The organism is Bacillus sp. 11B20, assembly GCF_056098985.1.
In genome coordinates, this window is the sequence record NZ_JBLZWZ010000005.1 from 1 (window position 1) to 57,671 (window position 57,671).

Genomic DNA, 57,671 nt, shown 5'->3' on the forward strand with positions numbered 1-57,671 from the left:
TCCATCAGGTTTGGTGGCGATAGCGAAGAGGTCACACCCGTTCCCATACCGAACACGGAAGTTAAGCTCTTCAGCGCCGATGGTAGTTGGGGGTTTCCCCCTGTGAGAGTAGGACGCCGCCAAGCTTTTTGTTTATATCCTTCCAATGGAAGAAGTTACTTTATCATTCCGCAGTAGCTCAGTGGTAGAGCTATCGGCTGTTAACCGATCGGTCGTAGGTTCGAGTCCTACCTGCGGAGCCATGCTTCCATAGCTCAGTAGGTAGAGCACTTCCATGGTAAGGAAGAGGTCAGCGGTTCGAGCCCGCTTGGAAGCTTTCCTCTATATGTTGATATGACAAGGTTTCTCGATGATGAGAAGGCTTTTTTTGTTTGTTTACATATATACTGAATTGCTCAATGATCAGTAGACTGATGACATTAGGAAAGCGAATAAAACGGCTTGCACAGTATTGTTGCATCGCCTTTTCCTTCTTTTTGTTCTTGATTCTTTATTCTCTTTCTTTTATTCTTACTAAAGTGATATCCTCTATATCAAAAGACTCTGTACGTTCCTCTTTTCCCCCGAAAGTGAAGTATCGTTTGTTTTCCCTTTCTTTATCTCCAGGTATAGTTGATCTTCTTTTTCCATGTACGGTATGTATATAAAAAGGAGTAGATGGTTTGAAAGATTTATTTGTAAAGCAAGAATGGTTTGGACATGTACGTCAGGACGTGCTTGCGGGTATATTAGTCGCACTGGCTTTAATTCCTGAGGCAATTGCGTTTTCGATTATTGCGGGCGTTGATCCGAAGGTCGGCTTGTATGCATCATTTTGTATCGCGATTGTGATTTCGTTTGTTGGTGGACGCCCAGGCATGATTTCGGCTGCAACAGGGGCTATGGCTCTCGTCATGGTTAACTTGGTCGCTGATCATGGGTTGCAATATTTGTTTGCAGCTACGATATTGACAGGCTTGATTCAAATTGTGTTTGGATTGTGTCGAGTGTCTCGTTTGATGAAATTTATTCCGAGGTCCGTGATGGTTGGTTTTGTCAATGCGTTGGCTATTATGATTTTCACGGCTCAGCTTCCACATTTCGTTGGGGAATCAATGGTCATGTATATGATGACAGGTGGTGCCTTGCTGATCATTTATTTATTGCCTATGGTTATAAAGGTGATACCTTCCCCACTCATAGCCATTATTGTAATGACGATAATTGCTGTATTTGGACATATTGATGTTAGAACTGTTGGAGATATGGGAGAGCTTCCAGGTTCTTTGCCTGTTTTTCTGATTCCTCAGGTTCCGTTTAGCTGGGAAACACTTGCTATTATTTTTCCTTATTCTTTAGCACTTGCGATGGTTGGTTTACTTGAGTCTCTTTTAACCGCACAGATTGTCGATGATATGACAGAGACGTCTAGTAATAAGAACAAGGAAGCGAGAGGTCAAGGGATTGCCAATGTGGTTGCGGGATTCTTTGGTGGTATGGCTGGCTGTGCGATGATTGGCCAATCTGTGATTAATACGAAGGCAGGAGGACGAGGCCGGCTTTCTACCTTTGTAGCGGGTGCTTTTTTAATGGTGTTGATTTTTGTACTAGGTGATGTCGTGGTTCAAATTCCGATGGCTGCTCTAGTGGCTGTGATGTTCATGGTTTCCATTGGCACATTTGATTGGAGTTCCTTTCAGCAGCTAAAAAAGAATCCGAAAACAGATTCTATTGTGATGGTTGTCACGGTCATGACGGTGGTGTTGACTCATGATTTATCAAAAGGTGTTTTTGCAGGTGTACTGCTTAGTGCGATATTCTTTGTCGCAAAGATATCGAAGCTCCATATTACGTCTAAAGAAAGCCAGCCAGGTACTTGGGTATATCGAGTTAAAGGGCAAATTTTCTTTGCTTCTGTCACTGACTTGATCCAAGCTTTCCATCAGGGGAAAGAACTCCAATCTGTTGTAATTGATTTGTCTGAAGCACGTATATGGGATGAATCAGGCGTAGCAGCGATAGAACGTATAAAGGAAAGGTATCAAGCAAATGGCGTCCAGGTGGACGTAGTTGGAATGGATACATCAAGTCAAAAGCTTGTGAAACAAGTGAATGGTTCTTAAAAAGGCTTTTCAGTCTGTTACAATAGAAAAGGTAAGAAAGTGAAGGATGGAGGTGGCCGGCATGCTTTTGCGTTTGAATCAAGTGCTCGGCCGGATGATGCCGCTCATTACACCTTTTAGTGTGTTACTCGGTGTTTTATTGGCGGCTTACTTAAAGGATTATACGTTTTTAGTGCCATGGGTATTTGCTGTGATGACCTTTGCAGGGAGTTTGTCTTCTACTTTTTCGGCTTTAAAGCATACGGTGATGCACCCATTGCCTTTGATTTTATCGTTTATGATTTTGCATGTGTTGATGCCTCTTTATGCTTGGTCAGCGGGACATCTCATATTTGCAGGTGATGCCATGACGATTACTGGTTTGACCCTTGCAATGGTGATTCCCACAGGAGTTTCTAGTTTAATATGGGCGGCAATGTATAAAGGGAATGTTGGATTAACGTTATCCATTATTTTAATTGATACAATGCTTTCGCCATTAATTGTGCCAGCCAGTTTGTCACTTTTGGCCGGTACACAAGTTCATATGGACATGGTGGCGATCATGAAAGGGCTGTTTGGGATGGTGGTGCTTCCATCTATTTTAGGTATGCTCGTTCGTCACTATGCAAAGCCTGATGTGACGAAAAAGATCAGTCAGACACTGTCACCTTTTTCAAAAATAGGCTTGTTTGTAGTGGTGTCGATTAACAGTTCTGTTGTTGCGCCATACTTGCGTGAACTGGATGCCGCATTTTTTAGCAAAGCAGCGACGGTGTTTCTCATTGCGATGAGCGGTTATGCGTTTGCTTGGTTGATTGGGAAGGCGATGAAATGTACTCAAGGAGAGATTGTGGCCATCGTGTATACGGGCGGTATGAGAAACATTAGTGCGGGGGCTGTGCTTGCCATAAGCTTTTTTCCGCCTGCTGTCGCTGTTCCGGTGGTGATTGGCATGCTGTTTCAGCAAGTGCTTGCTGCCTTGTTTGGCTTCTTACTCAATCGTTTTGAGCTGAAAGCACCTGCTGTGACCAAATCTTTCTCATGAAAAACCCTCCATCTATCAAAGGATGGAGGGTTTTTTGTGATTTAATAGATGAGATATTTTTTTCGCTTCTTTTCGAATGTTTTGAGGTCATGATGATAACGTTTCATGATGTGTTTGACGGAAGTTCCTTTTTTGATTTCTTCTTTCATCCAGCCATTCCCGATGAGTTTGTCAAAGCTGCCTGTTTGAAGGAACTGAAAGTCGTTCGGATATAAATCATGTATTGCTGTGATGATGGATAACCCCGTTTTCACCGCTTCGAAGGATGAGCGGTCTGTGACGTATAACTGCACACCGTGAGATAGTGTACCGGCATGTTTAGAAAATGTGGGGGTGAATGACACAGGTCTAAATTGAACGCCTTTTAGTTTTAGCTGATTTAAATGATCTGCCAGCTCGCTGCTATTGATATATGGTGCACCAATGAGCTCGAATGGTTTTGTCGTTCCTCTGCCTTCAGAGACATTTGTGCCTTCAATTAATCCTGTGGCAGGATATACAAAGGTACTATCCACTGTTGGCATGTTAGGGGAAGGAAGGACGAACGGCAGCTTCGTGTCATCAAATGTCATTGACCGCTTCCAATTTTTCATTTTGATGACTGTTACATCAGCATTGATATGAAACTCTTTGTTAAACAGTTTTGCAAGCTCACCGGTAGTCATTCCATGTCTTAGCGGGATTGGATAGAGCCCTACAAATGAGGCGTGTTCAGGCTCTAAAACAGGTCCTTCTACTTTTAGTCCGCCAATGGGATTTGGACGGTCTAGAACAACAAAGGGAATGTTGTTTTCTTTAGCGGCTTCCATCGCATAGGCCATTGTGTAAATATAGGTGTAATAACGAGTACCAACGTCTTGAATATCAAAAAGCAGGACATCTACATTTTTCAGCATTTCAGGAGTTGGTTTTCTTGTTTTGCCATAAAGAGAGTAAACAGGAAGACCTGTTTTTTCATCGGTATAGGATTCGACGCCTTCTCCTGCTTGTGCATCGCCGCGCACGCCGTGTTCAGGTCCATATAAAGCAGTGAGCTTGATATTTGGATGTTCAAATAGGAGGTCAACACTGCTTTTCATATTTGCATCAATGCCAGTCGGATTGGTAATGAGACCAACCCTTTTCCCTTTTAGCCATGAAAGATTGCTTGAGAGTAGTGTTTCGATCCCTGTTTTGACTGCTGCTTTTTTTCCTTTTGTGTCTGTTCGTTCTTGATCTGCGGGAGAGGCGGCGGTCAATGTGCTCATCATGAGAATGCTTGCGAGTATGAAACTGACTGTTTTCTTCAAGAGAATCCCTCCTATTTGATCTGTTTCCCTTTCAAGCTGAGGCCATAGCCAAATGGGTAAAGGGTTTGATTTGGATGAGTGACAGATGGGATATCAACTGGCAGTTTCCCTTTAGGTGATGCAGCTCCAAATATCACTTCTAGTCCAGCAGGAATATTTGGCTGATTGAATTGTCCGTTTGAGTAGCCTTTAAAACCGTACACAGCTAGTAAGGCATCGGCTTCTTCAAAATTTGCGGCATCATAAGGGTTTCTAAGACTCATGATGACCATTTTTTTGTTTTGTGCTGCTGCTTCTTTCATGACAGCACGAGGGAAGGCAGTTGCCCATTTTTTTGGGTCCTGGACATTGTCATCAATTACGCCATCATTTACAGCTGGGTCATTTTGGACAACGTAAGAGCCAGTGATGACATAGTCAGCTTCTTGAATTAGTTTGGCAGAGTCTTTGGTGAACGTTTTATCCGCAAAAGCATATGACTGGATGCGTACAGGCTTGATCTTTTTTTGTTTTATGAGAGATTCGACTGTGACAGACATTGCTTTTGTCTGATCTTCGTAAGGTGCCATGACCACGATTTTGTCATTCTTTTTAGGCTTGAAAGGTAAGGTTTTTTTGTTGTTTTTAAGCAGGGTGATTCCTTCACGTGCCATTTTTTGTTCTGCTTGACGGTGCGATTTTTTCCCGACGACTTGAGTGGCTTTTTTGATTTTTTTCTCTAGACTGATTGGTTTTTTGGAGGAAATAATGCCGCGTTTGATTTTCAATTGAAGAATTTTTTCGACGGATTCGTTGATCTGCGACATCGGAATTTCTTTCTTTAAAATCGCTTGTTTGACCGCATTAAATACATTCTCCAGGTTTTTCTCTGTTTTTAATGAGGTAACTGGTGCTGGCATGAGAGCGATGTCGACGCCTGCTTTAATGGCCATCACTACGGCTTCTTCCTGTCCAAAATTATCTGCAATCGCTTTCATGTTTAGGGCGTCTGTCACAACAACACCTTGAAAGCCCATCTCTTCTTTTAATAAGTGTGTGATGACTTTTTTTGATAAGGTTGCTGGAACCATGATGTCCTCGCCATCTTTCTTGCTTCGATACGTTGTGTCATCAATGGCAGGAAATTGCACATGAGCGGTCATGACCATATCTGCACCAGCATTGATCGCTTGTTGGAACGGATACAGCTCAACCTTTTTTAAACGATCTAGGTCATGCTCTACGAGCGGCAAGCCATAGTGACTGTCGACGGCTGTATCACCATGTCCTGGGAAATGTTTTAGCGTGGAAATGGTCTTTTCCTTTTGAAGTCCTTTCATGGTTTGAAGGCCAAGCCTAGTGACAAGAGCAGGATCAGAGCTAAAGGAACGGACACCAATGACGGGGTTGTCTGGGTTGTTATTCACATCAAGCACAGGAGAGAAGTTTGTATTAATCCCCAAGGCGTTTAATTCTTTTCCGATGATTTTTCCTGTGTCATATGCATTTTTTTTGCTTCTAGAGGCACCAATCGACATATTTCCTGGGAAATGTGTTCCCTTTTGTAACCTTGTGACGATTCCGCCTTCTTGATCAATGGAAATGAGTAAAGGAATGTTTGGTGATGCTTTTTGAAATTCGTGGGTGAGTTTCACGGTTTGTTCCGTATCAACGACATTCTCCGCAAATAAGATGACACCACCTAGATGATATTTTTCTACAAGGTGAGATACTTCGTTATTCATCTTTGTGAAGCCTGTAGGTGCGGATTCATCTTTTGTTTGCCAATTGCGAAAGTCCGGCATGAGCATTTGACCTATCTTTTCATCCAGTGACATGTCTTGAACCATTTGTTTAGCGGTGGGCAGAGAGGCAGAGCTAACCTTTTCCGTTGGAATGGAAGAGGTTAGCAGGGCTAAAACTAGTGCAGCGGGAAAGAGAGCTTTCAACATCGAATTCCTCCTTTTACTTAAAAGATTCGTAGATTGCAGTCATGATGCTTCCATAAGTACCGGTTGGGAACAGGTCACCTTCAAATTGATTAGGATTGGTTTCTGGTGAAACAACGGGTGAATGTTTCTTATTCGTCAGCAAGACGACACCTAAATTGTGTTTAGGATCAATCAACGTCATTGTGCCGGTCCAGCCAGTATGTCCATAGGCTTCGTTACTTGCATATTTTCCAAACATCCATTCCATGTCAGTATGACCGTTTTTTCTCCAGCCTAGCCCGTAAGTTGGGTTCGTATCAGAGGAGGCTGTAAAGAGATCGATGGAAGCTTGATCAAAGATGGTTGTTTTTCCATAGCCTCCTTTGTTAAGCATCAGCTGAAGCAGCACGGCCATATCTGAGGTATTCGAGAAAAGTCCAGCGTGGCCGGAGATACCTGCCATTGAGTAATATGCTTTCTCGTCGTGTACTTCACCTAGCAGGGTGTACCGTCGGATGTTTTCAAAATCGATTACACCGTCTCGTGAATTGCCTAAACGTTCTGTTGCTGCAAAATGCTTCGGCTTGAACCCCTTTTGCAGCGGATTGAACATTGTGTGTTTGAGACCTAGCGGCCGATAAATGGTTGACTCGACATATTGATCAAGAGGCATGCCTGTTTTCTTCTCGATGATCATGCCCAGCAGCATGTAATCAATATCACTATAAATGTGCTGGGTACCTGGCTTGTATTGCAGCGGTACTTTTGGCAGCCATTTCATCGTTGTTTTTCTATCTTGAGAATAAAAAGAGCCAGCTGATTCTTTGCTATAAAATAAGACACTGGAAGGGAGACCGGCCGAATGGGTGAGAAGATCCTTTACCCGGAGCTGGTCTTTACCGGTTACCTTTGCATCAGGTTCATCCTGAAAATCTGGAAGGATGGTCTGTATTTTTTCGTTGACATCAAGTTTTTTCTCGTAGACAAGCTTTTGCAGAGCATAGTTGGTCGCATACATTTTCGTATTAGATGCCAAATCGAATAGTGTATCCTTTTTCATTTTTTTATATGATTTGAGCTCTGTTGTGCCATCGTATTTTTGCCGGTAGCCATAGGCTTTTTGATGGACGATCTTTCCGTCCTTGATAATGATGAGAGCGGCTCCTGGAAATCCTGCTTTGATGTCATTTTGAATCATTTGATCAACCTTCCTCAGCTGCCTGGAAGAAAAACCTACTTGTTCCGGTCGTTTTGCTTTTTTTAAGACGGGATATTCTTCAGGAGCTGTTTTAGACAAAGACGATACAGGATGGGAGCTAGTTTGGGAGCTAGTTGCAAATGTTTGTACTGGAAACCCAAGGAGCATGAGCAGACATGTGATTAAAAGAAAACATTTCTTCAAGGTCTAGACCTCCTTATTGATTGTGATCCTCGAATTCAACAGCCATATCATCATGAAATCCAAATAAGTATGTGAAGAAAAATCCAGCAACATATGCGATAAATAGTCCAATTAAGTATAGAAGCATTTGATGTGTGTGAACAATAAAGGTTAATGGAAGACCGGATACACCGATGGCTTTCGTCGCGATTTGGAAGTAGGCTTGAAATGCGCCGCCGATTCCTGCACCAAGACAAGCGGTGAGAAATGGTCGTCCTAGCGGGAGTGTGACACCGAAAATGAGTGGTTCACCAATGCCCAGCATCCCAGAAGGAAGTCCACCAGCAATGGCTCTTTTGAGCTTTTTCTTTTTTGTTTTCATATAAATGGCGAATGCAGCGCCTACCTGTCCTGCACCGCCCATAGCGAGAATTGGCAGAAGCGGGTCATCTCCAATTGAATTGATGAGTTCCATATGAATCGGTGTCAGCCCTTGATGAAGTCCTGTTACAACAAGTGGAAGGAAGGTCGCACCAAGAACAAATCCTGCGAAGATTCCGCCCATATTTAATAGGTAAGTCAGTCCTGAGGTGATGGCATCAGATATAAATCCGCCGACTGGCATGAAGACAACATACGTGAAAATGCCTGTAATGAGTAGTGTGATGGTTGGTGTGACGATGATATCAAGAGATTGCGGGACGAAGCGTCTAATTCGGGTTTCCACAAGTGCCATAAAGATGGCGGCTAGAAGAACACCGATGAGTCCGCCTCTGCCTGGTAGAATATTTGTGCCAAATAACATAATGTCTGCGGAGGCTGGGTTAATAATGAGAATACCAGCTAATGCGCCTAATGCAGGAGAGCCTCCAAATTCCTTTGCGGCGTTTGTTCCGACTAATATCCCTAGGTAGGCGAAAAGGCCAGAACCTATAACTGTTAAAATAACTGCGGCTTGAGATTTTTCGTCAAGCCAGCCTGCTTGCACGATCGCTTTTGTAATCCCAGTAATAAGACCTGAAGCAACAAGTGCCGGAATGATTGGAATAAAAATGCTGGCAATCCGCCGTAAGAACAGCTTGAACGGTGTGCGGTTTTTTTGTGAAATGGCTTGCTTGTTTTTTTGTGCTTCGTTGTTTAAATCATAAGAGTCAGACGCATTTAGAAGCTGTTCAAACGCACTTGATACTTGGTTGACAACACCAGTGCCTAAAATGATTTGAAGCGTTTCTGCTTCGACGACGCCAATGACGCCATCGAGTTCTTTGATTGCTGTGATGTGAACTTTTTCATTTTCGATCGGTGTAATTCGAAGACGTGTCATACAATGTGTATGGGAAGAGATATTTTCAGAACCACCACAGAGTGAAAGAATGTCTTTCGCCAACTGCTGATATTTCTTTTGATGACTCATGTTGAATCCCCCTTTGTTTTTCGTTTCATGGAGCGGATGGCATGCCTTGTCTTGTCAATATATTGCGCTGTCTCTTCATATTGACGAGAAGCTAAACTGAGGAACAAGACATCAATTAAGTAGAGCTGTGCCATTCTAGAGGAAGTGGCAGCACTGCGAAAAGGTGCTTCATTGGAACCGGACGTCGATAGGTGAACATCACATAAAGCAGAAACGCTTGTATGACCTGGATGTGTTAAAGCAATTGTTTTCACTTGATTGTCTTTTGCGAGCTGAAGGGCTTGAATGATGTCTAACGTTTCTCCTGAAAAGGAGATACCAAACACAATGTCATTCTCTCCTGCATTTGCGATGACCGTAGATGCAATGTGCATGTCAGTGAAGGCTGTCGCTGCATAGTTAATTCTGAGAAATTTCTGCTGGGCATCAGCTGCGACGATACCAGATGCACCAACACCGATAAAATGAATTTGGTTTGCATTCAGCAGTAATTGAACAGCCTTTTCTAAAGCATCTGCATTTAAAATAGAAGCGGTGTCCTTAATCGATTGAATCGAGTTTCCTGCTGTTTTTTGAATAATGGATTGAAGCGGTTCATCTTGTTCGATATCTCTGTAGCCTTGTTTATCGTCATGCATCAAGTCTCCAGCGATCCGCATTTTTAAATCTTGATAGCCATCCAGCCCGAGAGATTTACAAAGTCGGATGACTGCAGAGCTGCTTGCGCCGGCTGCCTGACTGATTTCATGTACTGTACTTTTAATGACTTTGTCAGGATGGGCAAGGATATAGTCTGCAATGATTTTTTCAGATTGGGGGAGCTTTGATTTGATTGTGTGTAGTAGGGTAAGTCCACCTGCTGACATGAGCTCTGCCTCCTTTAGGATTGATAACGTGAGATCGCTTTGTCGATGTGGCCATTCGTTTTGCTCAGTAAATCTTTGGCTGTTTTCTTGTCTGTGTTTGTTTGGAGCATGACGATGGCAGTTTTGACTTCTAAGTCTGCTGCTTCAAGAGTCTTTACGGCTTGTTCGTAGGAAGCATTTGTCACATGTTGAATGATGGTGATGGCGCGTTCTTTTAATTTATGATTGCTGACTTTTACATCAACCATCAGGTTTTCATATACTTTGCCTTGTCTGATCATGACTGAGGTGGAAAGCATATTTAAAATCATTTTATGAGCGGATGCGGCTTTCATTCTTGTTGACCCAGTGATGGCTTCTGGTCCTACAATGACCTCAATGGCGCAATCTGCAAGCTCGCTAATTTCTGCTTGTTTATTGCAGCTAAGTGCGACTGTTTTAGCTCCAATTGACTTTGCATAGTTTAAAGCGCCGATGATATAAGGTGTCCTGCCGCTTGCGGCAATTCCGACGACTGTATCTTTTGATGTGAGATTGATGTGTATTAAATCCTGTTTGCCGGCTTCTTCACTGTCTTCCACATCTTCGGCAGCTTGAGAAAAAGCTGAGTCTCCGCCTGCCATGATGCCTACAATGACATCAGGTGAGACGCTATAGGTTGGGGGACATTCGACAGCATCCATTACGCCAATTCTGCCGCTCGTTCCGGCGCCTAAATAAACGAGTCTGCCTCCATTTGAGATGGATTCATAGGCAAAGTCACTTGCTGTTTTGACATGGGGAAGTACAAGGTTGACTGCTTGAGCGACCTTCCTATCTTCTTCATTAATCATCTGGAGTATTTCAAGCGGATCTGCTTGAGAAATTCCCATTGTGTTGGGGTTTCTTGATTCTGTTGTCAAAGAACGCAGTTGAGATGGCTGCATGTGACATACCTCCTTATTTCTTCATTTTCAGTATATTGAGTATGATATGAAATTTCAATATTATATTTGAATATTGAAATTATATTTCAGTTAAAATGTTGATTAAATAGGGAGTAAATAGTTAGAAAATAAAAAAAATAAAAATCCCCTTTACAAAAGGGGGACAACCTGTATATAATAACTTTTGTCAGCTTCACGGAAACAACAAACTTGACAAACTGGCCCGTTGGTCAAGCGGTTAAGACACCGCCCTTTCACGGCGGTAACACGGGTTCGAATCCCGTACGGGTCACCATGATGTGGAGGATTAGCTCAGCTGGGAGAGCATCTGCCTTACAAGCAGAGGGTCGGCGGTTCGAGCCCGTCATCCTCCACCATATGCCGGTGTAGCTCAACTGGTAGAGCAACTGACTTGTAATCAGTAGGTTGGGGGTTCAAGTCCTCTTGCCGGCACTGTTTTATCTTTATCAATTCCATATGTGGAGGGGTAGCGAAGTGGCTAAACGCGGCGGACTGTAAATCCGCTCCCTCCGGGTTCGGCGGTTCGAATCCGTCCCCCTCCACCATTTTTGGGCTATAGCCAAGCGGTAAGGCAACGGACTTTGACTCCGTCATGCGTTGGTTCGAATCCAGCTAGCCCAGTTAAGACACCTTTTTCAGAAAGGTGTCTTTTTTTATGTTGGCAGAGAGAATGTATAACTATTCAAAATGTTGTTGAGTTGAGTCAGAAGGGATCAAGAAAGTAAAATATAAGCATGAACGGAAAGGGGATGTACATATGGGAGAGCAAAAGAAGGTCACGATTGTTGGAGTTCCGATGGACTTGGGGCAAACGAGAAGGGGCGTCGATATGGGGCCGAGTGCGATTCGTTGTGCAGGCGTAAAAGAAAAATTGGAAACGCTCTCATTTGATGTGGAGGATCTAGGAGATATTCCAGTTGAACAAAGAGATGATGAGAAAGGTTTATATACAAGTGAAAAGCTAAAAAATTTAACGGAGAATGCTGGTGCGAATCAGCTGCTTGCTGAGAAGGTTGACAGTATTGTGCAATCAGGTTCGTTTCCGCTCATTTTAGGTGGTGATCACAGCATTGCGATTGGCACACTTGCTGGGGTAGCCAAGCATTATGAAAACTTAGGAGTCATTTGGTACGATGCGCATGGTGATTTAAATACGGAGGAAACCTCTCCTTCTGGAAATATTCATGGCATGCCGCTTGCTGTCAGTCTTGGTTTTGGGCATGCTGATTTAACAAACATTGGCGGTTATTCGCCTAAATTGAAGCCTGAAAATGTCGTTATAATTGGTGCTCGATCCTTAGATGAAGGAGAGCGGGCATTGATTCGAGAGAAAGGCATTAAAGTCTATACGATGCATGAAATTGATCGTTTAGGAATGACAAGGGTGATGGAGGAAGCTATTGCGTATCTAAGGGAAAGAACAGATGGTGTCCATCTGTCGCTTGATTTAGACGGGCTAGACCCAGCAGAATGCCCTGGTGTAGGCACTCCGGTAGCAGGCGGCATTAGTTACCGGGAGAGTCATCTTGCAATGGAGCTTTTAGAGGAGGCGGGTATTTTAACGTCTGCTGAATTTGTTGAAGTAAATCCGGTTTTAGATGAGAAAAACAAAACAGCAGAAGCTGCTGTGGCATTAATTGGTTCGTTAATGGGTGAAAAGCTATTGTAGAGCGGGACTTGTTCCCGTTCTTTTTTGTTTTGGGAAAATTTAAGGATATGTTAAGGTTTTTACCGGTTGATAAGCGTAACACACTGTCAAAAATTTGTTACACTATTTTTTAGAGGAGAATGAAACCTTTTGGAAAGAGGTTCGTATACATAAAGACCGGTGAAGGCAGAGGTTGAATATACTATGGACACAATGATTAAAAAGAGAATTAAGCAAGTGAAAAAAGGCGACCAGAACGCATTTGCAGACATCGTAGACCTGTATAAAGACAAAATTTATCAGCTGTGCTACCGTATGCTTGGGAATGCACATGAAGCGGAGGATATTGCGCAGGAGGCGTTTATTCGTGCTTATGTGAATATCGAAAGCTTTGATGTGAATCGTAAGTTTTCCACGTGGCTGTACCGCATTGCAACCAACCTGACCATCGACCGTATTCGCAAAAAAAAGCCGGATTACTATTTAGATGCAGAGGTGGCAGGAACAGAAGGATTAAATATGTATTCTCAAATTGCTGCTGATGGCATTTTGCCAGAGGATGAGGTGGTGTCTCTTGAATTATCGAGTACCATTCAGCAAAAAATTCTAAGATTACCCGACAAATATCGTTCGGTCATCGTATTAAAGTATATTGATGAACTCTCGTTAAAAGAGATTAGTGAGATTCTGAATATACCAGTTGGTACGGTGAAAACGAGAATACACAGGGGTAGAGAGGCTCTCCGGAAACAGTTGAGAGACCTTTGAGTGAGGTGATTTTGATGAGCTGTCAGGATAGAATCGTCCAGCTTATGCATCAGTATTTAGACGGGGACATTGAGCCCCAAGACGAAAAAGAATTAAAAAGCCATCTGCAATCGTGTGAGGAGTGCCGTACTCATTTTCAACAAATTGAGAAATCCATCGCGCTAGTGCAGAGTACATCTCATATAGAAGCACCATCTGATTTCACTGCAAAGGTGATGGCAGGTCTTCCAAAGGAGAAAAAGCGTGTGTCGGTTCAAAGATGGATCAAAGCTCACCCGCTGATGGTAGCCGCTGCCCTCTTTCTCATTTTAATGGGAGGTAGTCTGTTCACGAGCTGGAATACCGATCATAATTTCAGTGTGTCAAAGCAGCCGAATCTCGTCGTTGAAAATGATACAGTGACCGTACCTAAAGGGGAAACCGTAAAGGGTGATGTCACTGTCAAAAATGGCAAGTTGATTGTAGAAGGCAAGGTTGATGGAAATGTCACCGTCGTCAATGGGGAACAGTTGACTGCTTCTGCCGGACAAGTCACTGGTCAAATTAATGAAATTAATGAAGTGTTTGATTGGATCTGGTACAAAATGAAATCAACAGCACAAAACGTGATGCGGGTCATTGGGCCAGAGGAGCAAAAGTAACTCAATCGGCTTAAGAGCAGTCTCTAAGGGGGGCTGCTCTTTTTCTATACATTTGTGAGATTCACGCATACTAACAAGTCAGCCAGATATGGCAACTATTTTCCTTGCTGAAACAAAATGTGGTATAATAGCCACGCTATGTATTGATACATAGGCTCTTTTTATATTAAAAAATGCATCAAACGAAGAATAACTGAAAATTCTGGAGGACGAGGAAATGGCTTTAGGGGATATTCCTTTTTTGCAGTACCTCGGTAATGCTGTTGATATTCTCGTTGTTTGGTATGTGATATATAAATTAATGATGGTCATCCGCGGAACAAAAGCGGTTCAGCTTTTAAAGGGAATTGTGGTCATTGTTCTCGTCAGGATGGGAAGTGCGTATCTCGGTCTTAACACACTTCAATGGCTGATGGATCAAGCGATTACGTGGGGATTCCTTGCGATCATTATTATTTTTCAGCCAGAGCTAAGGAGAGCGCTTGAGCAGCTTGGGCGCGGCCGTTTCTTCTCAAGAAGCGGGACACCTGTAGAGGAACAGCAGCAGAAAACGATCGAGGCAATTACAAAAGCAATTAACTATATGGCGAAACGCAGAATCGGCGCGCTGCTGACAATTGAGCGCGATACCGGAATGAATGATTACATAGAGACAGGAATTCCTTTGAATGCAAAGGTGAGTTCAGAGCTGCTCATTAATATTTTCATTCCGAATACACCGCTTCATGACGGTGCTGTCATTATGAAGCGGGATGAGATTGCAGCTGCAGCTTGCTATTTACCGCTGTCAGAAAGCCCTTTTATTTCTAAGGAGCTTGGGACGCGTCATAGGGCAGCAGTCGGAATTAGTGAAGTGACAGACAGCTTAACTGTCATCGTTTCTGAGGAAACTGGCGGCATTTCTGTCGCAAGGAATGGTGATCTTCACCGAGAATTGACAGAAGAAGCGCTTGAAGAAATGCTGATTGCTGAATTTAGTAAGAACAGCAAAGATGCTTCCTCGACCAAATGGTATTGGAGGGGCAAGAAAAATGGATAAGATTTTGAATAATCGCTGGGCCGTTAAGCTTCTTGCATTGGTCTTCGCTTTATTGCTGTATGGTGCAGTCAATTCAGCGCAAGCGCCCACGCCGAAAAAAATCGGTGAATCCTTTTTCCCAACATCGACGACAGATGAAGCAACTTTAACTGACATTCCTGTTAAAGCGTATTATGATGACGAGAAATACGTTGTCACTGGTGTGCCGCAGACAGTCAATGTCACGATTAAAGGGTCAACAAGTGCTGTGAAAACAGCAAGGCAAACAAAGAATTTTGAAATTTACGCAGACATGCAGAACTTATCGACAGGTACACATAAAGTGGAGCTGAAGGCAAGAGATGTATCGAAGGGACTCACACTATCGATTAATCCATCTGTGACGACTGTGACGATACAAGAAAAAACGACAGCTGAATTTCCTGTTGAAACCGAATTTTATAATCAAAATAAAATCAAAGACGGCTATTCACCTGAACAGCCCATTGTGAATCCGAAAAAGGTCACAGTTACTGGATCAAAGGACGTCATCGACAAAATTTCTGTCATTAAAGCTTTTGTGAATTTAGAGGATGTCGATCAGCAAATTGAAAAAGAAGCGAAGCTCACTGTGTATGATAGCAGCGGGAATGAGCTGCCAGTCGAAGTAAGTCCGTCCGTGGTGGATATTACGGTTCCAATCTCGAGTCCGAGCAAAAAGGTTCCGTTTAAACTTGAGCGGACGGGCAGCTTGCCAGAAGGGATCAGCATTTCAAGCATTGAGACAAGCCCGAGTGAGGTCACAGTGTACGGCTCTCAAAAGGCACTGGATGCACTTGATTTTATTGATGGCGTCAAGCTGGACCTAAGTAAGATCAAAGATGATACGGAGATTGATGCCGATATTCCGCTGCCAGATGGTGTGAAAAAGGTATCACCCGAAACTGTTAAGATCAAAGTGAAGGTTGCAACAGCTGAAGAAAAAAAGATCGATAATGTACCGATTTCTGTCGTGGGTTTGAGCAAGGATTTCACATCTGATTTTGTGAGCCCATCTTCTGGACGGATCACGTTAACAGCAAAGGGGTCGAAGAGTGCGATTGATAAACTAAAGGCTTCAGATGTTGAAGCCTATATCAATGCAGGGGACTTGAACGAAGGAACCCATGAGGTCAAAGTTCAAGTGAATGGTCCTCAAAATGTGACATGGACATTATCAAGATCAAAGGTCAAAGTGAAACTCACTTCTACTGATACAGAGGATCAGCCGGCGTCGACGAATGATCGAAAGGATCAAAAAGATCAATCAACTGATGATGATGATCAGAGTGAGAAGAGTAAAGAAGAATCCACACAAGATAAAGCAAAGAAAGAATCAAGTCAAAGACAGCCGGTCAAAGAAGATAAAAAAGAGGACGAAGCGTCCTCTTGAATGGAAAAAGGAGCGATTGAAACATGGGCAAGTACTTTGGAACTGATGGTGTAAGGGGTGTAGCAAATAGCGAATTAACACCAGAGCTCGCATTTAAAGTTGGGAGATTTGGCGGCTATGTGCTCACAAAGGATAAAGAACGTCCAAAGGTACTCGTTGGACGAGACACACGTGTATCCGGTCATATGCTGGAAGGAGCGCTCGTTGCAGGCTTACTTTCAATTGGAGCTGAAGTGATGCGTCTAGGTGTGATCTCAACACCTGGTGTGTCTTATTTAACGAAGGCAATGGATGCTGAAGCGGGTGTCATGATTTCTGCTTCACACAATCCAGTTCAAGACAACGGCATTAAATTCTTCGGCGGTGACGGCTTTAAGCTGTCAGATGAACAGGAAAGCGAAATTGAGCAGCTGATGGATCAGCCAGTCGATCAATTACCACGCCCAGTTGGAGCGGATCTTGGAACGGTCAATGACTATTTTGAAGGCGGTCAGAAATACTTGCAATTCTTGAAGCAGACAGCGGATGAGGATTTCACAGGTATTCACGTGGCGCTTGACTGTGCACACGGTGCAACCTCTTCTCTAGCGACACATTTATTTGCAGATTTAGATGCTGATGTGTCTACAATGGGAACATCACCAAATGGACTGAATATCAATGATGGTGTAGGCTCAACTCATCCAGAGGCACTTTCTGCATTTGTGAAGGAGAAGGGTGCAGATATTGGTCTTGCGTTTGATGGTGACGGTGACCGTTTAATTGCAGTCGATGAAAAAGGTGATATCGTAGACGGCGATCAAATTATGTACATATGCGCACGTTATTTGAAGGATGAAGGCCGATTAAAGGATGACACCGTCGTGTCAACGGTCATGAGCAACCTTGGTTTTTATAAAGCGCTTGAGAAGCAAGGCATTAAGAGCATTCAAACTGCTGTTGGTGACCGCTATGTGGTCGAAGCGATGAAAAATGATGGCTATAATGTCGGCGGTGAGCAATCAGGCCATTTGATTTTCCTTGATTATAATACGACAGGTGATGGCATGCTTTCTGCGATCATGCTTGTGAATACGCTCAAAGCGACAGGGAAAACATTATCAGAGCTTGCAGCGGAAATGGAAAAGTTCCCGCAGCTTTTAGTGAATGTGAAAGTGTCTGATAAATATAAAGTAGAAGAAAATGAAAAAGTAAAAGCAGTGATCCAAGAGGTCGAAAAAGAGATGAATGGTGACGGCCGTATCCTTGTTCGTCCATCTGGAACAGAACCGCTTGTACGTGTTATGGCTGAGGCAAAAACAAAAGAGCTGTGTGATGAATATGTAGCTCGAATTACGGCTGTTGTGAAAGAAGAAATGGGTATTGAGTAATAGATGAAAGCAAATCGCTAGCAGCGGTTTGCTTTTTTTTTTCGAATAAACGACATAATTGGATGGATCTGTACGAATCATATAAGTGAGGGCAACTTGAAGCTGCCTTCATACATAGGAGAGCACATCAAAGGTAGAACGTGACAAGCCTCATCGCATATAGTGTATGGAGGTCTCACTTTCTCAAATGAAGGCAATCACCTGCTAAATTGTGATTGACGGAGGTCAGACCTTATAGTACAATCATCCTTGTGTTACTGGATTTTTATTCTATCAGGAAAGGCAGGGTAGATGTTCAGAAACTCTCTTATAATTATAGCGCCCGAACTAAGCGATCGGACGAAAGATGCTTAGTTGACGAGGATGGAGGTTATCGAATTTTCGGCGGATGCCTCCCGGCTGATCAAAAAAAGAGATCACAGCCGTAAGTGTTTCTTTAAACCAAAGAGGTGACTCTTTGTACAAAGGGAATACACATGATCTCCCAAAATAAACATGTAGAGAGGGACGAAGAAATGTCCCTTCTATTTTAGTAGGCTTTCTTTGTCCCTTTCACATGATCGGGAGGAAGAATATTTATGTGTGGAATCGTGGGTTATATTGGTCAGAATGATGCGAAGGAAATCTTATTAAAAGGTTTAGAGAAGCTTGAGTACCGCGGGTATGATTCAGCAGGTATCGCTGTGGCAAACGAAGAAGGCGTGCATGTGTTCAAAGAAAAAGGACGTATCGCTGAGCTTCGTGAAGTCGTGGATGCAAACGTAGCATCTTCAGCAGGAATCGGACATACACGCTGGGCAACTCACGGTGTACCAAGCCATCTAAATGCGCATCCGCATCAAAGTGCTTCTGGCCGTTTTACGCTTGTTCATAACGGTGTCATCGAGAACTATGTACAATTGACACGCGAATATTTACAAGACGTCACACTAAAAAGCGACACAGATACAGAGGTTGTTGTTCAAGTCATCGAACAATTTGTGAATAGAGGTCTTGATACAGAGGAAGCTTTCCGTCAAACGCTTCTTCAACTAAAAGGCTCTTACGCGATTGCCCTTTTCGATAACGAAAACAAAGAAACAATCTATGTGGCGAAAAACAAAAGCCCATTATTGGTTGGTTTCGGCGAAGATTTCAACGTTGTGGCTTCTGACGCAATGGCGATGCTTCAAGTAACAAACGAATATGCGGAATTAATGGATAAAGAAATGGTCATTGTTACTAAAGACGAGGTTATTATTAAAAACCTTGACGGTGATATCATGACACGTCCTTCTTATATCGCTGAGCTTGATGCAAGCGACATTGAGAAAGGCACATATCCTCACTACATGTTAAAAGAAACGGATGAACAGCCGCTTGTTATGCGCAAAATCATCCAAGAATATCAAGATGAAAACAGCAAGCTTTCAGTCGCTGGCGATATCGCAAGCGCAGTAGCAGAAGCAGACCGCATTTACATTGTGGCTTGTGGAACGAGCTACCATGCAGGACTTGTTGGTAAACAATATATTGAAGACTGGGCAAAAGTACCTGTAGAAGTCCATGTAGCGAGTGAGTTCTCTTACAACATGCCGCTTCTATCGAAAAAACCGTTGTTCATCTTCCTTTCTCAATCTGGGGAGACTGCGGACAGCCGTGCTGTACTTGTTCAAGTCAAAGAGCTTGGTCATAAAGCATTAACGATCACAAACGTACCAGGGTCTACGCTTTCTCGTGAAGCGGACTTTACATTGCTTCTTCATGCAGGACCAGAAATTGCAGTGGCTTCAACAAAAGCCTACACAGCACAAATCGCTGTACTTGCAATTCTTGCTTCAGTTGCAGCTGAATTAAACGGTCAATCTCTTGACTTTGATCTTGTCAAAGAGCTTGGTATTGTAGCAAACGCAATGGAAGCCCTTGTCGATCAAAAGGATGAAATGGAACAAATCGCTCGTGACTTCTTCACAGTGACACGTAACGCATTCTTTATCGGAAGAGGACTTGACTACTATGTGTGCCTTGAAGGTTCACTGAAGCTAAAAGAGATCTCTTACATCCAAGCAGAAGGCTTTGCTGGCGGAGAACTCAAACACGGCACAATTGCTTTAATTGAAGAAGGCACACCGGTCATTGCCCTTGCAACACAAGAGCACGTGAACCTCAGCATTCGCGGTAACGTCAAAGAAGTCGTCGCACGCGGAGCAAACCCATGTGTCATCTCACTAAAAGGCCTAGAAGACGAAGGCGACCGTTTCGTCCTTCCAGCTGTACACCCAGCACTTGCACCACTTGCATCTGTTGTTCCATTACAGCTAATCGCTTACTACGCAGCCCTTCACCGCGGGTGTGATGTGGATAAACCACGTAACCTTGCGAAGAGTGTGACGGTGGAGTAGGAAAGCTCTTTTATTTTTAAATAAAAAAATATAGAAACTATTTAAAGCAAAATCCGTAAATCCGTTCCCTTAATTAGATATTAAGGGGACGGGTTTTTTAATATAGGATTAACTTATGGGGAAAATTACTTTTCTAAACTCTCAAACATTTGAAAGTGATTTAAAAAATTGGATAGAATTAGTATCAAAATCAAAAGATGCTCTTTGAATAGATCAAACATATTTAACATGTTCTCCGTAATTTAGTTTTTTGGTGTTAACTTAAGTGCTATAATAAGGTAAATAAAAGACTTTTGATTACTCAATTTAGTAAGGTGGAAATTATATGGAGTTAAATATATACCTAGTAGGTGTTTTAGCACTTGAAAGTAGACTTAAATCATTCTATCCCAATTTACAACCAGTTAGAGCAAGCAATACTGATTTTAATCAATTTCAATTTTTTTTAGAAGTTTTAAATACTGATGATATTCCATATGATTATCAGAATGCATTTAAAAACAAATTTGCACTTGGGAGGAGTATCCAGGTTAAATCCATAGAATGGAATGACATAGCCAAAGATAATTTCTTTAATGAGGAAAAATTTGAAGAATTTGCTTCTGATAAGTTATTTATTTTTAAACCATATATAGAAGAGACTAACTATGGTGAGAAAAATATCAAGGTATCTAATAATACATTAAAGATAGTTGATAAACCAAAAGGTTTTTTTAATAAATCACCAGGTGGTTTAATTACAATTCCAATATTTAACGATTACAATCAGTATAATTTTGAAAAAAGATTGCTCTCATCCCAATCTATAAGTAATTATGAATTTCTAGATAAAATTACTACATCTTGTGTTGTTGCTGGCTCCTACATATATGGCGAATTTTCCAACTTTGAAAAATTAAATGATGGTTGGCATTTTTCAATTGATGAAGAAATAAAAAAACTACCTATTGATTTTGAAGCATATAAAGATCATCTTATTATTGAACCTCATGCTGTGTACATTGATGATGAGTTCTTTTTCGATGTAATTCTAAGCGAAGGTTTAAATAAACATGGGATAAAAGTTTCCTTGAATAAGGAAATAAAAACTAAAAAAATTGATGAAGATATAGAAATGGATCTTGAAAATGATCATTTTTCAGAAGAGGATTATTTAAGTAAATTATTAAATGATTTAAGTAAAGAAGGTTTGATTTTTGAGAAAAATCAAATTATTAACTTTCATACAGCATTAAAAACAAGAAGGCTTGTAATTTTAAGTGGTCCTTCCGGAACAGGTAAGACACAACTAGTATATCAATATGCTAAGGCTTTAGGGTTAATAAAAAAAGGCATACAACAATTTAGGCTCATACCAGTTAAACCAAACTGGAAAGATGATACTGATTTAATAGGTTTCTTAGATACAATAAATAATATTTATCGCCCTTCAGATTCAGGTCTATTAGACATATTAATTGAGGCCAAAAATAATTCAGATAAATTGTATTTGGTATGTTTCGATGAGATGAATTTAGCGAGAGTGGAACATTATTTTTCACAATTTTTAAGTGTTCTAGAATTAGAAGGGCATGAAAGGAAAATATCACTATATAGTAAGAAAATGGTTGGGAGAGTACTTAATGGAGAGCAATTCCCTCATGAAGTGAATATATTACCAAATGTATTATTTGTAGGGACTATCAATAATGATGAAACTACTGAAACATTATCAGATAAAGTTTTAGATCGTTCTAATTTTATTGAATTTGGGATTCCAGAAAACCATATTAATAATTGGATAAACTCATTTACTCATGATCATGAAAGAGAAGGGAAAATTCCATCGAAAAATGAAAATGAAACTGTAAATTTTCATCATTATAATAATTGGGCAAAGTGTAAAAGTAATATAGGTTTATTACCTAATGAAATTGATATATTGAATAAGATAAACAATATTTTAACTAAAGAAGATGATATAAAAGGAATAGGTTTCCGAGTATTGGATCATATTAATTCCTATATGATTAATTTACCTGAAAATTTAGAATTTAGTCGTTCGATTGCGTTTGATTTACAAATTTCTCAAAAGATTGTGCCGAAAATTAGAGGTACTATCGATGAATTAAAAGATGTTTTAATGGATGATGAGAACTCATTAAGGAGTATTCTGGATCAAACAATATTTCCTATCACTACTATGGCAATTGGTCGAAAGGTTAGGGAGTTGAAATTATATGGCTATACTTATTGATGGTGAACATAAACATGAGGTGGATTTCACTATCGAATTTGTAACTTACCACAATAAAAGTGGAGAGGTTAGGGAGCTGAAAAAGTTTGAAAAATTCTCTAGAAATCCAAACCCACCATTAATTGAGGATATAGGTATTAGAGAGTATGATAATTTGGCTGTGAGGTTTACTTCAAACGAAAGAAGCGAACAGGATAGTAAATTATATATGGACTGTTTCGATTTTATTGATGAATTAGATGATGATATAACTCTTGGGCAAGAAGATACTGGGTTTATTACAATAAATAATGAAATTGTAATACATCGACATTACGACAATGATGTTGGCAGTCCACTTATTCCAGGTGTCTATAGAATTAAGGTAATATCTAAAGGAGAGAATTATTATAGTCAGATTTTAATAAAACCAAATAATCTTGAAATAGAAGAGCATTATCAAATGATTAAAGAAATAGAAAACAATGTTAAGGGATTAGCGAGAGATTGGGTTAGGAAAAATAGGTCTTTGGATATTTTAAAAGACTATATAGATATTGATCCAACTTATCTAGATTATGCTTTATTGCTCTTAAAAAATAAAAATTTATTAAAATATTCAATGAATATTATAAATAAAAACCCATTTAGTAATTTAGTTAAGGTTTATAATGAAACACCGCTTTATAGAAGTGGCAATTTAGATAATAAATCTATGAAATTGAATCAACTAAAACCTAGTGCAGCTATGTACAGATTTGTAAATTCAAATGAAAAAATTTATTCATATAACATGGAAGTGCATTTTAATAATAAGGTTAATCAATACTTATTGAAAATTCTATATGACTTTATGTATACCCTAAAAAAATCACTCGAAGATATATATAAAGTAAAAAAATATTTTAAAACAGAGTTAAATGAGTTGAATAGATATAATCGAAATAAAAACATTGGACAAGAATCAAAAATATTTAATAGGAAACAACAACTATCGAACATAATAAATATTGAAAATAATATTAAAAATTTTTATAAAGAATTACAGTATTTCCAGAATAACTCAGTTTTAAAAAGTATAAAATTATCACATAAAACTAAGATCTCACAACAGTTTATTAAAAATCCTGGCTATAATAATTTTTATAGAGTTTCATTGCTTATTAATGGACAATTACAAAATCAGATTGAGGATTTATATGATTATAATTGGAAGTCAACAGAAGTACTCTATGAGTATTGGTGTATGATCAAACTCATAGAATACCTTAAAGAGTTAGAATTCCACCCAGTGAAAGGGTGGTTTTTTGAGAGCTACGATGATAATGAAAAAGTTACTATTCCTGCTATTCCTGATGGAACCTACATTCAGTTAGAAAAAGGCGAATTAAAAATAAATTTAATATTTAATTTAGCTATTGGGAAATCTCCAGAAAAGGCTGAAAGGGATGGCTCTCCCTATTGGATTAGAACAGAGCGAAATAAGCCTGACTTTAGGTTGGATGTTTATAAAGGAGATGTTTTTCAAAAAGCAATCATAATGGATGCTAAATATAGTTCGGCAGAGCGATTTTGGAATAAGAAGCATATAAACACTTATAAAAAAAGTAAAGTAGTAGAGCAGCTTAAGTTATATGCGAATAACATATATAATATTAATAATAAAAGGGAAAACGTAGTTGAAGTTGTTATCGCATTGTGTCCAACATATATAAAATTCAATGCTCCTTTCGATAATGATGATAATCATTCGATAGGTGTTGCTACATTAAAACCGGGATTTGATAACAAAGAATTTAGAGAGAGACTAGAAAAATTTATACTTCAATAATGTAATAAATTTGTTAATATAAAATAAAATGTAAAAAAATACAGAGAAGCCCAGTGAACTAACCTTCACTGGGCTTTTTTATATCTTGTAGATCATTCGATCGATAAAAATAAAATCTATTTGAACGAATTCTCTCTTCATGTCGTCAAAAGAAGTGATACCAAAACAAATTGGCGTTTGAAAAGGGAGTGGCGTGGATGGATATGAAGATGATATTACCTCTTATTTTGCTGCAAGCGATTTTGATGGGGATTGGTTTGTTTGATTTGTTGAAAAGAGACCCATCGAGAATCAGGGGAGAAGTGAAGTGGGTTTGGGCTTTGGTGATTGTGTTTGTGGCGAGTGCCGGTCCTATTGTGTATTTCATTTTTGGTCGTAAACAATCTTAATAGGGGGGATTCGCTTGAATATGCTGGAGTGTCATGGGCTGACGAAATCGTATGGCCCGAATGAAGTGTTAAAAGATGTTTCGTTTTCTGTTGGGGAGGCTGGATGTGTTGGCTTTTTAGGAGCCAATGGAGCGGGGAAGACAACAACGATCCGGATTCTCACAGGGCTTGCTCGTCCTACTTCTGGTGTCGTAAAGGTGGCTGGTTTGGATGTCACAAAGGAGATGGACCAAATCAGTCATGTGATTGGGTATTGTCCGCAGCATCCTGCATTTTATCAGGATATGACGGGGCAGGAGTGGATGCATTGGGTTAGCGGGTTATTTCATTTAGAGAAAAACATCATTCGCTCCAAAACAGAGGAGCTGTTGAAGCTTTGTGGTGTGTATGAGGCGAAGGATCGTGCCATTGGCAGCTATAGCGGAGGCATGAAGCAGAGGCTTGCCATTGCGCAGGCACTTATCAACAGCCCGAAGGTTCTCATCTTGGATGAACCTGTGTCTGCACTTGATCCCATGGGAAGAAAAGACGTCCTGACGTTGATTGAGCGTCTAAAGCATGAGATGCTGATCTTTATGTCGACCCATATTTTAGATGATATTGAGCGGGTGGCGGATCATATTATCATGATCGACAGCGGCAAAATTGAGATGTCTTCTTCCATGAAACAGATTAAAGAAGACTATATCCAGCCAGTGTTTGAATTTCAATTAGAACAACAGAATACGAAATTAGTGGCTTTGTTAAAAGAACGGGATTGGGTGGAGGAATGCATTGAAACAGGAGATGTTTATCAGGTGCGAGTGAACGATCAACAAATGGCGTTGAAGGAGCTGCCTCGTCTCATCACTGAATCTGGGGGTGTGCTCCTCCATTATCGACTATCTAAGCTGACGCTTGAAGATATTTTCATGAAGGTTGTGAATGCATGATGATATTGAAAAAGGAATTTAGGGAGTTATTCACTAGTTATAAAATTTTGTTTGTGCCAATCATTTTTACGATTTTAATGATTACGCAGCCTATTACGCTCAAAATGCTGCCGGATCTTCTATCGAAATCAGCTAATTTACCTGTAGGGTCTACATTTTATATACCAGAGCCTAGTGCTGGAGAGGCTTTGGCGAGTGCATTGAGTAAATTTGATTCGCTAGGTGTGTTTATCCTGATTATGATCGTGATGGGAACGATCGCTGGAGAGCGTGCCTCTGGAGTGACCGCGATGATTATGGTGAAACCGATCAGTCGAACGAGTTACTATGTCTCGAAAATATGTGCCTATTCCTGTTTGACCTTGTTTAGTTTGGTGGTGGCGGTGCTTGCCTCTGTTTATTATGTGGACATTCAATTTGGTCATGTGGATTGGGTCAATGTGTTAAAAGGAACACTTCTTTATTATCCAAATTTATTGCTGATTGTGGTATCGACCATTTGTGCTTCGGCATTCTTTCAACGTTCTGTCACAGCTGGAGGTGTGTCGCTTTTGATCAACCTTATTCTGTTTACCGTTCCTTCATTTTATGAAGAGACATTAGGGAAGTTTGCGCCTAAAGGCGTGACAAGTGCAGCCGAAGAGATGATTCATAAAGGGACTTATTCGGATCAGGCACTTACAAGTTTTCTAGGTGTATCGGTATTGATTGTTTTCTTTTTTCTCGTCGGATGTTTTCTTTTTAGAAAACAAGAATTATAGCAGGCTGTTGCCATTGTTTCTTCAGGATTACCATGAGCATAAAAATCTGAATATGGTAGAAAGTTTGATATGATGATAAAAATTGACTGTATTTTCAGAAAAGAGGTTTTTATTTATGAGAACATCACGTAATCCTGAGACCATTCATCCGCCAGTCGCACCATATACCCATCAAATAGAAACAACAGGACCTCAGCGGTGGTTAACCCTATCAGGTCAGGTGGGGATGGAAGCGGATGGGACAATCCCAGAGAGCCCGTTGGAGCAGCTCGAACTAGCGTTAGAGAATGTGAAGCGAAACGTTGAAGCGGCAGATATGGCTGTGGAAGATATAACGAAACTAGTATTTTATCTCGTTGGAGAGTTCGATGCAGAGAGCAGGAAACAAATCATGGGACAGTTTTTAGGCGATCACCTACCTTGTATGACGATGATTTATGTAGTGGCATTGGCTTCCCCTGCTTTAAAGGTAGAGGTGGATGCTTGGGCGTGTCAGGAGATGGTTTTGGGTGAATAGATAAAAGATTGGGATGCAGCAACCCAATCTTTTTTTTGTATATTTCCCGTTGTATATAGAATAGATTACCTCATTCCTATTACCTTGTTATTCTCTATATGGTAATATTAGGGTTAATGAATAGTGGGTCTAATGACATTCGTTTTTGATTTTTAACACACCATAGATAAGCATACATCACTCTAATCAAAAGGAGAGATTTGATGCCATTCATGGAGGTTCAGAATGTAAGCAAACGATATAGCAATGGTGATGGGATAGAGGATCTGTCATTTTCCATCGAAGCAGGTGAGGTTGTGGCGCTGCTTGGGCCTAATGGTGCCGGGAAGACGACAACGATTCGGTGTTTAACAGGTCTATATAAACCAGATGGAGGGGAAATTCTCATAGAGGGTTTCCCGCCTGGTCATTCCCATGTCCAAAAACAAGTAGCTCTTATTCCTGATCAGCCGTATTTGTATCCAGACTTAACGGCTGCTGAACATGTTCAATTCCGTGCACGTGGATATCATAAAGGCTTAAAACAGATCAAGGAAAAGGTATATGAAGCGTTGAAAGAAGTACATATGGAAAAGAAGATGAATGAACTGTGCGGAAGGCTTTCAAGAGGCCAAAAGCAGCGTGTCGTCTTAGCAGGAGCCATTGTTCAAGATGCCTCCCTTTTTATATTAGATGAACCGACTGTCGGGTTAGATATTCCGTCTAAACAGTGGCTGTCGGATTGGCTGAGACAAAAAAGCAGTCAAGGTGGGTCGGTCTTTGTGTCGACTCATAGTCTGGAGTTCGTTCTCGATACAGCCAGTAGGGTGGTATTGATTCGAGACGGTGCCATCATGAAGAGTATGGATGTTCCTCAATTAAAGGAAGAACAGGTTGAGTGGAGGGCAGAAGTTATTCAACTTTTGGGGGAGTGGTCAAGTGAATAACACACTCTCCCTTTTATGGATGAAATCTCAAAGGCGCTTAATCAGTAAAAATCAAGAAAAGAAAATGCCTTTTCTGATCTTACTTCTTTTCATAGCGGCAATTGGTTTTCAGCTAAGCGCAGTTTCAAGTATGGGTGATTGGAATACGGGTACAGCTGGATGGATCATTATCTGTTTGTTTGTTCTTTATACGGGGGTTGGTTTGTTTACGAACCGGCTGCCTAGCCAAATGAACGATATCATTTGGTTATATGGAAATGGCGCTTCTTTATGGACGGTTGTTATCAGTGTGTGGATGTATCACATTTTCTGGCGAGGAGCTCTTATCATTATCTCTGCTTTGGCTGCGGACCTTCTTCTGTTTTTTATGACGCAGCAGTACCCGTTTCTGCTTGGAAAATCATTCATTCTGACAGGGCTGTTATGTTTGGTCGAAACTTGGATGATTGCGGTTTCTTGTGCTAGAACCATTCGAGTATACAAGCGTTTGCTCTTACTCGGTTTTGTCTTGATGTTTTTCAGCTTTGCACTACTTGTTTTGAATCAATTGGTGATGAAACAGCCTTCATTGATGAACATTGCTGATTCTTTAATGTTTCAAGTTGGACGTATGATCGAAGAGTTTTCCATTCTTTCTGTCTTGATTTTTATTGGAGTGATGTTTCTATCTTTCATGATGATGTACAGTGCTAGTCATCGTTTAGAGATGAAGGAGTCTTTAGTCAAGGAGGCAGTATTTTGGGAGGAATTTGAGGGGAAACATATTCAATCAAGTCCAATCGTTCAAAAAAAGAGCAGGACATGGTGGGGACTTCCAGCATTAACGGGCGTTTGGGCTTTTCTTTGGATTGAATTATTGCTGATAAAAAAGTATATGATTTTCCATGTACTATCTACTATGCTGTTAATTGGTACTTACTATGTTGTCTTTACTTATTTTTCAGATTGGCTGAATCTATTCTTGATCGTCATCGCGGCATCCGTTCTTTTTAGTTCATATTATGCAGGGATTGTAAGACATGCGCAAACAGGAGCGCTTTACCTTTTTCCAGGCGTTTTATATCAAAAAATCATTCTGTTAGAGGTGTTTCAAACCTTTTGGCTGTATGCTTTCTACTTGATTTCTCTTTATTTGGTTGAGATTCAGGATTTTTTGTATTGGACCTTATTTGGTGGAGGAGTTTATATATGGTTTTTGGCCATACGACTCTTTGCCTTTATGCAGCCTCTGAGACGAGAAAGGAGTTTTGCTTTGGCCGCCTATTATCGATCATTGGTATTTGCGTCTGTGATCAGTGCTATGGTCATGATTAGCATTCATCTCATCACTGATGGCTTGTTAACTACAATTGTATCCCTAGTGGCTGGAGCTGGATTTTATGTGCTTTGTTATCGATACCGCGCGGTTCATTAAAAAGAGGAGTTGATTGTAAATGAAACCAGAAAATAAGCTGTCTCAATCCGTTCAACAATTGGCCAATACAAATGAAGTAACGATCGTTCAAGCAATAGGAGATTTAAGAAAATATGGAAAAGATGCAGTGCCCGTCCTTGTTGAGGCTTTAAAAGAAAAAGGCTCTCTGCGGAACATTGCAGCAGCTGTACTTGGTGAATTTGGAGCAGATGCGGGGGACGCAGCAGAACCGCTAGCTCGGCTATTAGAAAGTGACGAAGAAGATACAAGAATGGCCGCTGCAATGTCACTCATGAGGATTGGTCAGCCCAGTTTGCCCTTCCTTCTGCAACTGGCTAAACGTTATGAGGGACCTACTTGTTTCTGGGCATCATGGTGTATCTCTTGGATTGATCCATCAAAAATTGAAAAAAACATGTACGAGTGTTTAAAACAAGAACAAGAAAATCCAACAGGCAGCGTTACTCCTTTTGCTGCAGAGGAAGCATTAGGAAAAATCATCGCCTTTCAGCTAAAAGATAAGGGGGATGAATAGTGGGAACGCAGAAACTCAACTGGCCTGAGCATCTTCCTTGGATTTGCCCTTAAGATCAAAGGAGTTTTTAGAGTCAATGAATAGCTTGGAAAAAGGGAGATACCGGCTGGTTAGAAAAACATTCATTTGGTTAGTAAGTATCAAGGAGGAGAGAGTGTTGTTTCAATCAAACAAAGAATTAAAAAGAAACGTCATTTTTTTCGCAGGTGTTGGAGCGGTTTTGCTGATTTCTGCAGACTGGGAAATGGCGTTGATTTTATTCGGTTTGGGAATGTTGTTTTATTTGAAGCGAATGCTGCGGAAAGAAGAAAGTCATAATTATTCAGTATGATACCTAGAATGTATATTCTAGGTTTTTTTATTAAATTTACCTTAAAACACACCTTTTCACATGGGGATATGAACCAATTTTTTAAAAGTGTGGTAGGATAAATATGCTTTATCTTTATATTGTCCGAAGGAGCTGTCGAGTTGAAGGGATCTAGGGTTGAGTTTATTGATAGTTTACGTGGTTTTAGTTTATTAGGTATTTTGATCGTGAATATGCTTAATTTTCAATATGATTATGATTTTGAGAAAATGTTTGATTCGAGTTTTTGGGGGCAGGAATTCGGTGTATATGTGACGGAAATTTTGTTCCAGGGGTCTTTTTATCCGATCTTTTCCTTTTTGTTTGGGTATTCTTTTATCAAGCTGATTGAATCGACGAAGGCCAAGGGGCTAAATACGAATGCCATTGTCGTTCGCCGTGGTTTTGGTCTGATTGTGCTTGGAATGCTGCATTTAATCTTCATTTGGAGTGGCGACATTCTTCTCTATTATGGAGCTTGTACGTTTTTCCTAATGATGTTTATAAACAGCCGAATCAAAACAGTGTTTATATGGTCGGGTATTTTAGGTGCCTTATCTTTAGTGATTTATCCATCTCTAATGAATTTTATTTACGGAAATCCTGATTTATTAACGAATGTATATGGGACTGGTACATATGGCGATATTGTATTGAGCCGGATTACAATTGAAGATGATATGGTAATCGTCTCCATCATTATGGCAATTGTAACACTTACTATGACACCAATTTTAAGTCTTCTCTATGCTCCTATCATGATCGGTCCATTTGCACTGCTTGGCATGGCGATCGGGAAAAAGGGTCATTTGACAGAAGAAGATCGAGGCATGGCTTATCGTAAAGGCTGGGTTTGGATGATTATCATCGGGCTTGCTTTAAAATGTGCGACGTTTATTGATGCTCCTTGGAGTGAAATGGTGTTCACGTTAGGAGCCTATGTCCTGACGATCGGTTATATTCAAGCCTTTATTGTTTTTTACTATTCAAAGGCTGCACAAGGGTTGAAACGTCTGCTTGCAGGGCTTGGCCGTTTGTCTCTATCAAACTATTTAGCGCAGTCGATTATTTGTACAACGATTTTCTATTCTTATGGACTTGGTCTATTTGGACAATTGGGTTCAATGTTTGGGCTACTTCTTGCTGTCGGACTGTACACAGCACAGCTGTTCATCAGCTATCTCTATTTGAAAAAATGGAGAAGAGGTCCTGTGGAGTGGCTTATGGGAAAATGGGTATATTGGAAATAAAGCATTTTGTTAAAGAACCGTATGGCTTTTGGGCTGTGCGGTTTTTTATTTTTAAAAAATGAGGAGAACATTTTTTAAAATGGTTGATTATTCTTTTAGTGTGTATATAATGTATATATAGTGTATATACAATATTTTGTTCTAACTATGTGAAAAAAGAGGTTTTTATATGCAAATTACGATTTCAAACCATTCTAAGGAGCCCATCTATGAGCAAATTACGAATCAAATCAAATCGATGATTTTAACGGGTGAGCTTGCAGAAGGCGCAGCACTGCCGTCTATTCGCAAGCTGGCGAAGGATCTACAAATTAGCGTGATTACAACAAAGCGAGCGTATGAAGAGTTAGAGAAGGCAGGATTTATTTATTCAATTGTAGGCAAGGGATCTTTTGTTGCTGAACAAAACGTAGAAGTGATGAGAGAGAAGAAATTGAAGGTGATCGAGGAACAGCTTGGAGCGGTTGTCACAAACGGGAAGGAATTAGGCTTATCTTTTGATGAATTGCAGCAGTTATTAAAGTTCTTATATGAGGAGTGAGATGAGTGGAGCATGTGATTGAATTCACAGGAGTTTCGAAACGATTCAAGGATTTTTCAGTTCAGAATCTAGATTTACAAGTTAAGAAAGGATTTGTTACAGGGTTTATTGGAGAGAATGGAGCGGGTAAGTCGACCACCATTAAAATGATCATGAATTTGTTAAAACCCGATTCAGGTGACATCAAGGTTTTTGGATTGGATTATCATACTCATGAAAAAGAGATTAAGGAACGAATCGGCTTTGTTTACGATGCTAACGTTTTTTTTCCAGGATTAAATTTAAAAGACATCAAACGAATTGTGGCACCTGCCTATAAACGCTGGGATGACCAGCTTTTTGACCAATATATTGAACAGTTTGGTTTGCCGCTGAATAAAGCGATCAAAACATTTTCAAAAGGGATGCAGATGAAGGCGTCGCTTGCGATTGCGCTGTCACATCATGCAGAGCTGATTATCATGGATGAACCAACTGCTGGTTTAGATCCGGTTTTTAGAAGAGAGCTGCTCAGCACGTTACAAGAATTGATGATTGATGGAAATCGGACGATCTTTTTCTCGACGCATGTGACGACTGATTTAGACCGGATTGCGGATTATATTGCGTTTATACAAAATGGAAGATTGGTCTTTCAACAGTCGGTTCATGAAGTGGCAGAAAGTTATGCGCTTGTGAAAGGAAGCCTAGAGTTATTGGATCGAGACACAGAAAAGGCCTTTGTCCATATCCAGCGTACAGCAGCCGGATTTGAAGCATTAACCGATCGGATTGATGAAGTGAAACTTATTTTTGGGGATGCTGTTGTGATTGAACCGGCGTCGCTTGAGGATATCATGTTTTATTTGAAAGGTGGGGTTGCGCATGTTTCATTTAATTAAGCGTGATGTGATTTTGCAAAAGAAGCAGTTACTTATTTTTATTCCGTTTATCTTATTTTTTATATTCATGGATGTCCATCCAGTATTGACGTTTCTAGTTGCTAGTGTCTTCATTCCATTTAACACATATGCATATGATGAAAAGGCAGAAACGAATATTCTATTAAACTCCTTACCCTATACACGTAAAGAAATTATCGCATCACGTTATCTTGGCGCCATTTTCTATATGAGTATTGCGATCGTGCTGACAAGTGCTGCATTATTTGTTTTTGGGAAGCTGTTTTCGCTGTCAGATATTGCGATTGGCAGTGGGTTGTTTTTATTGTTCGCGGCGTGTACGTTTCCATTGTTTTATATCTTAAAGCCCGGTTATATCACAACGGCAGTGATCATTGGCTTTATCGTATTATCTGCTATGGGACCGCCTGTTGTTCTCTATTTAGCAGAGCAATTTAGTGGGATCACTGATTTTATTATGAATTTATCGATCCCTATGTTATATACGGGGTCAGCTGTGCTGATTATGCTTTTCTACCTGCTGTCTTGGGGGCTTTCTACTGCGATTTACCAAAGAAAAGTTTTTTAAGACAGATGATAACATCATTTATTGAGAATCATTCATTTTGAGGCAGAGCTTTCAAAATGGATGATTCTTCTTTTTTGAATCAAGTGAAATTGACATACATTAGAAAAGAGGTTATGATTACTTAACATAATGTTAATTATTTTTAACATTATGTTAAGTAAAGTATCCTTCAAGAAAGGAATTTGAAATGGAGATAAAAAATAGAATCAAGGTGTTACGAGCTGAAAAAGACTGGACACAAAAGGATTTGGCAGAGAAGTTAGGTGTGACTCGTCAAACAGTGGCAGCGATTGAAAATGGTAAATATTCTTTGTCTTTAAAACTAGCATTTCAAATTGCTAGAACATTTGAAGTTGATTTGTATGATGTATTTCAAGAGGTCGACAAGGAGGAACAACAATGATGACGACGATCATTCTTTATTCTTTGATTATCCTTTCTGTTATAAGCACGGCCTTTCAATTTAAGAAAAGTCGTGAATATAAACATGATGAACGAGGTCAATTTATTTTAGCGAAAGCAGGAAGTTTTTCTATTATAGGTATTGCCATAGCCTATATATTGGTTGCTGTTATCCAAGCTTCGGTCCATCAATTCTCATCTCCAAGAGAATGGTTTTATATAGCGATTACGTTTATGTATGTATCAAGTGTTTGCGCAAATACAATCGGTATCATCTATTGTGAAAGGAAATATTAATTCATCGCTGGATGTAAGCTAGAGTTCTTCATCATGAAGGGAAGAGAAAAACCAATGAAAAAAATATTGAGAATCATGTTGATATCTATATGTACTCTTATCACGGTCATGGTTGTTTTTCTAGCTACTGTTTACTTTGTAAACCTCATTAGTAATGAAAGGGAGAAGGGGAAAATAGAAGATTATGGGCAAAAGGTTTTGGTGGACGGGAAGCAGATGAATGTGCTCATTCAAGGCGATGGGAAAGAAACGATTATACTTCTTCCGGGCTATGGAACTGCTTCACCCGTGCTGGATTTTATGCCGCTAGTAAATGAATTATCACCATATTATAGAGTCGTAGTGATTGAACCATTTGGATATGGTTTAAGTGACGATACAGATAAAGTACGCACAAGTCAAAACATTGTAGATGAGATTCATGAATGTTTGCAGAAGCTCAACATTAAAAGGTATACGTTGATGGGGCATTCGATTTTTGGCATTTATGGACTAGAATATGTAAATCAATATGAAAAAGAAGTGAAAGCATTTGTTGGAATTGATAATAGTGTTCCGAAGCAGGAAACGGATGAATTGCCGGTTTCCAGCTTGCAGCTGCTTCATCAATCCGGTTTTTACAGATTGATAGTGAAAATGAATCCAGATCAACTCGTGATGCCTAACGTGGATGATCAAACGAAAGATCAGATTAAAATGCTGACCTTCCGCAATTTCTTGGATGAAAGCCAAGCTAGTGAGGCGGAAAACTTTAGACATAATTTTAAAAACGCTCAACGCTTACATTTCCCTAAGAATCTCCCCGTTGTTTTCTACTTAGCGGATGAAACGGAGGAAGAAACACCAAGCTGGAAACCAATGCATGAAGATCTTCTGAAAAATGTAGATCACGGAAAAGTTGTTACTTTCAAAGGCGGCCATTATTTGCATCATACGAAATCTAAGGAAATAGCAGCTGATTTTAGAGAATTTCTATCTATCAACGAGAGTCACCGATAGTGAGGGATTCTCTGGTGGGGCTTCGGCATTGCCGATGTTCAGTTTGAACTCGAGAAGACCGTGTGAGCGGTCTTTTTTTATTTTATATAAAGAACCGATATTGACAGTTTATCATGTAGTGGATTAAAATACATACCAACGGTCGGTATGTAAAAGGAGGCGTTTTAATTGGCCAGAAATAAATATCCAGAAAAGACGATCCAGCAAATTTTAGATGTGTCGACGAAGCTGTTTCAGGAAAAAGGATTCGAAAAGACAAGTTTGCAGGATATCATCCATGAATTGAATATGTCTAAAGGGGCTATTTATCATCATTTCAAATCGAAGGAAGAAATATTACGTGCTGTGATGGAGAGGCAATTTCGCCATGCGACTGAGAAGCTTGAAGATTTGATTGAGCATACAGAGGCAGCGCATGCGAAAGAGAAGCTGCAGCGTATTTTAGAGCAGCTTGTGGCAGATCCGCAATCTCATTCGATTGATGGGATCTTGGTTGATCAGATCAAAAACCCGCAATTTGTGGTTGAGGGAATGAAGGCAGGCGTAAATGAGGATGCGCTTAAAATCAAACAGCTGATTCTTGAAGGAATTGAGGATGGTTCGATAACGACTGCTTTTCCTGGTGAAGTGGCAGAAGTGTTTATGCTTCTCGTGAATATATGGCTGAACCCAACACTATTTGCTCGTGATCAACAGGAAACTAGTCAGCGTTTGCTGTTTTTACAACAGATGATGAGAGGGCTTGGAGTGGATGTGGTGAGTGATCTATTCATTCAAAAGGTCACAGCGCATTATGCTGGGATTGGTGGATATGATCAGCCTGAAATCTAACTGGTCAAATAAGAGACAAAAGGAGAATTCATTTCATAGGAGGATGCCTTATGCTTCACTTCATAAAACTAGAGCTAAGAAAAAATCATATGAAAAATTACATTCAAGCTAGTATGATCGCAAGCATTGTACTGCTGGTGTTTATCTATTTTGCAGCGTTTGCTGCACGGGTTGAACAGGAAATAGGTTTTCAGCAATATCCGAATATCTATTTGTTGACCAGTATAGTATGGATGATCTTTTTTTCGATCGTCACATCATGGATGTATTGTCGAGTAGTGGTGAATACATTGAAAGACTATGAAACTCATTCACCAAGTTTGAAAGCATCACTCCTTCCGAGAATGGTCTGGATGCTGTGTTTTTCTACGATTGCTATGCTGTGTAGCATCATTCCTTCATTTATTGTGTTTAGTGTTACTGAAACGTTCTTCCCTATTGTTCAGGATGCGCTGACTGCTGATGTGATGTTCAATGTGATCAAAACGTACCTAGTGTTTACTTGCTGTATCAATGGTATTGGCATGATTGCGATGAGAGTGGGATTAATGAAGAAATCTACCTTCATGACGATCATGACTGCGATTGTTCTATGTGCTGTTTTAGGAAACGTATGTATCGCAGTTGATGGAAATGATCAAATGAATGTCATTTTGTCAGGAGTCATGGTCGCAGCTGTTCTGATTGTAATGTTGGAATTGTGGGCCAGTATCACCCGGCTTCAAGCGAGATAAGCCACGATGAAAAAGGAGGGAGACATGTGGAGCATACGGTTCAAATTGAAGAATTGGTCGTAGAATTATCGCTTGATTGGCTGCTCGGAGAGGTGCGTATCCATCACCATGATCATCCTTATCTCATCATTCGTCAAACGACCAATCAAGTCTTTCCAAAGCGCTATTTGCTGCATCATCAGGTAAAAGGTGGGCGGCTGGTCATTCAAGATAGACGAAAAAGAATATTCAGCTTAGGACTGCACCTTTATCAAACAGATCTCACTATTTATCTTCCGAAAAATCAAATACAGTCTATGTCCATTCGTTGTAAAGGAGCAAATCTTCAGGCGGAAGAACTGAATGTGGAAAATGCCTATGTTCATTTAACTTCTGGAAAGACGTTGCTAGCAGGTGAAATCAAGCGTCTCCATTTAGAGACAGTTGGTGGACTTATTTCTAGCCGGCAGCTGGCCGCGCAGACATTGTCATTGCACGCCACATCGTCAAAAGGTGAGTTGACGGGTGCTTTCTCAGATGTTGATCTGCATGTAACAGGTAGAAGGATACAAATTCATTCTACAAGCATGCTACATTCACTTAAGTCTATTTCAACTGGAGCATATGTCAAAGTGGCGATTCCAGAAAATGATGGGTTTACTTGTTATGTAAAGAAAAGATCTGGCACTTTTCAGAATGACTTTCTTTGTTATCGAGAGCAGAAAAACTTGGTGCATAAGAATGGACAAAGATCCTTTGAGGTTGATATAAGAGGTGGTCATTTTCTATTAAGTCATCAGCATTGAAGGAACTTTCTTCCCTTGATTCAATATATCAATATAAAACAATTTGAAACTCTTTTTATGTCAGAATATTTTGTTAATAGTGTTTTCCTCAAAAAAACAATTGTTTTTTAAGGGTAGATTTATTATGATAATATACATCGAAAGATTGATGTTTCTCAATCAGAATGAAAATTCTGATTTTTATTTTTTATGTTGTTTGTTGATGAGGGGGAAGAAAAGTGGCTCAAAAGGAATTAAAGAGAGGGTTAAGTGCCCGCCATATTCAAATGATCGCTCTTGGCGGCACAATCGGTGTTGGCTTATTTATGGGGTCAGCGAAGGCCATTCAATGGACAGGTCCATCGGTTCTTCTAGCGTACGCAGTGTGTGGTATTTTTATCTTTTTTATTATGCGAGCGATGGGAGAAATGTTATATCTTGAGCCGAGTACAGGGTCGTTTGCTACATTCGGGCATCAATATATTCATCCGCTTGCAGGGTATATGACGGCTTGGAGTAACTGGTTCCAGTGGGTCATTGTTGGAATGTCTGAAATTATTGCTGTTGGGGCTTATATGAAATATTGGTTCCCAGAGCTGCCTGCGTGGATTCCAGGGTTAATTGCGATGATCATTTTAGGAGCGGCCAACTTGATTTCGGTTAAGTCGTTCGGTGAATTTGAATTTTGGTTTGCGATGATCAAAATTGTGACGATTATCTTGATGATTGTTGCAGGTCTAGGCATTATTTTCTTCGGATTTGGAAATGGCGGGACGCCTATTGGCTTGTCTAATCTGTGGGCGCACGGCGGGTTCTTTACAGGTGGATTTACCGGGTTCTTGTTTGCATTGTCGCTCGTCATTGCTGCCTACCAGGGTGTTGAGCTGATTGGGATTACAGCAGGTGAAGCACAAAATCCAGAAAAGACGCTGACCAATGCCATCAAAAGTATCATCTGGCGTATTTTGATTTTCTATATCGGTGCGATCTTTGTCATTGTGACTGTGTATCCGTGGGATCAGCTGAATACGCTTGGCAGTCCATTTGTGGCGACGTTTGCGAAGATCGGAATTACAGCAGCGGCAGGTATTATTAACTTTGTTGTGATTACAGCAGCGATGTCAGGCTGTAATAGTGGTATTTTCAGTGCGGGCCGTATGCTTTATACATTAGGTGTAAATGGTCAGGCGCCTGCTTTCTTTACAAAAATTTCGAAAAATGGTGTACCGTATTTTGGGACATTCGCTGTGCTGATTGGTCTAGCGATAGGAGTTGTTCTGAATTATGTTTCTCCGCCAAACATTTTCGTCTATGTGTATAGTGCGAGTGTTCTTCCTGGGATGGTGCCTTGGTTTGTCATTTTGATTAGTCATATTGGCTTCAGAAAGGCGAAGGGAGCAGCGCTTGATCAGCATCCGTTCAAGATGCCGCTAGCACCGTTTTCTAACTATCTTACAATCGGATTCTTAGTAATGGTACTTGTGTTTATGCTCATTAATCAGGATACGCGTATTTCTCTTATTGTAGCAATTGGGTTCTTGATTTTAGTGGCGCTTAGCTTTTTTGTATTTGGAATTGGGAAACGGAAACCGATTGAAACAGCTTCTTCTGATCAAACGGTGAAATAATCAAAAGCCTTGCGGAGTGGACCGCGAGGCTTTTGTCGTTTACAGAGAAGCTTTGACACGCTGAAAGACATCTGGATAGTTGGTGAAAAGACCGGTGACGCCGTATTGCAGAAGACGTGTCATGTCTGCTTCGCTGTTGACCGTATATGGATGAAGGAGCAGTCCGTGGCTTCTGACCTGCTGGACGTTTTCAGGTGTTAAAGCTCTAAAATTCGGTCCGACTCCCACGGCGTACGTTTTAATAAAGTCGAGCTGATCGTCTGTGATGGATGTCATTTGGGCTCTGTCTAATAGCTGTACTTTTGGAAGGCGTGGAGCTAATTTCTGCAGCTTTAGCAGGCTGTCTTGACTAAAGGATTGTATGATAACCTGCCCTTTTCTTGTGTGTTTCCCAAGAAGATGATGTTTCTTTAAGGCGGCCAATAGTTTTTCTTCCATTTGCGGATAAAGGTCTGGTTTTTTTGTTTCAATATAATAATTCTCTCGTTTTCCGAAATAGCGCAACACCTCATCTAATGTAAGGACTCTCTGTCCGATATAGTGGGCATTTTGTCTGTCGGGATTGGCTTCGTTAAACCATGTGCCCGCATCAAGCCGTTTGATTTCGGCAAGTGTGAGGTCTTTGACCCACCCTGTTCCGTTTGTGGTCCGGTCAACGGTTTCGTCGTGCATCACGATGAGATGTCCATCCTTTGTCATTTGAAGATCGAGTTCGAGGTAATCAGCATTCATCTTTGTGGCCAGCTTGTAGGAAGCCAGGGTATGCTCTGGTGCATACCCTGATGCTCCGCGGTGTGCAACGGTTAGGATACGATCTGGAGATAAAAGATGTTCATGAGCCGATATGGTGGCCGGCACCCACGCAAAAGACAGTAAAGCAAAAGAGAGCAACACGAAAGCAAGTAATCTACTTTTCTTCATATTTTAACCTCCTTTTACGGTAACTGCCTTCATCATAAGAAATAGATGTAAAGAGCATGTTGGGCGGATATGAATCTTTTATGTGATTTTCATTAAGCTTGCTCTACGCGTTTTCCTGTATTCCATGTCATCGCAAGGAAAACAATCGAAAGCACACAAGAACCAACCAGTAAAATGAAGCCTCCTGTCCAGTCATAGTGATCAACGACGACACCCATCATGGCATTGGCAAATGCAGAGCCGCCAATGTAGCCGAAGAAGCCTGTCAGTCCGGCAGCAGTGCCAGCTGCTTTTTTCGGAGCGAGATCAATGGCTTGAAGTCCAATGAGCATAACAGGTCCGTAAATCAAAAAGCCGATGCTGATGAGTGCAATGTTATCGACCATTGGATTGCCAGCAGGATTTAGCCAGTAAACGAGAACGGCAATTAACACCCCGACCATAAAGATGACGCCAGCTGGTGCGCGGCGGCTTCTAAAGAAGCGGTCACTAATCCATCCGCACAATAATGTACCGGGGATGCCTGCATATTCATAAAGAAAATAAGACCAGCGTGAATGCTCTGGTGAAAAGCCCTTCGCTTCTGTTAAGTAGGTCGGCGCCCAGTCAACAACACCGTAACGGACGAAGTACACAAACACGTTGGCAATGGCGATATACCATAGGAATTTATTGTTGAGTACATATTTAAATAAAATCTCTTTCACTGTTAATTCTTTTTCTTGATCCTCATATTTTTGTGCCGGATAGTCATTTCGATATTCCTCGATTGGCGGAAGACCAGTGGATTGCGGGGTATCCCGTACGAGAAGAATGATCACGAAGGAGACGATAATGGCAATGATGGCAGGGAAGAAAAAGATACTTTTCCACGTCGCAAACAGTACAATTCCTAATGTGATAAGCGGTGCAAGAATCCCCCCGCCGATATTGTGAGCGACGTTCCAAATGGACATTTTCGTACCACGTTCACTAACCGAAAACCAGTGCGCCATCGTACGTCCGCATGGCGGCCACCCCATGCCTTGAAACCAGCCATTTAAGAACATGAACAAAAACATGATCCATACACTGGATGTGACCCACGGAAATGAGACAAATAGGATATTGATAAGAGCTGATAAAAAGAGTCCGGCAGCTAAAAAGTATCTGGGGTTACAGCGGTCTGAGATCATCCCCATGATGAATTTACTAAAGCCATAAGCAATGGATACGGCTGCGAGTACAAAGCCTAATTCACTTTTCGTGAACCCCTCTTCCTGTAGATATGGAATGGCAAAAGCGAAATTTTTGCGCAGCAAATAGTAGCCCGCATACCCGATAAAGATGCCTAGAAAGACTTGCAGCCGCAGCCGCTTATAGGTCTCGTCTGTTTTGGCATCATCAAGCCTGTCGATATGCGGAGCAGGTTTAAACCATTTGAACATAAAGATCCTCCTTTTGTAGATGTCCGATTGACTGAAGCAAAAGTACGAGAATGGCTTTTGATCCTGTACCTTTTCAGAGACAAAAGAATTGTTAGCGCTTTCTTTTGTACTCCCATCATATCGGATGAAAGAGACGTTTATGATGAGGCTTTTGTCATAAATTTGGAAAAATGGTTCGTGAAGTAACAAAAAAATCCGCACAATGGCGGATTTTTTCTTAGATGTTACAGAGACACATTAATTTTCGCAGATTTCTTTAGCTTTTCAATTTCTTTTTGTACTTCTTTCTGCTTTTCTTGAGATTCTAGCTGTTTTTTAATTTGTGATTTAACCTCTTTGTATTCTGGTGCTTTTTGCTTTTGTTTTTTCATTTGGTCTGCGTATTGGTCATAGTACGCTTTGACGTCTTTCTCAGAGACGGAGGCTGATTTGATTTCTTTGTCGACATATTGGCTGTACTTGATGCTGTCGGCAATGTCGCTTTTCAGCTGATCCAATGTAAGTCCGCTCTTTTTCAGTGCTTCTTCGAATTGAGCGTTGTCTTTAAACTGTTTCTTTTCTTCCTTTAGCTGCTTATCTACTTCTTTGTCAGAGGCTTTGAAGCCCTTCTTCTCAGCATCTTGCAGGATGAGCTCTTGGCCTACGAGCGCATCAATGGTTTGTTTCTTGACTGCTTTCTCGCCTTCTTTAGAAGTTGGGTCTTGCCCGGACTGCTGAAGCTGGCCTTGGATAGTAGATAAGGCGCTATTGTATTCACTGCCTGTGATTTTGTCTTTGTTGACGGTCGCAACGACCTTTTGATCATCGATTTTTTGTGCGTCTAATTTCTTTTGCATTTCTTCCATTTGCTTTTGCTGTTCTTTTTGATCAGCCTGTGTTGTTTCCTTGTTTTTGGCTGCATCGTTTTGCTTATCTTGTTTGGCATCGTTTGACGAGCAGGCTGCAAGTCCAACAGATAACAAACAAGCGATGAGTGTGTATGATACCTTTTTCATCATTTTCTCTCCCTTCGGTATGAGAACGTCTAGTGCGCATTCTAACCGTTTTTTAGGAAAAATAAAACCGTACAGACGATTTGTTAGCGGATTGACATGTTTTTTATCTGTTTGTCCTCATTTTGTCTTCTCATAGTCATCATATGACAAACTTAATCGTGGAATAACTGTTCCATCAATTCGTCGATATTGGTGATTGGCTGGCGGCAGCTGTAGTTTTCACAAATATACACGGTGGTGCTGCCGTCGATTGTTTTGTAATCTTTTGCAAATGGTGCGAGCTTGGCTAAGTCATTTCCTGTTTCGGCGGTCAAAATGATATCAAATGGCATAAATCGTTTCCGAAGCGTCTGTAAAAGCCGTTCTTTTTCCGGATCTCCGTTTTTCCCAAGAATGATGATTTCTCTTTTTGCCGCATATTGACTTAGAAGCCCTTGCAGAAACGCTGTGTGTCCGCTTGGGTAGGAAGAGACATCCACATAAAAGGCTTTGAACATCTGTTCTAATGTTTTCAGCCAGTCTTGACGTCCAGTCATTCTGCTTAGTTTCAGAAGCTGGTGGAGTGCGGTGCTATTACCAGAAGGCATGGCACCGTCGTACACTTCTTTTTCTCGAACAAGGAGCGCTTCCGCGTCTGATCCTGAGAAGAAAAAGCCCCCTTTTTCCTTGTCCCAAAACAGCTCAAACATGTTCTCCGCAATGGCTGTGGCTTTTTCCAGCCAATCTAATTCAAAGGTCGCTTCATATAAAGACATATACGCTTTTAGCATATGCGCATAATCCTCGATAAAGCCGAGATGCTTCACGTCACCTTCTCTATAGCGGACCATAAGCCGCTCATGTTGAACAAGATGTGTTTCTAGAAAAGACATCGCCTGCTGCGCCATAAGAATCGCTTCCTCTGCATCAAAGACCCTTCCTGCTTTGGCGAGGGCTGCGATCATCAGCGCATTCCAAGATGTGAGCACTTTGTCATCTACAAGCGGCGCAGGTCGCTGCTGTCTGACTGATTGTAAAATGTGTCGGGCTTCTTGCAGCTTGGAATGAAGTGTATGGTCATCAATTGAAAAAGAGGTTTTGATGTCCTCAAAAGAGGTGGAAATGGTATGAGGGATGTTTTCCCCTTCAAAATTCCCCTCTTCTGTGATGTGATAGACTTCGCAAAATAAAGCGCCAAGTTCCTCTCCTAAATGGGTGATGATCTCATCCTTTGACCAGACGTAATATTGTCCTTCTTTCCCTTCGGAATCTGCGTCTATCGCTGAATGAAAGGAGCCGCCTGGATTCATCATATCTTGTTTAATAAATTGAATCAGACGTCGGACAAGCTTTTCATACTCAGGTTTTGAGGTGAGCTGATACGCTTCTGTGTAAGCTTCCAGCAGCAAGGCGTTATCATACAGCATCTTTTCAAAATGAGGCACCAGCCATTTTTCATCCGTCGAATAACGAGAAAAGCCCGACCCAACATGGTCGTATATACCGCCATTTGCCATCCCATCTAACGTTTTCGTGACCGCATATAATGCGTTCTCCTGCCCTGTCCATTCGTAATAGCGCATCAGAAATGAGAGCATATGAGGTGCAGGAAATTTCGGAGCGGAGCCGAATCCGAATCCGCCATACAGCGTATCAAAACTGCTCATGAGCTGGTAATAGGCTTTGTGAACTGCCTCTTGAGACAGCGTATTTTCTGTCTGCCCTGCTGCTTTAATCCGCAGATTATTTGTCGCTTTCTCTGCCAATGATTCAATATGATCTCGGTCGTTATGGTACGCATCCAGCAATTGTGTGAGTGCCTCGATGAAGCCAGGACGCCCGTACGCACTTCTTTTTGGAAAATACGTCCCCGCATAAAAAGGCTTTTGATCCGGCGTGACAAACACGTTGAGCGGCCAGCCGCCTTGCCCCGTCATCATCTGACAAACAGACATATACATAGAGTCGATGTCTGGACGCTCCTCACGATCGACTTTGATTGAAATAAAATGCTCATTTAAGATGTCAGCGACTTGTTGATCTTCAAAGCTTTCGTGTGCCATGACGTGGCACCAATGGCAAGTGGCGTAGCCAATGCTGACAAGCACAGGTTTATTTTCACGTTTGGCTTTATCGAACGCTTCTTGCCCCCACGGGTACCAGTGTACTGGGTTGTGAGCGTGCTGAAGGAGATACGGTGATTTTTCATGGATGAGCGGGTTGGGTGTTTGGTTGTTTGGCATGGGATCACCTTCCTTTCTAAATGTTTTTTAGTATTCTCTTTTCTCTATTTAATATATCAGATTGCTGTTGCCCGTCATCATTTGTCTGTGAGGTATTCCCAAAATGAAAAAAATCAAGGGCTATAAACCCTTGATAGCTACATCAATCGTAATGCTTTAACAAGATGGCTGAATTATGTCCTCCAAAACCAAAAGAATTGGATAGCCCATATTTCAATGAAAGCTCTCTCGCTTCTAATACAACATCTAAGTTGCAGTCTGGATCTTGATTCTCTACATTAATAGTTGGCGGAATCATTCCTCGTCTCAAACTTTCCACTAAAGCAATGGCTTCTACTCCGCCGGCAGCACCAAACATGTGCCCAGTCATTGACTTGTTTGCCGTTGTTGGAATTTCACCTGAACGATCACCAAATAATTTTTTAATCGCTAGAACTTCTGAACGATCACCTACTTGTGTACTTGTTGCATGAGCACTAATAACATCAATTTCATCTGTTGATATGTTTGCACTTCTCAATGCTTTTTTCATGGCTAAGTAGGCACCCTTACCTTCTGGGTGTGATGCTACCATATGATGAGCATCTGAACTAGCTCCGTATCCCACTACTTCACATAATATCGGTGCATCTCTAAGAATCGCGTTTTCTAATGATTCTAATACTAAGATACCTGCGCCTTCACTCATCACAAAACCATCTCTATCTGTATCGAATGGACGGCTGGCTAGGCTTGGCTCTTGGTTTCTAGTAGATAGTGCATGTGCGTTTCCAAAACTGGCCAAAGATATTTGTGAGATGGCAGCTTCTGCTCCACCGGCAAATATAATATCTGCATCATCATTTCGGATCGCATTGAAAGCTTCACCAATAGAGGTGTTCCCAATAGAACAAGCTGTGACTGGTGACAATGATGGCCCTTGTGCCCCTAATCTTATGCTGATTTGGGCCGCGGCCGCATTTGAAATCATCATGGGGACAAGGCTGGGGCTTACTCTTGAGGGGCCTCGTTTATCTAATACATTCACTTGATCAACAAGCGATTGGATTCCCCCGATTCCTGAACCAACATATACGCCTAAACGTTCAAGATCAACTTGATCTAACTGTAATTGTGAATTTTCTAATGCTTGTTCGGCTGCTGCTAAGGCAAACTGACTAAAACGATCTAATCGTTTTGCTTCTTTTCTTCCCAATATTTTATCTGCATCGAAATCACGAACGATTCCAGCTATTTTTGTTTTATAATCAGTTGTATCAAAAGAATCAATGAGAGATATTCCCGATTGTCCTTTTATTAGTTGATTCCAAAAGCTATTCACAGCATTTCCCAGTGGAGAAATAACTCCCATTCCAGTAATGACAACTCTTTTCATGATCATTCCCTCCTTGTTTTTATTAACTTTAGCCATTGTGTTATCCTATTACAAGTTGTTGTTTATCCTAGTATAATTAATAATATTTTAAAGGGAGATCTTCATGAAACCTGAAACTAGACTTCAAGCTTTATCAGAATTTCTAAAGAATCAACGTTCGAAAATCACTCCTCAAATGGTTGGTTTACCTGTAGGAACCCGCAGAAGAACACCAGGACTAAGAAGAGAAGAAGTGGCTCAACTAGCCGGTGTGAGTCTTACTTGGTATACATGGTTAGAGCAAGGCAGAGATATAAAAGTATCTACTTCGGTATTAGATGCGATTTCTCGAGCATTACAATTAAATAACGATGAAAGGAGATATTTGTACGCTTTAGCGTTAGAGGAAGGAGTGAAACAATCCTTTATCATTGAGAATGAGAAGGAAATCAGTCCGGCTTTAGTGAAAATGTTGCAGGAGCTTCGTTATTGCCCAACGATTATATCTGATAGAAGAAGTCAAATTGTTGGGTGGAATCAAGCAGCAGCTAATGTATTTTTGGACTTTGAACAAATCATCCCGTCAGAAAGGAATATCATACGCTTACTATTCGCAAGAAAGGAATTTAAAAGTCTAGCCGTGAATTGGGAGCATTTTGTTAGAGGATATATTGCCATATTTAGAACGTATTATGGACAGTATGTAGCTGATGACTGGTATGAGCAATTTATAGAAGAAATGGAGCAGGCATATCCTGAGTTTCGTAAAATTTGGAATGAAAATGAGATCAGCTATGCGCCTGAAGTATTAATTGAATTTCGTCATGCTAAGGCAGGTAAAATGTTGTTTAACCTCACTTCATTACAAGTGTATGGGGATACTGATTTAAGATGCAGTGTCTATACTCCAGTTGAGGATACTGATACGGAGCTTAAGTTGAAACGTTTAATTGAAGGCTAGGTTTCATTTGGATGAAGTTATTATGGCCATTAAATATAAAATAGATCCTATGCCGTCAGCGACAAGTGGGCATAACCGATGCTGATAAGCACTGGTTTATTTTCACGTTTGGCTTTGTCGAAGTTATTTGTCCCCCTAAGCCTATATCGTTTCTGGTAAATGATGTTTATACATCTCAAGCGCATCTGTATGTTCTTTTAAAACGCTCATTGTTTTTGGATGTGGTTTAACATATATCAAAGGATAGTCGACTTCATCTAATTCTTGTTGAGTATGAAAAGCTAATCTTTCATGATCAAGTGAGAATTGAGCATCAATTCCTGTTTTGTTGCCGCGAGAGTCTAATCGAATCCATTTATTAAGTGAATGAAAAAATACAGCATTTAATGCGTGAATACAATATCCTTTATCTGGCGTATCGAACAACATTAACCGCTGGTAACAGAAACCTGTGGGTATTCCTTGTGAGCGCAATAGAGCAGCTAATAGGTTGGACTTTGCATAGCAAATTCCCTCTTTATAAGTTAATACCTCAGATGCATGACAAGTCACTCGTTTGGATTGGATATCCCATGTATGGGGAATTTCATCTCGAACAAACTCAGAGGCTGCTTTTGCTTTTTCTATTTCTGTCTGCAAAGGGTTGAAAAGTTCATTTGATTTTGCTCGAATAAGAGGATGAGAATAATCAACTTCAGCTAGTTCACATAAATAATCATCAAAATTTTTAGATTCACATGTCAAGTTCATGATAGTGTCTCCTTTTCTCTATACTTTTACCGCAGGAGGTCTATTTCTTCACCAACACATATTGTAAGTTTTCTAACTCAAACATATCAATCAGTTCATTGATGTCTTTAAAATAGATATGTTTTCCAAACCGTTTTTTGCTTAGGTCAATTTCTACATCCAATCGATCATCCTTTTCTTTCGTTTCGAGTTCATTTAGACAAGAATAGATTTCGATGTTTCTCCTTTTGAAAGCTCTTTTTCAATGAATTTAAAAAGTGCACGAAGAGAATGAATGATGTCTAATTCATAAACAAAAGGATGCGTGAATTTGTTTCTTACCGTTTCATAGAAAGGATCTAAATTATCAATGTGAATGCCTTCGAAATCCTCTTCTGTTTCGAATACTTCTATCAAAGGATCTTCTTTTTGATAGGTTTTGTGCTTTTTTTGTTTTTGATCAAACAATTTGATATTGAGTTCAGAGAGTGGTTTATAGGTAGGATTTTGACCAATGGTCCCAAGCGGCAGTTCTTTGTTTGATCCAATATAATGCTGTAAAGTCATAAGTTTCCCTCTTTTCTTTCAATGATTTCTCGTTCGTTGATTATTTTCTTTTTATCAATAAATGGTGGAATGTGCAATTATTTTCACATACGTTCTCTACAAAAGAGAAGGACAAGTCGTTTGACTAAATACCTCTTAGGGTATACTATCTGTTCATAGGAATTCAATAGAAAGGGGTACTTGCGAATGGAATATAATCAGCAGATGAAGAATCGTCTTCGCCGGATTGAGGGGCAGATTAAAGGGGTTCTTGCGATGATGGAGCAGGGAAAGGATTGCCGCGAGGTGGTGACGCAGCTGTCTGCATCACGCAATGCCATTGATCGTGCAATGGGTGTGATTGTGAGTACAAATCTTGAACAATGTGTCCGTGAAAGTCTTGAACAAGGCAAGGATACGGAGGGTCTTGTGAAAGAAGCGGTTGAGCTATTGGTGAAAAGCCGGTAAGAAATTCATCAGCCTTTGGAGGTTGACGGATTTTTTTACTTGTTATAATATACCCTTACCGGTATATGTATATATTTTTTATTTTATATATACCCCCAAGGGTAATTGAAAAAGGAGGAGCAGAATGGAAGAACAGAAAAAACGCACGACGATTGTGCTATTTAGTGGAGATTATGATAAAGCGATGGCGGCTTACATTATTGCCAATGGTGCAGCAGCCTATGATCATGAGGTAACAATTTTTCATACGTTTTGGGGGCTGAATGCCTTGCGCAAGGATGAGATGGTGCCAATGAAAAAAGGTTTTTTAGAAAAAATGTTTGGCAAGATGATGCCGCGCGGGGCTGATCGAATGGGCATTTCAAAGATGAATTTTGCTGGAATGGGCCCAAAGATGATTAAGCACGTGATCAAAAAGCACAATGCTATGACTTTGCCGCAGCTTATTGATATGGCGAAGGAACAGGAGATTAACCTCGTGGCATGTACAATGACGATGGACCTTTTAGGATTGCAGGAGAAAGAATTATTAGATGATATTCAATATGCTGGTGTGGCGGCGTATTTAGCAGAGGCTGAAATTGGGAATGTGAATTTATTTATCTAGTGAGGTGTTAACAAATGATTCAAACACTTTTGATCATCATTGTCATTGGTTTGCTGGTGAGCCGTTTTCTTCCTGTAAAGGGTGTAAAACAAATGGATGCAGCCGATATGAAACCTCAATTGCGTAGGCAGCATCAACAACTGATTGACGTTCGGTCTCCTGTAGAATTTCAAACAAACCATATTAAAGGATTTCGCAACATCCCATTACCTCAGCTAAAAGAACGAGCAAATCAGCTTGCGAAAGACAAAGAGGTCTATGTGATATGCCAAAGCGGGATGAGAAGTATGCAGGCAGCTAAAATATTGAAGAAGCAAGGATTTACACAAATTACGAATATCAAGGGTGGCATGAATGCTTGGCATTAAGTATGTATAAAATATACCCCCACCCCTATATAAAGGAGGACATCACGTGCAGCAACCAACTGTCATTTTAGATGCAAAAGGATTGGCATGTCCGATGCCGATTGTGAAAACAAAAAAACAAATGAATGAGCTATTACCAGGAGACGTGCTTGAGGTGCAAGCTACCGATAAAGGATCAGCAGCGGATCTAGCGGCATGGTCAAAGAGTGCCGGCCACGAATTTTTAGGAACAAAAGTAGAAGGACAGGTGCTTCATCATTTGATACGTAAAGGTGGAGTGCAAGAGAAAGAAGGGGAGTCAATGATTTCGGAAATGCCTTTGAATACGTTCCAACAGAAGGTAAAAGAAGATCAATCTTTGTTTATTTTAGATGTACGAGAACTGGATGAATACGAGGCGGGGCATATTCCAGGAGCTGTTCACATCCCTCTTGGAGAAGTCGAACACCGTGCAGAAGAATTGAGCCAGGATACGCTTATTTACCTCATCTGTCATTCAGGCAGAAGAAGTGAATTAGCCGCGCAAAAGTTAAAAGAAAAAGGATTTCAACAATTAGTGAATATAGTGCCAGGCATGAACAGCTGGGCAGGAGAGATTGAAAAATAGGAGCTGAATAAAACGATGTCTGTAAAAGAAATGACAGCAGAACAGTTAACAAAAAAGATTATCAACAAAGAGCCCATCTTTTTGTTAGATGTACGAAACGAATCAGATGTACAGGACTGGAAGATTGAAGGAAAAGCCGTTGATTATGTCAATGTACCTTACTTTGAGCTTCTCGATGGCGTAGAGGATATGGTCGAGAAAGTACCAACAGACCGAGAAGTGCTAGTTGTGTGTGCCAAAGAGGGCTCCTCTATTATGGTGGCGGAGATGCTGTCAGAGGCGGGCAGAACGGTCAGTTATTTACAAGGTGGTATGAAGGCATGGAGTGAGCATGTCGAGCCAGTGAAGATTGGTGATTTAAGCGGCGGTGGAGAGCTGTATCAATTTGTACGGATGGGCAAAGGGTGTCTGTCCTATATGATCATGTCCAATGGAGAAGCTGCGGTTGTGGATGCTGCTCGAATGACGGAGGTCTATATCGATTTTGCGAAAAAGCATGATGTTTCGGTGGCGCATGTGCTGGATACTCACCTTCATGCGGATCATATTTCTGGTGGGAAAAAACTAGCTGATCAGACAGGAGCTGCTTACTGGCTGCCACCAAAAGATGCAGAAGAGGTAACCTTTGAGTACAAACATCTTGAAGAAGGACAGCGGATAACAATTGGGACGTCTTCCATTGACATTCACCCTCTTTATTCCCCGGGACATACGATCGGCTCAACATCTTTTATCGTAGACAATCAATTTCTTATTTCGGGTGATATTCTGTTCGTTGATTCTATCGGAAGACCTGATCTCGCTGGACTGGCGGAGGACTGGGTAGGTGATTTGAGAGAAACACTTTATGACCGATATATGGCGCTTTCGAAAGAATTAATTGTTTTACCTGCGCATTTCATGGTCATGGAAGAAGTGAATGAAGACGGAAGCGTTTGGAAGGAACTTGGCGTTTTATTTGAAGAAAATCATGGACTGAACATTGAAGACGAAGATGCATTTAGACAAATGGTCACGAAGAATCTTCCTGCACAGCCAAATGCCTATCAAGACATCCGGTATACCAATATGGGGAAATTGACTCCAGACGATGAAGAACAGCGGGTAATGGAAATTGGTCCAAACCGTTGTGCGATTCGATAATGTCCAATAAAATAAGAAAAGAGGAACGATCAAATGACATCTGATCAACTATTAGACGTAACAGGGCTTGCATGCCCAATGCCGATTATTCGAACGAAGAAAAAAATGAACGACTTGGCGGAAGGTCAAGTTTTAGAAATACATGCAACAGATAAAGGGGCTAAAGCTGACTTAGCTGCATGGGCGAAGTCAAGCGGACATGAATTGATCACGCAGACAGAAGAAGGTCACGTGCTGAAGTTCTGGATGAGAAAAGGGTCCTAAAGGATGTAGGGGTATCTGCTGAAGATCCCCTTTTCCTTTTGCAAAGGAGGAGACCAGCGTGGATTTTGCGTTTTTGATTACACTTTTTATCATCGGATGTATTGGTTCCTTCTTATCAGGAATGGTGGGGATCGGCGGATCTGTGATCAACTATCCCATGCTGCTTTATATCCCTCCTCTTCTCGGTGTGATGGCATTATCAGCACACGAGGTTTCAGGGATTGGCGCCATTCAAGTGCTTTTTTCGACGCTGGGTGGTGTACTGGCGTATCGGAAAAGCGGATATTTACATCGCTCGCTGATTTTATATATGGGAAGCAGTATATTGGCGGGCAGCTTATTAGGCAGTTATGTATCACATTTTATGCCAGAGAAAGGGATGAACCTCGTCTATGGATTACTTGCCATTGTGGCGGTTATTCTCATGCTGATTCCGAAAAAAGGACAGCGTGCAGACGCAGAGGGTGAAGTCACTTTTCATAAAGGACTGGCATCAGGTATTGCCTTTGTAATTGGCAGTGTTTCCGGGGTATTAGGCGCAGGCGGTGCATTTATTTTAGTGCCTGTCATGCTGTCTATTTTAAAAATTCCTGTACGGATGACGATAGCGTCGTCACTTGCGATTACATTTCTTTCTGCTATAGGCGCATCGACTGGAAAGGTATTGACGGGTCAAGTCATGCTTCTTCCTGCGATTGTGCTGATGGCCGCAAGTTTGGCAGCCGCTCCGCTTGGTGCTAAGGTCGGTCAGAAAATCAACGCCGTCTATTTGCAATGGGCACTTGCTATAATGATTACAGCGACAGCGGTCAAAATTTGGCTGGATATTTTATAAAAGAAAGACCAACAGAGCAAACGTGTTGGTCTTTTTTATTTGACGTCATCGTGCTCGATATACGTTTCTAGTGCGGGGTGGTACTCTTTTTGATAATGAAGGTTGGGACATGTTTTCACGACTTTGCCTTGCAGGGCATTGGACTTTGAGACTTCTAATGCTGTTCTACATTTAGGACAGCGTTCGGCAAAGAATGAGGGCCAGCGTTTCATATATCACCACTCCAGTTAAAGTCTTAAAAACCGATTATATTAATATGGATTATAGGGGATCATGCAGGTGAGGTCAATGGGTGTTTGGGTCTTTTTAACAAAAAAAGAAGCATCCTGAGATGCTTCTTTATCGTTCATATTCTTAATAGGCTTTCGCCCAGAACACCATATCAGATGCAGGCTTTCCGCAGCAGACACATGTGTCAGAAATGGTTTCCTGTTCAAATGGGATACAGCGTGAGGTCGCACCTGTTCTTTCTTTAATATCGTTTTCACAGGCTTCGTCACCGCACCACATGGCTTTAATCAATCGGTTTTCTTCTGCAAGAATTTGCTCAATGTCTTCGATTGTGAGGGCTTGTGATGTTTTTTCATGTAATCGTTCCTTCGCCTTTTCGTACATGGTCCGCTGAATGTCTTCAAGCATTGCTGTGATGGTTTGTTCAAGGGCATCTAATGTGACGGCTTGCTTTTCACCAGTGTCTCGTCGTGCGAGCATCACCTGTCCTTTTTCGATATCCTTTGGTCCTACTTCTACACGTAGCGGAATACCCTGCATTTCACACTCGTTGAATTTCCAGCCAGGCTGTTTATCGCTTGCATCGATGTCAGCACGTGCGATGCGGGCGAGTCGATCCTTTAATTCATAGGCATGATCGAGGACACCTTCTTTATGAGAAGCGATTGGCACGATACGCACTTGGGTTGGCGCAATATTTGGCGGGAGGACAAGCCCTCTGTCGTCGCCATGCACCATGATCATAGCGCCGATAATTCTTGTTGTGAAGCCCCATGAAGTCTGTTGGACATGCTCTAGTTTTCCTTCACGGTTTAAAAATTCAATGCCAAACGCCTTTGCAAATCCGTTCCCGAAGAAATGAGAAGTGGCAGTTTGGAGCGCTTTTCCATCATGCATCAAGCTTTCGACTGTATAGGTGAAGCGAGCGCCGGCGAATTTTTCCTTCTCTGTTTTTCTCCCTTTAATGACAGGAATGGCAAGGAGATCTTCGCAAAGAGAAGCGTAAGTGTGAAGCATTCTTTCTGTTTCTTCAATCGCTTCTTGCTCAGTCTCATGGCACGTGTGTCCTTCCTGCCATAGGAATTCAAGGGTTCTAAGGAAGGGACGTGTTGTCTTTTCCCAGCGGACGACATTGGCCCATTGGTTATATAGCTTTGGTAAATCGCGGTAGGAATGAATAATGTTTTTATAATGCTCAGCGAACAGCACTTCAGAGGTTGGTCTGACGCAGAGCCTTTCTTGTAATTCGGATTCACCGCCATGTGTGACCCACGCCACTTCAGGAGCAAAGCCTTCGATATGATCTTTTTCCTGCTGCAGCAGGCTCTCTGGGATAAAGAGCGGCATATAGACATTCTCATGACCCGTTTCTTTAATCTGGCGGTCAAGTTCGTCGCGAATATTCTCCCAGATTTTAAAGCCGTACGGCTGAATGATCATACTGCCTCTCACGCTTGAATAATCGACGAGCCGCGCCTTTGTGACAACATCTGTATACCATTGGGCAAAGTCGTCTTCCATGCTTGTAATTTTCTCAACAAATTGTTTCTTTGACATTGCAGGTTCCTCCTTTTTAAAAATCAAAAAAGCTGTACTTTAAGTTAGGGACCATTCCTGGTGGTACCACCCTAATTTAAAGCACAGCTTTACACTCAATCATGATAACGGTATGAACCGCTGTATGAAACAGAACTAAATCGGCAGGTTCACTTGAAGATGTCAGTAGGAACTTCTCAGCACCGTTCCCTCTCTGTTAAAGATCGATTCAAGCTACTATTCCAGATCTACGTTGATCCTTGTTCGTTGATTTTTCATCAGTTTACCTGTAAATGGGGGAGAAAGCAAGTTGTTCTGATTCCCTTTTTGGCTCCTTTTGCTTAAGGATTGGAATGGCAGTATTTTTCTATTTTTACAGCTTGCGAGTTATGAAAGGCTATGCTAATATATTTGAAGAAAAAAATAGACTTGTATAACCTCAATAATATGGTTTGAGGGTTTCTACCAGGATCCGATAAATCCTGATTACAAAAGCGCGCTTTCCTTTTTTGTAATCAGGGTTTTTTTGTTTGTCTGCACCCTGTATCAAAAGTGAAAGCGATGATATAGAGAAGGGATGTTAGACATGAACTGGAGAGTATATTTATTAGCCGTTTCTACTTTTGCGGTTGGATTAGTTGAGCTTGTGGTCGGGGGCATTTTGCCAAGCCTTGCAGAGGATTTGAATGTGTCTCTGGCAACAGCGGGGCAGCTCATTACGGTATTTGCGATTGTGTATGCCATTTCAGCACCCGTGCTGCTGACTGCAACAGCCAAAATCGAACGAAAGCGTCTTTATTTAATCGCGTTATTGGTGTTTACATTAGGAAATGTGTTCACTTATTTTAGTTCGACCTTTGCCCTTGTGATGATCTCACGGGTATTGATCGCAATGAGCACAGCGCTTGTGGTGGTGTTATCTTTGACGATCACTGCCAAATTAGTGGAACCAGCGCATCGTGCAAAAGCATTAGGATTGATTTTTATAGGAATTAGTTCTTCACTTGTTCTCGGTGTACCGATCGGTATTTTTATTACAGAGAGCTTTGGCTGGAGAGTGATGTTTTTAGGAATCAGTATTCTTTCTGCCATATCGATGGTGCTGATCTATTTTCTATTGGAAAAAATGCCTGTTGAAAAAGTCACGCCTCTTAGAGAGCAGATTCGTTCTTTAGGGCATCCGAAAATTTTTAGTGCACACCTGATTAGTTTGTTTATGCTTGCAGGACATTATATGCTTTATTCTTATTTCACGCCATTTCTGATGGAAGTTCTGCATATGACCCCGTTTTGGATTAGTATTTGTTATTTGGTCTTCGGGCTTGCGTCTATAGGCGGGAATGGGTTTGGCGGCTGGCTGAGTGACAGACTGGGTTCAGGGAAAGCCATTTTGCTTGTGACAATAGCGTTTGCGGTTGTCATGTTTACCATTCCTTATACAGCGGGTGTGTTCGCGCTCTTTATGGTGATGGTTGTCCTTTGGGGTGCGCTCAGCTGGGCATTGACGCCTGCTTTGCAGAGCTATTTGATTCAAACAGATCCGGTCACGTCGGATATTCAGCAGAGCTTAAATACATCGGCCTTGCAAATCGGCATTTCGATTGGATCAGCGGTTGGCGGAGTCATGTTTACGATGACCGGTTCATCTGTTGATCTGGCTAAATTCGGTGCTGTGTTTGTACTGATTGCCTTTAGCTGTGCGGTGATTTCGCTTAAGAGACCGCCGCTTTATATGGATCGTCAGCATCATGCTGAATAGAAGACAAAGGGCTAAAATCAAGATCATTTTAGCCTTTGTCAACAATCTATGGCTGCCTAAAGATAGGCAGCTTTTTTATGTTCATTTCAAATTCAAAATACCATTCTATTCAAAAACGGCCATTTCGCTGATTGGTTGGAAGCCGGCACGTTGGTAAATATTTTTGCCGTCCGCTGATGCTTGTAAGATGACACACTTTTGTTTATTCTCTGTCTGGGTTAGAAGGTAATGAAACATGTCACTGCCAAGTCCTTTTCCGCGGTGTTCTGCCCTTGTTATGACATCATAAATACCGTAGCTGTCGTTTGTCTCGAATAATAAGCCTGTTGTGACCGGCTTATGGTGTTCATATCCCACGAACATGCGGGCTTTTGAGTGTAATGCTTCAATCGAAAAACGCTGGAAATAAACTTCTAAGGCGGCGGCCTCAGTCGACCCTTTGAATAGTTCAATAAAGATATGTTTGTAATCAAAGAGTGTCTGCTCATCAAGTACTTCCTTGATTGTAAGTGATGAGGATGTGACTGGATCAATATCACCTGTATGCTCAAGCATCATGATGGTATTGCGTTCGACCTCTTGAAGCTCATATTCCTTCAATAAGTCAGCCCAATCAGGATGGAGTAAATGGTGATCGATCCATGTGCTGAAGATGAGTTTCTGTGACCGCATGTGTTCAATGGCTGCTTTCACTTTTTTCGGATCTTGGATTTGAGCTGATGTGGGTAAGAGCAAATTGAACGTGTCAGTCGATATATGAGTATTGGATAGAACGAAATCGTCAGTTGAGAGAAAGGTTCCGTTCACAGCAGAAGAAAACAGGTGTATCTTTTCTTCTAATTGGCGAATGGCCATTTGTTGTTCGGGTTTCATTTAGCTCACCTTTTCATTATGATAAATTGGATGATATCATGATTATAGCATGTGACAGGATGAGGGGAATCTAGTAAAAAAGTACATATGTAATTTTCGGGTCTGTTGACCTATTATTTTACTCGCGTCGACATTTCTTTTGACTCCTTTCTTAATTATTAGTACCATTTTATTAACCAGTTAAGAGTGGAGGTTCAGATGGAAACAAAAGAGCAGATTGTATTAAAAGCGATTCAAGATCTGATTATGCATAGGGAAAAGAGACGGAATGATCCAACAGACCCACTGATTACCACGACTGATACACTCAAACAAGAATGGACACTCACACAGCTTCACATTTTATCCATGATTCAAGCCAATCCAAACGAATCAAATAATACATTTCTATCTCAACAACTGAAACTATCAAAGCCAGCAATTACAAAGGCCGTGAAAAAACTAATTGAAAAAGGCATGGTGGACTATTGTCACCGGCAAGGGGATAAGAAATCTGTCTATTATTCTTTGACCGAGGAAGGGCAGCAATTGGCTGCGTTGCATGATGAACTACATGATAAAGCCGTCACGTCTTATTTAGAATTTCTCCATCAGTTTCATGAGGATGAATTACAAGTCATTGAGCGCTTCTTAAAGGCTTGGAAAGAAAAGATATAGATAAAAAACCGAAACCATCGCACAAAAGGAGATGATGGTTTCGGTTTTTTTATGGTAAAATTAACATATATTAACGTTGTTCTTGGCCGTGATGAAAGGGAGGAAGCCTCATTGGAGAAAGAAATGATAGAAAATTATAAAAAATACGCATTCATCATGCCATTCGTGGGATTGTTTGTCAGCTTGCTA

56 protein-coding genes, 7 tRNA genes, 1 rRNA gene, 1 pseudogene, 1 riboswitch and 1 other annotated feature (1 of these 67 running past the window's edge) are annotated in these 57,671 nt (G+C 40.9%); of the genes and pseudogenes, 49 read left to right on the plus strand and 16 right to left on the minus strand.

What is annotated here, in order from left to right; all coding sequences use genetic code 11:
• Positions 1-9: 9 nt before the first annotated feature.
• From rrf to ACN6NB_RS00850, 5 genes are all read left to right on the plus strand, one after another.
• Positions 10-125: ribosomal RNA gene (gene rrf / locus ACN6NB_RS00830) — 5S ribosomal RNA — on the plus strand.
• Between the two features lie 42 nt (positions 126-167).
• A tRNA-Asn gene (locus tag ACN6NB_RS00835) sits at positions 168-242 on the plus strand.
• A 1-nt stretch (position 243) separates the two neighbouring features.
• A tRNA-Thr gene (locus ACN6NB_RS00840) sits at positions 244-316 on the plus strand.
• Positions 317-662: 346 nt separating this feature from the next.
• The gene (locus ACN6NB_RS00845) at positions 663-2,102 is read left to right on the plus strand and encodes a SulP family inorganic anion transporter (protein ID WP_474253177.1); all 1,440 of its coding nucleotides are present in this window, start codon (positions 663-665) and stop codon (positions 2,100-2,102) included.
• 61 nt (positions 2,103-2,163) lie between these two features.
• Positions 2,164-3,129 (plus strand): bile acid:sodium symporter family protein, encoded by a 966-nt coding sequence (locus ACN6NB_RS00850; RefSeq protein WP_242056724.1) that lies wholly within the window; start codon positions 2,164-2,166, stop codon positions 3,127-3,129.
• 41 nt (positions 3,130-3,170) lie between these two features.
• On the opposite strand, the gene ACN6NB_RS00855 is transcribed toward ACN6NB_RS00850, so the two are convergent.
• The 6 genes from ACN6NB_RS00855 to murQ are packed head-to-tail and all read right to left on the minus strand — an operon-like array spanning position 3,171 to position 10,915.
• The gene (locus ACN6NB_RS00855) at positions 3,171-4,379 is read right to left on the minus strand and encodes an exo-beta-N-acetylmuramidase NamZ family protein (RefSeq protein ID WP_372556209.1); all 1,209 of its coding nucleotides are present in this window, start codon (positions 4,377-4,379) and stop codon (positions 3,171-3,173) included.
• A 50-nt stretch (positions 4,380-4,429) separates the two neighbouring features.
• Positions 4,430-6,349: a glycoside hydrolase family 3 protein gene (locus ACN6NB_RS00860; protein WP_474253178.1), complete on the minus strand. Its 1,920-nt coding sequence runs from the start codon at positions 6,347-6,349 to the stop codon at positions 4,430-4,432.
• A gap of 13 nt (positions 6,350-6,362) precedes the next feature.
• Positions 6,363-7,730 carry a penicillin binding protein PBP4B gene (gene pbp4b, locus ACN6NB_RS00865; protein WP_144491670.1) on the minus strand — a complete coding sequence of 456 codons (1,368 nt, stop codon included), beginning with the start codon at positions 7,728-7,730 and terminating at the stop codon, positions 6,363-6,365.
• A 13-nt stretch (positions 7,731-7,743) separates the two neighbouring features.
• Complete coding sequence (locus tag ACN6NB_RS00870; RefSeq protein WP_144491671.1) at positions 7,744-9,123, minus strand: PTS transporter subunit EIIC; 1,380 nt, start codon at positions 9,121-9,123, stop codon at positions 7,744-7,746.
• Complete coding sequence (locus ACN6NB_RS00875; protein WP_058837196.1) at positions 9,120-9,989, minus strand: MurR/RpiR family transcriptional regulator; 870 nt, start codon at positions 9,987-9,989, stop codon at positions 9,120-9,122. Before ACN6NB_RS00875 ends, ACN6NB_RS00870 begins: the two co-directional genes overlap by 4 nt.
• 14 nt (positions 9,990-10,003) lie before the next feature.
• Entirely contained in the window at positions 10,004-10,915 is a 912-nt protein-coding gene (gene murQ, locus ACN6NB_RS00880) for an N-acetylmuramic acid 6-phosphate etherase (RefSeq protein WP_144491672.1), read from the minus strand.
• 220 nt (positions 10,916-11,135) lie between these two features.
• Here murQ and ACN6NB_RS00885 point away from each other — a divergent pair.
• The 33 genes from ACN6NB_RS00885 (at position 11,136) to ACN6NB_RS01045 (ending at position 38,979) form a co-directional block, all read left to right on the plus strand.
• A tRNA-Glu gene (locus tag ACN6NB_RS00885) sits at positions 11,136-11,210 on the plus strand.
• 6 nt (positions 11,211-11,216) lie between these two features.
• Positions 11,217-11,292 (plus strand) — tRNA-Val (locus tag ACN6NB_RS00890).
• Positions 11,293-11,295: 3 nt separating this feature from the next.
• Positions 11,296-11,368: transfer RNA gene (locus tag ACN6NB_RS00895), tRNA-Thr, on the plus strand.
• Positions 11,369-11,396: 28 nt separating this feature from the next.
• Positions 11,397-11,481 (plus strand) — tRNA-Tyr (locus tag ACN6NB_RS00900).
• Between the two features lie 4 nt (positions 11,482-11,485).
• Positions 11,486-11,557, plus strand: a tRNA-Gln gene (locus ACN6NB_RS00905).
• Positions 11,558-11,693: 136 nt separating this feature from the next.
• Entirely contained in the window at positions 11,694-12,605 is a 912-nt protein-coding gene (gene rocF / locus ACN6NB_RS00910; RefSeq protein WP_064498211.1) for an arginase, read from the plus strand.
• Positions 12,606-12,788: 183 nt separating this feature from the next.
• Positions 12,789-13,352 (plus strand): RNA polymerase sigma factor SigW, encoded by a 564-nt coding sequence (sigW, locus tag ACN6NB_RS00915; RefSeq protein ID WP_024424449.1) that lies wholly within the window; start codon positions 12,789-12,791, stop codon positions 13,350-13,352.
• A 14-nt stretch (positions 13,353-13,366) separates the two neighbouring features.
• A complete protein-coding gene (gene rsiW / locus ACN6NB_RS00920; RefSeq protein ID WP_024424448.1) occupies positions 13,367-13,993 on the plus strand; it encodes an anti-sigma-W factor RsiW in 627 nt (208 codons plus the stop codon).
• 217 nt (positions 13,994-14,210) lie between these two features.
• Positions 14,211-15,032: a diadenylate cyclase CdaA gene (gene cdaA, locus ACN6NB_RS00925; protein WP_008344027.1), complete on the plus strand. Its 822-nt coding sequence runs from the start codon at positions 14,211-14,213 to the stop codon at positions 15,030-15,032.
• On the plus strand, positions 15,025-16,443 hold the full coding sequence (locus ACN6NB_RS00930; protein WP_474253179.1) for a CdaR family protein: 1,419 nt from the start codon (positions 15,025-15,027) through the stop codon (positions 16,441-16,443). The genes cdaA and ACN6NB_RS00930 overlap by 8 nt, the downstream gene beginning before the upstream one ends.
• Positions 16,444-16,466: 23 nt before the next feature.
• On the plus strand, positions 16,467-17,813 hold the full coding sequence (gene glmM / locus ACN6NB_RS00935; RefSeq protein ID WP_099662838.1) for a phosphoglucosamine mutase: 1,347 nt from the start codon (positions 16,467-16,469) through the stop codon (positions 17,811-17,813).
• A gap of 578 nt (positions 17,814-18,391) precedes the next feature.
• A complete protein-coding gene (gene glmS / locus ACN6NB_RS00940) occupies positions 18,392-20,194 on the plus strand; it encodes a glutamine--fructose-6-phosphate transaminase (isomerizing) (protein ID WP_144491673.1) in 1,803 nt (600 codons plus the stop codon).
• 325 nt (positions 20,195-20,519) lie between these two features.
• On the plus strand, positions 20,520-22,430 hold the full coding sequence (locus ACN6NB_RS00945; protein WP_366204326.1) for an McrB family protein: 1,911 nt from the start codon (positions 20,520-20,522) through the stop codon (positions 22,428-22,430).
• Positions 22,414-24,240, plus strand: a complete 1,827-nt coding sequence (locus tag ACN6NB_RS00950) for a nuclease domain-containing protein (protein WP_366204327.1) — start codon at positions 22,414-22,416, stop codon at positions 24,238-24,240. The genes ACN6NB_RS00945 and ACN6NB_RS00950 overlap by 17 nt, the downstream gene beginning before the upstream one ends.
• A 197-nt stretch (positions 24,241-24,437) precedes the next feature.
• Positions 24,438-24,629, plus strand: coding sequence for a PLD nuclease N-terminal domain-containing protein (locus tag ACN6NB_RS00955; protein ID WP_474253180.1), 192 nt, complete (start codon positions 24,438-24,440; stop codon positions 24,627-24,629).
• Between the two features lie 14 nt (positions 24,630-24,643).
• Positions 24,644-25,561, plus strand: coding sequence for an ABC transporter ATP-binding protein (locus tag ACN6NB_RS00960; RefSeq protein WP_474253181.1), 918 nt, complete (start codon positions 24,644-24,646; stop codon positions 25,559-25,561).
• Entirely contained in the window at positions 25,558-26,322 is a 765-nt protein-coding gene (locus tag ACN6NB_RS00965) for an ABC transporter permease (RefSeq protein ID WP_474253182.1), read from the plus strand. The genes ACN6NB_RS00960 and ACN6NB_RS00965 overlap by 4 nt, the downstream gene beginning before the upstream one ends.
• 115 nt (positions 26,323-26,437) lie before the next feature.
• Entirely contained in the window at positions 26,438-26,839 is a 402-nt protein-coding gene (locus ACN6NB_RS00970) for a RidA family protein (RefSeq protein WP_047204169.1), read from the plus strand.
• Positions 26,840-27,042: 203 nt separating this feature from the next.
• Positions 27,043-27,765: an ABC transporter ATP-binding protein gene (locus ACN6NB_RS00975; RefSeq protein WP_474253183.1), complete on the plus strand. Its 723-nt coding sequence runs from the start codon at positions 27,043-27,045 to the stop codon at positions 27,763-27,765.
• Complete coding sequence (gene skfF, locus ACN6NB_RS00980) at positions 27,758-29,179, plus strand: sporulation killing factor system integral membrane protein (protein ID WP_474253184.1); 1,422 nt, start codon at positions 27,758-27,760, stop codon at positions 29,177-29,179. The genes ACN6NB_RS00975 and skfF overlap by 8 nt, the downstream gene beginning before the upstream one ends.
• Before the next feature lie 19 nt (positions 29,180-29,198).
• Positions 29,199-29,714, plus strand: a complete 516-nt coding sequence (locus ACN6NB_RS00985) for a HEAT repeat domain-containing protein (protein ID WP_260775219.1) — start codon at positions 29,199-29,201, stop codon at positions 29,712-29,714.
• A gap of 157 nt (positions 29,715-29,871) precedes the next feature.
• The gene (locus tag ACN6NB_RS00990; RefSeq protein ID WP_285604398.1) at positions 29,872-30,045 is read left to right on the plus strand and encodes a hypothetical protein; all 174 of its coding nucleotides are present in this window, start codon (positions 29,872-29,874) and stop codon (positions 30,043-30,045) included.
• 140 nt (positions 30,046-30,185) lie between these two features.
• Positions 30,186-31,313 (plus strand): DUF418 domain-containing protein, encoded by a 1,128-nt coding sequence (locus ACN6NB_RS00995; protein WP_064498193.1) that lies wholly within the window; start codon positions 30,186-30,188, stop codon positions 31,311-31,313.
• Between the two features lie 169 nt (positions 31,314-31,482).
• Positions 31,483-31,854 carry a GntR family transcriptional regulator gene (locus ACN6NB_RS01000; protein ID WP_039176077.1) on the plus strand — a complete coding sequence of 124 codons (372 nt, stop codon included), beginning with the start codon at positions 31,483-31,485 and terminating at the stop codon, positions 31,852-31,854.
• Positions 31,855-31,859: 5 nt separating this feature from the next.
• Positions 31,860-32,735, plus strand: a complete 876-nt coding sequence (locus ACN6NB_RS01005) for an ABC transporter ATP-binding protein (protein WP_474253185.1) — start codon at positions 31,860-31,862, stop codon at positions 32,733-32,735.
• Positions 32,719-33,324, plus strand: a complete 606-nt coding sequence (locus ACN6NB_RS01010; protein WP_212044570.1) for an ABC-2 transporter permease — start codon at positions 32,719-32,721, stop codon at positions 33,322-33,324. Before ACN6NB_RS01005 ends, ACN6NB_RS01010 begins: the two co-directional genes overlap by 17 nt.
• 187 nt (positions 33,325-33,511) lie before the next feature.
• The gene (locus ACN6NB_RS01015; RefSeq protein WP_039176085.1) at positions 33,512-33,727 is read left to right on the plus strand and encodes a helix-turn-helix transcriptional regulator; all 216 of its coding nucleotides are present in this window, start codon (positions 33,512-33,514) and stop codon (positions 33,725-33,727) included.
• Complete coding sequence (locus ACN6NB_RS01020; protein WP_039176087.1) at positions 33,724-34,023, plus strand: hypothetical protein; 300 nt, start codon at positions 33,724-33,726, stop codon at positions 34,021-34,023. Before ACN6NB_RS01015 ends, ACN6NB_RS01020 begins: the two co-directional genes overlap by 4 nt.
• Positions 34,024-34,077: 54 nt before the next feature.
• Entirely contained in the window at positions 34,078-35,022 is a 945-nt protein-coding gene (locus ACN6NB_RS01025) for an alpha/beta fold hydrolase (RefSeq protein ID WP_474253186.1), read from the plus strand.
• A gap of 198 nt (positions 35,023-35,220) precedes the next feature.
• Positions 35,221-35,853, plus strand: coding sequence for a TetR/AcrR family transcriptional regulator (locus ACN6NB_RS01030; RefSeq protein ID WP_268473343.1), 633 nt, complete (start codon positions 35,221-35,223; stop codon positions 35,851-35,853).
• A gap of 50 nt (positions 35,854-35,903) precedes the next feature.
• The gene (locus ACN6NB_RS01035; RefSeq protein ID WP_268473039.1) at positions 35,904-36,587 is read left to right on the plus strand and encodes a bacitracin ABC transporter permease; all 684 of its coding nucleotides are present in this window, start codon (positions 35,904-35,906) and stop codon (positions 36,585-36,587) included.
• Between the two features lie 26 nt (positions 36,588-36,613).
• Complete coding sequence (locus ACN6NB_RS01040) at positions 36,614-37,372, plus strand: DUF4097 family beta strand repeat-containing protein (RefSeq protein WP_144495638.1); 759 nt, start codon at positions 36,614-36,616, stop codon at positions 37,370-37,372.
• A 218-nt stretch (positions 37,373-37,590) separates the two neighbouring features.
• Positions 37,591-38,979 (plus strand): amino acid permease, encoded by a 1,389-nt coding sequence (locus ACN6NB_RS01045; protein ID WP_039176097.1) that lies wholly within the window; start codon positions 37,591-37,593, stop codon positions 38,977-38,979.
• A 39-nt stretch (positions 38,980-39,018) separates the two neighbouring features.
• Here the strand turns inward: ACN6NB_RS01045 and ACN6NB_RS01050 are convergent, their stop codons facing one another.
• From ACN6NB_RS01050 to fabF, 5 genes are all read right to left on the minus strand, one after another.
• Positions 39,019-39,900 (minus strand): glycerophosphodiester phosphodiesterase, encoded by an 882-nt coding sequence (locus ACN6NB_RS01050; protein WP_144495641.1) that lies wholly within the window; start codon positions 39,898-39,900, stop codon positions 39,019-39,021.
• 92 nt (positions 39,901-39,992) lie between these two features.
• Positions 39,993-41,327 carry a glycerol-3-phosphate transporter gene (glpT, locus tag ACN6NB_RS01055; protein ID WP_144495644.1) on the minus strand — a complete coding sequence of 445 codons (1,335 nt, stop codon included), beginning with the start codon at positions 41,325-41,327 and terminating at the stop codon, positions 39,993-39,995.
• Between the two features lie 224 nt (positions 41,328-41,551).
• A complete protein-coding gene (locus ACN6NB_RS01060) occupies positions 41,552-42,322 on the minus strand; it encodes a SurA N-terminal domain-containing protein (RefSeq protein WP_039176104.1) in 771 nt (256 codons plus the stop codon).
• Between the two features lie 152 nt (positions 42,323-42,474).
• On the minus strand, positions 42,475-44,544 hold the full coding sequence (locus tag ACN6NB_RS01065; protein WP_474253187.1) for a thioredoxin domain-containing protein: 2,070 nt from the start codon (positions 44,542-44,544) through the stop codon (positions 42,475-42,477).
• A gap of 142 nt (positions 44,545-44,686) precedes the next feature.
• Entirely contained in the window at positions 44,687-45,919 is a 1,233-nt protein-coding gene (gene fabF, locus ACN6NB_RS01070) for a beta-ketoacyl-ACP synthase II (protein ID WP_144491680.1), read from the minus strand.
• Between the two features lie 103 nt (positions 45,920-46,022).
• Here fabF and ACN6NB_RS01075 point away from each other — a divergent pair, with 103 nt between their 5' ends.
• Positions 46,023-46,859, plus strand: coding sequence for a helix-turn-helix transcriptional regulator (locus ACN6NB_RS01075; protein WP_059374499.1), 837 nt, complete (start codon positions 46,023-46,025; stop codon positions 46,857-46,859).
• Positions 46,860-47,000: 141 nt separating this feature from the next.
• On the opposite strand, the gene ACN6NB_RS01080 is transcribed toward ACN6NB_RS01075, so the two are convergent.
• Positions 47,001-47,609, minus strand: a complete 609-nt coding sequence (locus ACN6NB_RS01080) for a transglutaminase-like domain-containing protein (protein WP_144491681.1) — start codon at positions 47,607-47,609, stop codon at positions 47,001-47,003.
• A 40-nt stretch (positions 47,610-47,649) separates the two neighbouring features.
• Positions 47,650-48,155, minus strand: a pseudogene (locus tag ACN6NB_RS01085) (hypothetical protein).
• 186 nt (positions 48,156-48,341) lie between these two features.
• On the opposite strand from ACN6NB_RS01085, the gene ACN6NB_RS01090 reads away from it, so the two are divergent.
• The 7 genes from ACN6NB_RS01090 (at position 48,342) to ACN6NB_RS01120 (ending at position 52,426) form a co-directional block, all read left to right on the plus strand.
• Positions 48,342-48,602, plus strand: coding sequence for a metal-sensitive transcriptional regulator (locus ACN6NB_RS01090; RefSeq protein ID WP_003217059.1), 261 nt, complete (start codon positions 48,342-48,344; stop codon positions 48,600-48,602).
• A gap of 124 nt (positions 48,603-48,726) precedes the next feature.
• Complete coding sequence (locus ACN6NB_RS01095; protein ID WP_041088802.1) at positions 48,727-49,209, plus strand: DsrE/DsrF/DrsH-like family protein; 483 nt, start codon at positions 48,727-48,729, stop codon at positions 49,207-49,209.
• Between the two features lie 14 nt (positions 49,210-49,223).
• A complete protein-coding gene (locus ACN6NB_RS01100; RefSeq protein WP_047204147.1) occupies positions 49,224-49,577 on the plus strand; it encodes a rhodanese-like domain-containing protein in 354 nt (117 codons plus the stop codon).
• Positions 49,578-49,623: 46 nt separating this feature from the next.
• Positions 49,624-50,184, plus strand: a complete 561-nt coding sequence (locus ACN6NB_RS01105; RefSeq protein WP_059374506.1) for a sulfurtransferase TusA family protein — start codon at positions 49,624-49,626, stop codon at positions 50,182-50,184.
• A 15-nt stretch (positions 50,185-50,199) separates the two neighbouring features.
• Positions 50,200-51,327: an MBL fold metallo-hydrolase gene (locus tag ACN6NB_RS01110; RefSeq protein WP_474253188.1), complete on the plus strand. Its 1,128-nt coding sequence runs from the start codon at positions 50,200-50,202 to the stop codon at positions 51,325-51,327.
• A gap of 33 nt (positions 51,328-51,360) precedes the next feature.
• Positions 51,361-51,591, plus strand: coding sequence for a sulfurtransferase TusA family protein (locus tag ACN6NB_RS01115; RefSeq protein ID WP_024427452.1), 231 nt, complete (start codon positions 51,361-51,363; stop codon positions 51,589-51,591).
• A gap of 58 nt (positions 51,592-51,649) precedes the next feature.
• Positions 51,650-52,426, plus strand: a complete 777-nt coding sequence (locus tag ACN6NB_RS01120) for a sulfite exporter TauE/SafE family protein (protein ID WP_058837230.1) — start codon at positions 51,650-51,652, stop codon at positions 52,424-52,426.
• Between the two features lie 35 nt (positions 52,427-52,461).
• Here ACN6NB_RS01120 and ACN6NB_RS01125 read toward each other — a convergent pair whose 3' ends face one another.
• Both ACN6NB_RS01125 and proS read right to left on the minus strand, forming a co-directional pair.
• Entirely contained in the window at positions 52,462-52,638 is a 177-nt protein-coding gene (locus tag ACN6NB_RS01125; protein WP_164512187.1) for a hypothetical protein, read from the minus strand.
• Between the two features lie 142 nt (positions 52,639-52,780).
• Positions 52,781-54,214, minus strand: coding sequence for a proline--tRNA ligase (gene proS, locus ACN6NB_RS01130; protein ID WP_254806266.1), 1,434 nt, complete (start codon positions 54,212-54,214; stop codon positions 52,781-52,783).
• A 43-nt stretch (positions 54,215-54,257) separates the two neighbouring features.
• Positions 54,258-54,453, minus strand: a binding site (T-box leader).
• A 149-nt stretch (positions 54,454-54,602) separates the two neighbouring features.
• A riboswitch (purine riboswitch) is annotated at positions 54,603-54,702 on the plus strand.
• 77 nt (positions 54,703-54,779) lie between these two features.
• Here proS and ACN6NB_RS01135 point away from each other — a divergent pair.
• Entirely contained in the window at positions 54,780-55,952 is a 1,173-nt protein-coding gene (locus ACN6NB_RS01135; RefSeq protein ID WP_039176133.1) for an MFS transporter, read from the plus strand.
• Positions 55,953-56,057: 105 nt separating this feature from the next.
• Here ACN6NB_RS01135 and ACN6NB_RS01140 read toward each other — a convergent pair whose 3' ends face one another.
• Positions 56,058-56,825, minus strand: coding sequence for a GNAT family N-acetyltransferase (locus ACN6NB_RS01140; RefSeq protein WP_461199014.1), 768 nt, complete (start codon positions 56,823-56,825; stop codon positions 56,058-56,060).
• 198 nt (positions 56,826-57,023) lie between these two features.
• Here ACN6NB_RS01140 and ACN6NB_RS01145 point away from each other — a divergent pair, with 198 nt between their 5' ends.
• Together ACN6NB_RS01145 and ACN6NB_RS01150 are read left to right on the plus strand one after the other, a co-directional pair.
• Positions 57,024-57,482, plus strand: a complete 459-nt coding sequence (locus tag ACN6NB_RS01145) for a MarR family transcriptional regulator (RefSeq protein WP_064498749.1) — start codon at positions 57,024-57,026, stop codon at positions 57,480-57,482.
• Between the two features lie 111 nt (positions 57,483-57,593).
• Positions 57,594-57,671, plus strand: the start of a protein-coding gene (locus ACN6NB_RS01150) for a hypothetical protein (RefSeq protein WP_052468281.1). Its footprint extends 153 nt past the window's final position; the window shows 78 of its 231 coding nt (coding positions 1-78); the start codon lies at positions 57,594-57,596; its stop codon lies beyond the right edge, outside the window.

Excerpts from the sequence above, each read along its gene's own strand:
- ACN6NB_RS00850 (WP_242056724.1), top strand. The coding sequence starts at position 2,164 with ATGCTTTTGCGTTTGAATCAAGTGCTCGGCCGGATGATGCCGCTCATT.
- ACN6NB_RS00855 (WP_372556209.1), bottom strand. The coding sequence starts at position 4,379 with ATGATGAGCACATTGACCGCCGCCTCTCCCGCAGATCAAGAACGAACA.
- ACN6NB_RS00860 (WP_474253178.1), bottom strand. The coding sequence starts at position 6,349 with ATGTTGAAAGCTCTCTTTCCCGCTGCACTAGTTTTAGCCCTGCTAACC.
- ACN6NB_RS00870 (WP_144491671.1), bottom strand. The coding sequence starts at position 9,123 with ATGAGTCATCAAAAGAAATATCAGCAGTTGGCGAAAGACATTCTTTCA.
- ACN6NB_RS00875 (WP_058837196.1), bottom strand. The coding sequence starts at position 9,989 with ATGTCAGCAGGTGGACTTACCCTACTACACACAATCAAATCAAAGCTC.
- murQ (WP_144491672.1), bottom strand. The coding sequence starts at position 10,915 with ATGCAGCCATCTCAACTGCGTTCTTTGACAACAGAATCAAGAAACCCC.
- rocF (WP_064498211.1), top strand. The coding sequence starts at position 11,694 with ATGGGAGAGCAAAAGAAGGTCACGATTGTTGGAGTTCCGATGGACTTG.
- sigW (WP_024424449.1), top strand. The coding sequence starts at position 12,789 with ATGGACACAATGATTAAAAAGAGAATTAAGCAAGTGAAAAAAGGCGAC.
- rsiW (WP_024424448.1), top strand. The coding sequence starts at position 13,367 with ATGAGCTGTCAGGATAGAATCGTCCAGCTTATGCATCAGTATTTAGAC.
- cdaA (WP_008344027.1), top strand. The coding sequence starts at position 14,211 with ATGGCTTTAGGGGATATTCCTTTTTTGCAGTACCTCGGTAATGCTGTT.
- ACN6NB_RS00930 (WP_474253179.1), top strand. The coding sequence starts at position 15,025 with ATGGATAAGATTTTGAATAATCGCTGGGCCGTTAAGCTTCTTGCATTG.
- glmM (WP_099662838.1), top strand. The coding sequence starts at position 16,467 with ATGGGCAAGTACTTTGGAACTGATGGTGTAAGGGGTGTAGCAAATAGC.
- glmS (WP_144491673.1), top strand. The coding sequence starts at position 18,392 with ATGTGTGGAATCGTGGGTTATATTGGTCAGAATGATGCGAAGGAAATC.
- ACN6NB_RS00945 (WP_366204326.1), top strand. The coding sequence starts at position 20,520 with ATGGAGTTAAATATATACCTAGTAGGTGTTTTAGCACTTGAAAGTAGA.
- ACN6NB_RS00950 (WP_366204327.1), top strand. The coding sequence starts at position 22,414 with ATGGCTATACTTATTGATGGTGAACATAAACATGAGGTGGATTTCACT.
- ACN6NB_RS00955 (WP_474253180.1), top strand. The coding sequence starts at position 24,438 with ATGGATATGAAGATGATATTACCTCTTATTTTGCTGCAAGCGATTTTG.
- ACN6NB_RS00965 (WP_474253182.1), top strand. The coding sequence starts at position 25,558 with ATGATGATATTGAAAAAGGAATTTAGGGAGTTATTCACTAGTTATAAA.
- ACN6NB_RS00970 (WP_047204169.1), top strand. The coding sequence starts at position 26,438 with ATGAGAACATCACGTAATCCTGAGACCATTCATCCGCCAGTCGCACCA.
- ACN6NB_RS00975 (WP_474253183.1), top strand. The coding sequence starts at position 27,043 with ATGCCATTCATGGAGGTTCAGAATGTAAGCAAACGATATAGCAATGGT.
- ACN6NB_RS00985 (WP_260775219.1), top strand. The coding sequence starts at position 29,199 with ATGAAACCAGAAAATAAGCTGTCTCAATCCGTTCAACAATTGGCCAAT.
- ACN6NB_RS01000 (WP_039176077.1), top strand. The coding sequence starts at position 31,483 with ATGCAAATTACGATTTCAAACCATTCTAAGGAGCCCATCTATGAGCAA.
- ACN6NB_RS01010 (WP_212044570.1), top strand. The coding sequence starts at position 32,719 with ATGTTTCATTTAATTAAGCGTGATGTGATTTTGCAAAAGAAGCAGTTA.
- ACN6NB_RS01015 (WP_039176085.1), top strand. The coding sequence starts at position 33,512 with ATGGAGATAAAAAATAGAATCAAGGTGTTACGAGCTGAAAAAGACTGG.
- ACN6NB_RS01020 (WP_039176087.1), top strand. The coding sequence starts at position 33,724 with ATGATGACGACGATCATTCTTTATTCTTTGATTATCCTTTCTGTTATA.
- ACN6NB_RS01025 (WP_474253186.1), top strand. The coding sequence starts at position 34,078 with ATGAAAAAAATATTGAGAATCATGTTGATATCTATATGTACTCTTATC.
- ACN6NB_RS01035 (WP_268473039.1), top strand. The coding sequence starts at position 35,904 with ATGCTTCACTTCATAAAACTAGAGCTAAGAAAAAATCATATGAAAAAT.
- ACN6NB_RS01050 (WP_144495641.1), bottom strand. The coding sequence starts at position 39,900 with ATGAAGAAAAGTAGATTACTTGCTTTCGTGTTGCTCTCTTTTGCTTTA.
- glpT (WP_144495644.1), bottom strand. The coding sequence starts at position 41,327 with ATGTTCAAATGGTTTAAACCTGCTCCGCATATCGACAGGCTTGATGAT.
- ACN6NB_RS01060 (WP_039176104.1), bottom strand. The coding sequence starts at position 42,322 with ATGAAAAAGGTATCATACACACTCATCGCTTGTTTGTTATCTGTTGGA.
- ACN6NB_RS01065 (WP_474253187.1), bottom strand. The coding sequence starts at position 44,544 with ATGCCAAACAACCAAACACCCAACCCGCTCATCCATGAAAAATCACCG.
- fabF (WP_144491680.1), bottom strand. The coding sequence starts at position 45,919 with ATGAAAAGAGTTGTCATTACTGGAATGGGAGTTATTTCTCCACTGGGA.
- ACN6NB_RS01075 (WP_059374499.1), top strand. The coding sequence starts at position 46,023 with ATGAAACCTGAAACTAGACTTCAAGCTTTATCAGAATTTCTAAAGAAT.
- ACN6NB_RS01080 (WP_144491681.1), bottom strand. The coding sequence starts at position 47,609 with ATGAACTTGACATGTGAATCTAAAAATTTTGATGATTATTTATGTGAA.
- ACN6NB_RS01090 (WP_003217059.1), top strand. The coding sequence starts at position 48,342 with ATGGAATATAATCAGCAGATGAAGAATCGTCTTCGCCGGATTGAGGGG.
- ACN6NB_RS01095 (WP_041088802.1), top strand. The coding sequence starts at position 48,727 with ATGGAAGAACAGAAAAAACGCACGACGATTGTGCTATTTAGTGGAGAT.
- ACN6NB_RS01100 (WP_047204147.1), top strand. The coding sequence starts at position 49,224 with ATGATTCAAACACTTTTGATCATCATTGTCATTGGTTTGCTGGTGAGC.
- ACN6NB_RS01110 (WP_474253188.1), top strand. The coding sequence starts at position 50,200 with ATGTCTGTAAAAGAAATGACAGCAGAACAGTTAACAAAAAAGATTATC.
- ACN6NB_RS01115 (WP_024427452.1), top strand. The coding sequence starts at position 51,361 with ATGACATCTGATCAACTATTAGACGTAACAGGGCTTGCATGCCCAATG.
- ACN6NB_RS01125 (WP_164512187.1), bottom strand. The coding sequence starts at position 52,638 with ATGAAACGCTGGCCCTCATTCTTTGCCGAACGCTGTCCTAAATGTAGA.
- proS (WP_254806266.1), bottom strand. The coding sequence starts at position 54,214 with ATGTCAAAGAAACAATTTGTTGAGAAAATTACAAGCATGGAAGACGAC.
- ACN6NB_RS01135 (WP_039176133.1), top strand. The coding sequence starts at position 54,780 with ATGAACTGGAGAGTATATTTATTAGCCGTTTCTACTTTTGCGGTTGGA.
- ACN6NB_RS01140 (WP_461199014.1), bottom strand. The coding sequence starts at position 56,825 with ATGAAACCCGAACAACAAATGGCCATTCGCCAATTAGAAGAAAAGATA.
- ACN6NB_RS01145 (WP_064498749.1), top strand. The coding sequence starts at position 57,024 with ATGGAAACAAAAGAGCAGATTGTATTAAAAGCGATTCAAGATCTGATT.